At 72.7% G+C, this 55387-nt stretch carries 50 protein-coding genes and 10 pseudogenes (2 of these 60 cut by a window edge); 25 read left to right on the top strand and 35 right to left on the bottom strand.

Annotated features, from left to right (window positions below; all coding sequences use genetic code 11):
* The 4 genes in view from V2W30_RS02565 to V2W30_RS02550 are tightly spaced (at most 5 nt apart) and all read right to left on the bottom strand, a layout consistent with a single transcriptional unit that may run on beyond the window.
* On the bottom strand, positions 1–66 hold the beginning of the coding sequence (locus V2W30_RS02565; protein WP_338693276.1) for a UDP-glucuronic acid decarboxylase family protein. The gene continues 906 nt to the left of window position 1, outside the view; only the first 66 of its 972 coding nucleotides appear in the window; it begins with the start codon at positions 64–66; its stop codon lies beyond the left edge, outside the window.
* The gene (locus V2W30_RS02560; RefSeq protein WP_338693274.1) at positions 63–1391 is read right to left on the bottom strand and encodes a UDP-glucose/GDP-mannose dehydrogenase family protein; all 1329 of its coding nucleotides are present in this window, start codon (positions 1389–1391) and stop codon (positions 63–65) included. Before V2W30_RS02560 ends, V2W30_RS02565 begins: the two co-directional genes overlap by 4 nt.
* Entirely contained in the window at positions 1382–2470 is a 1089-nt protein-coding gene (gene galE / locus V2W30_RS02555) for a UDP-glucose 4-epimerase GalE (RefSeq protein ID WP_338693273.1), read from the bottom strand. The genes V2W30_RS02560 and galE overlap by 10 nt, the downstream gene beginning before the upstream one ends.
* A gap of 5 nt (positions 2471–2475) precedes the next feature.
* Positions 2476–4311: a glycosyltransferase family 2 protein gene (locus V2W30_RS02550; RefSeq protein ID WP_338693271.1), complete on the bottom strand. Its 1836-nt coding sequence runs from the start codon at positions 4309–4311 to the stop codon at positions 2476–2478.
* 135 nt (positions 4312–4446) lie between these two features.
* On the opposite strand from V2W30_RS02550, the gene V2W30_RS02545 reads away from it, so the two are divergent.
* The 3 genes from V2W30_RS02545 to V2W30_RS02535 all read left to right on the top strand — a co-directional run bounded on the left by V2W30_RS02545 (position 4447) and on the right by V2W30_RS02535 (position 7631).
* On the top strand, positions 4447–5208 hold the full coding sequence (locus tag V2W30_RS02545; RefSeq protein ID WP_338693269.1) for a TetR/AcrR family transcriptional regulator: 762 nt from the start codon (positions 4447–4449) through the stop codon (positions 5206–5208).
* Between the two features lie 53 nt (positions 5209–5261).
* Entirely contained in the window at positions 5262–5900 is a 639-nt protein-coding gene (locus tag V2W30_RS02540) for a TetR/AcrR family transcriptional regulator (RefSeq protein WP_338693267.1), read from the top strand.
* 120 nt (positions 5901–6020) lie between these two features.
* Positions 6021–7631 carry an MDR family MFS transporter gene (locus V2W30_RS02535; protein WP_338693265.1) on the top strand — a complete coding sequence of 537 codons (1611 nt, stop codon included), beginning with the start codon at positions 6021–6023 and terminating at the stop codon, positions 7629–7631.
* Between the two features lie 75 nt (positions 7632–7706).
* Here V2W30_RS02535 and V2W30_RS02530 read toward each other — a convergent pair whose 3' ends face one another.
* Positions 7707–8174 carry a pyridoxamine 5'-phosphate oxidase family protein gene (locus tag V2W30_RS02530; protein ID WP_338693263.1) on the bottom strand — a complete coding sequence of 156 codons (468 nt, stop codon included), beginning with the start codon at positions 8172–8174 and terminating at the stop codon, positions 7707–7709.
* 210 nt (positions 8175–8384) lie between these two features.
* Positions 8385–8885, bottom strand: a complete 501-nt coding sequence (locus tag V2W30_RS02525; protein ID WP_338693261.1) for a GNAT family N-acetyltransferase — start codon at positions 8883–8885, stop codon at positions 8385–8387.
* A 44-nt stretch (positions 8886–8929) separates the two neighbouring features.
* Between V2W30_RS02525 and V2W30_RS02520 the strand changes: the two genes are divergently transcribed.
* Positions 8930–9586, top strand: a complete 657-nt coding sequence (locus V2W30_RS02520) for a maleylpyruvate isomerase N-terminal domain-containing protein (protein ID WP_338693259.1) — start codon at positions 8930–8932, stop codon at positions 9584–9586.
* 4 nt (positions 9587–9590) lie between these two features.
* Here V2W30_RS02520 and V2W30_RS02515 read toward each other — a convergent pair.
* A pseudogene (locus tag V2W30_RS02515) lies at positions 9591–10691 on the bottom strand (pectate lyase family protein); the annotation flags it as partial.
* Positions 10692–10936: 245 nt separating this feature from the next.
* Here V2W30_RS02515 and V2W30_RS02510 point away from each other — a divergent pair.
* The 4 genes from V2W30_RS02510 to V2W30_RS02495 are packed head-to-tail and all read left to right on the top strand — an operon-like array spanning position 10937 to position 15534.
* Positions 10937–12253 (top strand): sugar ABC transporter substrate-binding protein, encoded by a 1317-nt coding sequence (locus V2W30_RS02510; protein WP_338693257.1) that lies wholly within the window; start codon positions 10937–10939, stop codon positions 12251–12253.
* Positions 12254–12267: 14 nt separating this feature from the next.
* Positions 12268–13284: a sugar ABC transporter permease gene (locus V2W30_RS02505; protein WP_338693255.1), complete on the top strand. Its 1017-nt coding sequence runs from the start codon at positions 12268–12270 to the stop codon at positions 13282–13284.
* Positions 13277–14149, top strand: coding sequence for a carbohydrate ABC transporter permease (locus tag V2W30_RS02500; RefSeq protein ID WP_338693253.1), 873 nt, complete (start codon positions 13277–13279; stop codon positions 14147–14149). Before V2W30_RS02505 ends, V2W30_RS02500 begins: the two co-directional genes overlap by 8 nt.
* A 20-nt stretch (positions 14150–14169) precedes the next feature.
* A complete protein-coding gene (locus V2W30_RS02495; protein WP_338693251.1) occupies positions 14170–15534 on the top strand; it encodes a GH1 family beta-glucosidase in 1365 nt (454 codons plus the stop codon).
* 27 nt (positions 15535–15561) lie between these two features.
* Here V2W30_RS02495 and V2W30_RS02490 read toward each other — a convergent pair whose 3' ends face one another.
* The 3 genes from V2W30_RS02490 to V2W30_RS02480 are packed head-to-tail and all read right to left on the bottom strand — an operon-like array spanning position 15562 to position 18065.
* A complete protein-coding gene (locus V2W30_RS02490) occupies positions 15562–15834 on the bottom strand; it encodes a metal-sensitive transcriptional regulator (RefSeq protein ID WP_338693249.1) in 273 nt (90 codons plus the stop codon).
* Positions 15831–16397, bottom strand: coding sequence for a rhodanese-like domain-containing protein (locus V2W30_RS02485; protein ID WP_338693247.1), 567 nt, complete (start codon positions 16395–16397; stop codon positions 15831–15833). Before V2W30_RS02485 ends, V2W30_RS02490 begins: the two co-directional genes overlap by 4 nt.
* 45 nt (positions 16398–16442) lie before the next feature.
* Complete coding sequence (locus tag V2W30_RS02480) at positions 16443–18065, bottom strand: FAD-dependent oxidoreductase (protein ID WP_338693245.1); 1623 nt, start codon at positions 18063–18065, stop codon at positions 16443–16445.
* A 176-nt stretch (positions 18066–18241) separates the two neighbouring features.
* Between V2W30_RS02480 and V2W30_RS02475 the strand changes: the two genes are divergently transcribed.
* Entirely contained in the window at positions 18242–19189 is a 948-nt protein-coding gene (locus tag V2W30_RS02475) for an SDR family oxidoreductase (protein WP_338693243.1), read from the top strand.
* A 3-nt stretch (positions 19190–19192) separates the two neighbouring features.
* Here V2W30_RS02475 and V2W30_RS02470 read toward each other — a convergent pair whose 3' ends face one another.
* Complete coding sequence (locus V2W30_RS02470; protein WP_338693241.1) at positions 19193–19432, bottom strand: hypothetical protein; 240 nt, start codon at positions 19430–19432, stop codon at positions 19193–19195.
* A 202-nt stretch (positions 19433–19634) separates the two neighbouring features.
* Here V2W30_RS02470 and V2W30_RS02465 point away from each other — a divergent pair, with 202 nt between their 5' ends.
* Positions 19635–21194, top strand: a complete 1560-nt coding sequence (locus tag V2W30_RS02465; protein WP_338693239.1) for a hypothetical protein — start codon at positions 19635–19637, stop codon at positions 21192–21194.
* Between the two features lie 6 nt (positions 21195–21200).
* Here the strand turns inward: V2W30_RS02465 and V2W30_RS02460 are convergent, their stop codons facing one another.
* Complete coding sequence (locus tag V2W30_RS02460) at positions 21201–22025, bottom strand: endo alpha-1,4 polygalactosaminidase (protein ID WP_338693237.1); 825 nt, start codon at positions 22023–22025, stop codon at positions 21201–21203.
* Positions 22026–22363: 338 nt separating this feature from the next.
* Between V2W30_RS02460 and V2W30_RS02455 the strand changes: the two genes are divergently transcribed.
* Together V2W30_RS02455 and V2W30_RS02450 are read left to right on the top strand one after the other, a co-directional pair.
* Complete coding sequence (locus V2W30_RS02455) at positions 22364–22759, top strand: nitroreductase/quinone reductase family protein (RefSeq protein WP_338693235.1); 396 nt, start codon at positions 22364–22366, stop codon at positions 22757–22759.
* Positions 22760–22840: 81 nt separating this feature from the next.
* Positions 22841–23527, top strand: coding sequence for a ribonuclease H (locus V2W30_RS02450; protein ID WP_338693233.1), 687 nt, complete (start codon positions 22841–22843; stop codon positions 23525–23527).
* A gap of 54 nt (positions 23528–23581) precedes the next feature.
* On the opposite strand, the pseudogene V2W30_RS02445 reads toward V2W30_RS02450, so the two are convergent.
* A pseudogene (locus V2W30_RS02445) lies at positions 23582–24433 on the bottom strand (glycoside hydrolase family 16 protein); the annotation flags it as partial.
* Positions 24434–24694: 261 nt separating this feature from the next.
* On the bottom strand, positions 24695–24952 hold the full coding sequence (locus V2W30_RS02440) for a DUF7218 family protein (protein WP_338693231.1): 258 nt from the start codon (positions 24950–24952) through the stop codon (positions 24695–24697).
* Positions 24953–25082: 130 nt separating this feature from the next.
* On the opposite strand from V2W30_RS02440, the gene V2W30_RS02435 reads away from it, so the two are divergent.
* Positions 25083–26045: a D-2-hydroxyacid dehydrogenase family protein gene (locus V2W30_RS02435; RefSeq protein ID WP_338693229.1), complete on the top strand. Its 963-nt coding sequence runs from the start codon at positions 25083–25085 to the stop codon at positions 26043–26045.
* A 19-nt stretch (positions 26046–26064) separates the two neighbouring features.
* Here the strand turns inward: V2W30_RS02435 and V2W30_RS02430 are convergent, their stop codons facing one another.
* Positions 26065–26556, bottom strand: a complete 492-nt coding sequence (locus tag V2W30_RS02430) for a cupin domain-containing protein (protein ID WP_338693227.1) — start codon at positions 26554–26556, stop codon at positions 26065–26067.
* A 183-nt stretch (positions 26557–26739) separates the two neighbouring features.
* Between V2W30_RS02430 and V2W30_RS02425 the strand changes: the two genes are divergently transcribed.
* A complete protein-coding gene (locus V2W30_RS02425) occupies positions 26740–27525 on the top strand; it encodes an SAM-dependent methyltransferase (RefSeq protein WP_338693225.1) in 786 nt (261 codons plus the stop codon).
* A 180-nt stretch (positions 27526–27705) separates the two neighbouring features.
* Positions 27706–29340: a GMC oxidoreductase gene (locus V2W30_RS02420; protein ID WP_338693223.1), complete on the top strand. Its 1635-nt coding sequence runs from the start codon at positions 27706–27708 to the stop codon at positions 29338–29340.
* Positions 29341–29387: 47 nt separating this feature from the next.
* Here the strand turns inward: V2W30_RS02420 and V2W30_RS02415 are convergent, their stop codons facing one another.
* From V2W30_RS02415 to V2W30_RS02405, 3 genes and pseudogenes are all read right to left on the bottom strand, one after another.
* Positions 29388–29876 (bottom strand): carboxymuconolactone decarboxylase family protein, encoded by a 489-nt coding sequence (locus tag V2W30_RS02415; RefSeq protein ID WP_425244471.1) that lies wholly within the window; start codon positions 29874–29876, stop codon positions 29388–29390.
* Complete coding sequence (locus tag V2W30_RS02410; protein WP_338693221.1) at positions 29873–30955, bottom strand: dihydrodipicolinate reductase; 1083 nt, start codon at positions 30953–30955, stop codon at positions 29873–29875. Before V2W30_RS02410 ends, V2W30_RS02415 begins: the two co-directional genes overlap by 4 nt.
* A 42-nt stretch (positions 30956–30997) precedes the next feature.
* A pseudogene (locus tag V2W30_RS02405) lies at positions 30998–31847 on the bottom strand (fructosamine kinase family protein).
* Between the two features lie 118 nt (positions 31848–31965).
* On the opposite strand from V2W30_RS02405, the pseudogene V2W30_RS02400 reads away from it, so the two are divergent.
* Positions 31966–32710 (top strand): annotated as a pseudogene (locus V2W30_RS02400) (type 1 glutamine amidotransferase).
* A 176-nt stretch (positions 32711–32886) separates the two neighbouring features.
* Here V2W30_RS02400 and V2W30_RS02395 read toward each other — a convergent pair.
* A pseudogene (locus tag V2W30_RS02395) lies at positions 32887–34014 on the bottom strand (benzoate/H(+) symporter BenE family transporter); the annotation flags it as partial.
* A gap of 153 nt (positions 34015–34167) precedes the next feature.
* Here V2W30_RS02395 and V2W30_RS02390 point away from each other — a divergent pair.
* On the top strand, positions 34168–34734 hold the full coding sequence (locus V2W30_RS02390) for an XRE family transcriptional regulator (protein WP_338693219.1): 567 nt from the start codon (positions 34168–34170) through the stop codon (positions 34732–34734).
* 23 nt (positions 34735–34757) lie between these two features.
* On the opposite strand, the gene V2W30_RS02385 is transcribed toward V2W30_RS02390, so the two are convergent.
* The 5 genes from V2W30_RS02385 to V2W30_RS02365 form a co-directional block, all read right to left on the bottom strand.
* Entirely contained in the window at positions 34758–35543 is a 786-nt protein-coding gene (locus tag V2W30_RS02385; RefSeq protein WP_338693217.1) for a hypothetical protein, read from the bottom strand.
* Between the two features lie 119 nt (positions 35544–35662).
* Entirely contained in the window at positions 35663–37204 is a 1542-nt protein-coding gene (locus tag V2W30_RS02380; RefSeq protein ID WP_338693215.1) for a PstS family phosphate ABC transporter substrate-binding protein, read from the bottom strand.
* Between the two features lie 127 nt (positions 37205–37331).
* The gene (locus V2W30_RS02375) at positions 37332–37793 is read right to left on the bottom strand and encodes a hypothetical protein (protein WP_338693213.1); all 462 of its coding nucleotides are present in this window, start codon (positions 37791–37793) and stop codon (positions 37332–37334) included.
* 2 nt (positions 37794–37795) lie between these two features.
* Positions 37796–38116: a hypothetical protein gene (locus V2W30_RS02370; RefSeq protein ID WP_338693211.1), complete on the bottom strand. Its 321-nt coding sequence runs from the start codon at positions 38114–38116 to the stop codon at positions 37796–37798.
* A gap of 109 nt (positions 38117–38225) precedes the next feature.
* Positions 38226–38894 carry a DJ-1/PfpI family protein gene (locus V2W30_RS02365; RefSeq protein WP_338693209.1) on the bottom strand — a complete coding sequence of 223 codons (669 nt, stop codon included), beginning with the start codon at positions 38892–38894 and terminating at the stop codon, positions 38226–38228.
* A 197-nt stretch (positions 38895–39091) separates the two neighbouring features.
* Here V2W30_RS02365 and V2W30_RS02360 point away from each other — a divergent pair, with 197 nt between their 5' ends.
* Complete coding sequence (locus V2W30_RS02360) at positions 39092–40030, top strand: GlxA family transcriptional regulator (protein WP_338693207.1); 939 nt, start codon at positions 39092–39094, stop codon at positions 40028–40030.
* Between the two features lie 98 nt (positions 40031–40128).
* Entirely contained in the window at positions 40129–40515 is a 387-nt protein-coding gene (locus tag V2W30_RS02355; protein ID WP_338693205.1) for a hypothetical protein, read from the top strand.
* Here the strand turns inward: V2W30_RS02355 and V2W30_RS02350 are convergent.
* From V2W30_RS02350 to V2W30_RS41480, 6 genes and pseudogenes are all read right to left on the bottom strand, one after another.
* A pseudogene (locus V2W30_RS02350) lies at positions 40505–41133 on the bottom strand (DUF6629 family protein). The gene V2W30_RS02355 and the pseudogene V2W30_RS02350 sit on opposite strands and share 11 nt — an antisense overlap.
* 46 nt (positions 41134–41179) lie before the next feature.
* On the bottom strand, positions 41180–42595 hold the full coding sequence (locus V2W30_RS02345; protein ID WP_338693203.1) for an FAD-binding oxidoreductase: 1416 nt from the start codon (positions 42593–42595) through the stop codon (positions 41180–41182).
* A 117-nt stretch (positions 42596–42712) separates the two neighbouring features.
* Complete coding sequence (locus V2W30_RS02340) at positions 42713–44797, bottom strand: LuxR C-terminal-related transcriptional regulator (protein WP_338693201.1); 2085 nt, start codon at positions 44795–44797, stop codon at positions 42713–42715.
* Between the two features lie 137 nt (positions 44798–44934).
* Positions 44935–45048 (bottom strand): annotated as a pseudogene (locus V2W30_RS02335) (hypothetical protein); the annotation flags it as partial.
* A gap of 128 nt (positions 45049–45176) precedes the next feature.
* Positions 45177–45371 (bottom strand): annotated as a pseudogene (locus V2W30_RS02330) (ATP-binding protein); the annotation flags it as partial.
* A gap of 125 nt (positions 45372–45496) precedes the next feature.
* Positions 45497–45835 (bottom strand): annotated as a pseudogene (locus V2W30_RS41480) (Ser-Thr-rich GPI-anchored membrane family protein); the annotation flags it as partial.
* 232 nt (positions 45836–46067) lie between these two features.
* Between V2W30_RS41480 and V2W30_RS02325 the strand changes: the two are divergent.
* Together V2W30_RS02325 and V2W30_RS02320 are read left to right on the top strand one after the other, a co-directional pair.
* The gene (locus tag V2W30_RS02325) at positions 46068–46454 is read left to right on the top strand and encodes a hypothetical protein (RefSeq protein ID WP_338693199.1); all 387 of its coding nucleotides are present in this window, start codon (positions 46068–46070) and stop codon (positions 46452–46454) included.
* Positions 46455–46587: 133 nt separating this feature from the next.
* On the top strand, positions 46588–47100 hold the full coding sequence (locus V2W30_RS02320) for a DUF5709 domain-containing protein (RefSeq protein WP_338693197.1): 513 nt from the start codon (positions 46588–46590) through the stop codon (positions 47098–47100).
* A gap of 19 nt (positions 47101–47119) precedes the next feature.
* On the opposite strand, the gene V2W30_RS02315 is transcribed toward V2W30_RS02320, so the two are convergent.
* Positions 47120–47293 carry a hypothetical protein gene (locus V2W30_RS02315; RefSeq protein ID WP_338693194.1) on the bottom strand — a complete coding sequence of 58 codons (174 nt, stop codon included), beginning with the start codon at positions 47291–47293 and terminating at the stop codon, positions 47120–47122.
* Between the two features lie 156 nt (positions 47294–47449).
* Between V2W30_RS02315 and V2W30_RS02310 the strand changes: the two genes are divergently transcribed.
* Positions 47450–47785 carry a YkvA family protein gene (locus V2W30_RS02310; RefSeq protein WP_338693192.1) on the top strand — a complete coding sequence of 112 codons (336 nt, stop codon included), beginning with the start codon at positions 47450–47452 and terminating at the stop codon, positions 47783–47785.
* Between the two features lie 17 nt (positions 47786–47802).
* Here V2W30_RS02310 and V2W30_RS41475 read toward each other — a convergent pair whose 3' ends face one another.
* Positions 47803–48168, bottom strand: a complete 366-nt coding sequence (locus tag V2W30_RS41475) for a helix-turn-helix domain-containing protein (protein WP_425244470.1) — start codon at positions 48166–48168, stop codon at positions 47803–47805.
* A gap of 162 nt (positions 48169–48330) precedes the next feature.
* On the bottom strand, positions 48331–49242 hold the full coding sequence (locus V2W30_RS41470; RefSeq protein WP_425244469.1) for a PucR family transcriptional regulator ligand-binding domain-containing protein: 912 nt from the start codon (positions 49240–49242) through the stop codon (positions 48331–48333).
* Positions 49243–49363: 121 nt separating this feature from the next.
* Here V2W30_RS41470 and V2W30_RS02300 point away from each other — a divergent pair, with 121 nt between their 5' ends.
* Complete coding sequence (locus V2W30_RS02300; protein ID WP_338693190.1) at positions 49364–50848, top strand: sodium:solute symporter; 1485 nt, start codon at positions 49364–49366, stop codon at positions 50846–50848.
* 38 nt (positions 50849–50886) lie between these two features.
* Entirely contained in the window at positions 50887–52521 is a 1635-nt protein-coding gene (locus tag V2W30_RS02295; protein WP_338693188.1) for a thiamine pyrophosphate-binding protein, read from the top strand.
* 337 nt (positions 52522–52858) lie between these two features.
* Here V2W30_RS02295 and V2W30_RS02290 read toward each other — a convergent pair whose 3' ends face one another.
* Both V2W30_RS02290 and V2W30_RS02285 read right to left on the bottom strand, forming a co-directional pair.
* Complete coding sequence (locus V2W30_RS02290; protein WP_338693186.1) at positions 52859–54223, bottom strand: MFS transporter; 1365 nt, start codon at positions 54221–54223, stop codon at positions 52859–52861.
* Positions 54224–54353: 130 nt separating this feature from the next.
* On the bottom strand, positions 54354–55061 hold the full coding sequence (locus V2W30_RS02285) for a TetR/AcrR family transcriptional regulator (RefSeq protein WP_338693184.1): 708 nt from the start codon (positions 55059–55061) through the stop codon (positions 54354–54356).
* A 173-nt stretch (positions 55062–55234) separates the two neighbouring features.
* Between V2W30_RS02285 and V2W30_RS02280 the strand changes: the two are divergent.
* Positions 55235–55387 (top strand): annotated as a pseudogene (locus V2W30_RS02280) (shikimate dehydrogenase); it runs 749 nt beyond the window's last position.

Raw genomic sequence — 55387 nt, 5'->3', positions numbered from 1 at the left:
GTACAGCAGGGCCTCGCACAGATGGGAGCCGAGGAACCCCGCGCCTCCCGTGACCACCACTCTCATGACGCACCTCCCGTGCTGCGGGCCGGGCGTCCGAGCGCCCGGAAGGCCCAGCCGGCCGCACCCCACGCCCGCCCGTCGAGACAGTTGCGGGCGTCGAGGATCAGCGGGGTGCGGACGACACCGGCCAGGGCGGCGGGGTCGATCGCGCGGTACTCAGGCCACTGCGTCAGATGCAGCACCAGGTCCGCGCCCTCGCACGCCTTCGGAATGTCCAGGGCGTACGTGAGGTCGGGGCAGACGGCACGGGCGTTGTCGAGGGCCTGCGGATCGTGCACCCGCACCGCACCGCCCTCCGCCTGCACGGCGGCCGCGACGGCGAGGGCGGGCGAGTCGCGTACGTCGTCGCTGCCCGGCTTGAACGCGGCGCCGAGGACGCCGATCCTGCGTCCCTCGAACGCGCCGCCGAGCAGGGCGCGGGCACGGTCGACGGTGCGCCGCCGCTGCCGCGTGTTGATCCGGTCGACCTCGTGCAGGAACGCGACGGCCTCTCCCGCGCCCAGCTCCTCGGCGCGGGCGGCGAACGCCCGGATGTCCTTGGGGAAGCAGCTGCCGCCGAACCCGAGGCCCGGGTCGAGGAACTGCGCTCCGATGCGGGAGTCGGCGCCCATCGCGCGGGCGAGGACCGTGACGTCGGCGCCGGCCGCGTCGCACACCTCGGCCATCGCGTTCACGAAGGAGATCTTCGTGGCGAGGAAGGCGTTCGAGGCGACCTTCACCAGCTCCGCCGTCGCCGTGTCCGTGGTGTACACGGGCACGCCCGCCTCCCTCATCGGCCGGTACACGGCCCGCAGCAGCGCCTCCGCCCGCTCCGACCCGACGCCGACGACCAGGCGCTCCGGATGCATCGTGTCGTCCACCGCGCGGCCCTCGCGCAGGAACTCCGGGTTCCACGCGACCTCGGCGCCCGGCGCGAGGTCGGCGAGTCGCCGCCCGATCCGGGCGGCCGTGCCCACCGGCACCGTCGACTTGCCGACCACGAGGGAACCCGGTCGCAGGTGCGGCCCGAGCTCCTCGACGACCGCGTCCACGTACCGCAGGTCGGCGGCGGCCGAATCGGGCCGCTGCGGCGTGCCCACGCAGACGAAGTGCAGGTTCGCGAACGCGGCGGCCTCGGCCAGGGACGTCGAGAACCGCAGCCGTCCCGCCTCGACCCCGCGCGCGAGGAGCGCGTCGAGGCCCTTCTCGTGCAGCGGGGCCCGGCCCGCCGCCAGGGACGCGATCCGATCGGCGTCGATGTCGACGCCGAGCACCTCGTGTCCGATGTCGGCCATGCACGCCGCGTGCACCGTGCCGACGTATCCCGTGCCGATGACTGTCATCCGCATGGCACCGCTCCTTGACCGTCCTTCGTCCCCGGCCGGCGGGGCGAGCCCCGGTAGCCGTCGGGGTTGAGCTGCTGGAAACGCCAGGCGTCCCGGCACATGGCGGGCAGGTCCCGGGAGGGACGCCAGCCCCAGGCGCGCGCCACCGCGCCCGCGTCCGCCACGAGTGCGGCCACGTCGCCCTCGCGACGGCCGGTGATCTCGTACGGAACGCTGACGCCGCTCGCCTCCTCGAAGGCGGCGACGACGTCGAGCACCGAACTCCCCTGTCCGCGGCCGAGGTTGAACACGCTCAGCCCGCGCGAGTCGGCGAGGTGATCGAGGGCGATCCGGTGTGCCTCCACGGTGTCCATCACATGGAGGTAGTCGCGGATCGCGGTCCCGTCGGGCGTCGGCCAGTCCCCGCCGAGCACGCGCAGGCGGCGCCTGCGTCCGACGGCGACCTGGGCGACGTACGGGAAGAGGTTGTCGGGTGTGCCGTGCGGGTCCTCGCCGAGCAGGCCGCTGGGGTGCGCGCCCGCCGGGTTGAAGTAGCGCAGGCACAGCACGCGCCAGCGGGGGTCGTGCGCGCACACGTCGGCCAGGACGCGCTCGCACAGGGACTTGGAGGCGGCGTACGGGTTGGTCGGCCGGTGCGGCGTCGACTCGTCGAGGGGGCCCTCGCCCGCGTCGCCGTACACCGAGCAGGAGGAGGAGAACACCAGGTCGCGCACACCGTGTTCGTGCATGGTGTGCAGCAGCGCGGTGGTGCCGCCGACGTTCGTGTCGTAGTACGTGACGGGCATCCGGGTCGACTCGCCCACGGCCTTGTGCGCGGCGAAGTGCACGACGGCGTCCACTGGGTGACGGTCGAAGACGGCCGAGAGGGCGCGCCGATCGCGGATGTCCAGCTCGTACACGGCGCCGAAGAACCGTCCGGCGATCCGCTCCACCCGGGGCAGCACCCGCGGGCAGCTGTTGGAGTAGTCGTCGACCACGATCACCTGGTAGCCGTGGTCGAGCAGTTCGACGCAGGCGTGGCTGCCGATGAAACCGGCGCCGCCCGTGACGAGGACGGTCGAGGGGGACTCCGCTGCGCACATGGTCCTCACCAGCCCAGGACGGCGGCCGCGTAGGCCGGGAAGAAGACGACGGCGGTGACGACGGTCAGCGTCGCGGGGACGGTGGCTATCAGGGAGACCCGCACGGTGGCGAGGGCCGAGGAGACGGGGACGCCGCAGGCGCGCGCCGTCTCCCGTACGTGCAGCAGCGGCAGCGCGAGCGCGACCAGGGTGTACGTCACCCCCGCGACCAGGCACAGGAACACATAGCCGGCCGACGGGCTGGTCAGTTCGCCGAACACGGCGATGGCGGCGAGCACGGTCCCGAGCAGCGCGAACGGCACGGTGAGACGGGCGGGCAGCGGGCGCGGCCCGGCGGCGGTCTTCGGCGTCACCTTGAACGTGACCTGCCGGGGCCGTATCCGCTGGCGCACCGCGCCGAGCAGCCCGGCGATCACGAACGGCCAGCGGGCCAGCGCGAACAGCCACACCTCCCAGCTCAGCAGCGGTGCCCGGCGCGGCCTGAGCAGCCCGCGCCGCCGCAGCAGCCACAGCGTGAGCACCAGCCAGACCGGCAGCACCCAGAAGTGCAGCAGGAACGAGAAGTAGTCGACGTTCATCCACGGCAGCCCGGTCACGACGGCGACCGGCGGCAGCACCAGACCGGCCACGATCATCATGCCGAGCAGCGGGTAGTACACCAGCGCGTACGCGAACCGCAGCCGCAGCGCCATCGGGAGCCGGCCCAGATGCCGGGGGAGCAGGCCGAGCAGCATCGTCGTGAGGCTGCGCGACCACTGGTACTCCTGCGTCACCATGTCCGCGAACGTCAGCGGTCCGTCGCCGTGCGCCTCCGCGTCGATCGCGAACGCCCCTTGCCAGCCCGCCGAGTTGAGCAGGTACGTCGTCGAGAAGTCCTCCGCGAGCTCCGGTCCGAGCCCGCCGATGTCGCGCAGCGCCCGGGTGCGCACGGCGTAGTGCGAGCCGATGCACATGGGCGCGAGTCCGTCGCTGTGGCCCAGCTGCACGGCGCCGTGCCACACCGCCTCCCGGTGCAGCCGGCCCCGCGCCGACCAGGAACCGGCGCCGTTCGCGTCGCACACGCTGGGCGCCGCGACATAACCGATCGCCGGGTCCGCGAACGGTCGCACCATCTCGGCGAGATAGCCGGGAGCGGGCACGTGATCGCAGTCGAGCTGGGCGACCACCGCGTACTCGTCGTAGCCCCAGTGGTCGTAGAAGTAGGCGAGGTTGCCTTCCTTGCAGCGGGTGCGGCGCGGCCAGTCCTGCCGGTGATAGGCGCCCACGCCGTGCCGCGACGAGAGCCGCACGTGGTGCACGTGGCACCAGGAGACGATGTCGCGCGTCGGAGCCTCGTCGCACAGCCACACGTCGTAGCGGTGCGGGAAGTCCTGCGCGAGCATCGCCTCCAGGGTGCGCACGGCGGAAGGCCACGGCTCCGACGGGGCGCGCGTGACGACGAACGCGACCGGCAGCGACGGGATCGCGAGCGCCGGGTCGACCTTGCGCAGCCGCAGAGCCGTGGCGAAGAAGTACGCCGGAAGACCGGTCAGGTACAGCAGCAGCGCGCTGTTCACGATCAGGCCCGGCCAGCCCGCCCGGTGCTCGGGCCGCAGCCACCAGGCCCAGAACCAGACCAGACTCACCGCCCAGCCCACCGCGATCGCGAGCAGCGCCGCCCGGTCCCCGCGGCCGAGCGCCGGTACGAAGGTCGACTCCCGCACCGCACGCACCCGGCACGGCCGTCCGAAGACGGGGCCCTCGGCGCTGACCCGTACGACGTTGCCGTCCGAGATGCGCGCCAGGTGGGCCGCCACTGCGGGGTCGATGCGAACTGCCGAGGTCGGCTCGTGGTGCGTCATGGCCGCACGCTCCTGCGCTGTACGCTGACGCCGTACGTTTACGACGTATATGTACGACTTTGCGCCTATGGTGGAGCAGAGTCAAGAGGCGATCTCCGGGCCCGGAACGCACGGGCGAGGCGTGAGGAGCGGTCGATGGCGAAGGAGAAGCGATCCGAGTGGGGCGGGGCCGTATCGGGCAAGGCCGTATCCGACCAGGCCGCGTCGGGCCGGGCCGAAGCCCCCGCGCGCCGCGCCGCCGACCGGGGCCGCTACGGGCGGCTCAGCCGTGAGCGGGTGCTCGCCACCGCCCTGGAGATCGTCGACCGCGACGGCCTCTCCGCGCTGAGCATGCGCGGACTCGGCTCCGAACTCGGCGTCGAGGCCATGGCGTTGTACCGCTACGCCGACGGCAAGGGCGCCCTCCTCGACGGCCTCGTGGAAGCGCTCTTCGTCGAGCTGGAGACCGCCCTGGACGCCGGTCCCGCGGCGCGCGGCTGGCGCGAGGAGCTCGACCGGATCGCCCGCGCCGCCCACGACGTGGCGCTCCGGCACCCGCATGTCGTGCCCCTGCTGGCCACCCGCCTCCTGTCGACGCCCCTCGCCCGCCGCCCCGCCGCCGTGCTCCGCGCCGACGAACGGGTCATCGCCCTGCTCCTCGACGCCGACCTGGGTGTCCGTCAGGCGGTGCGCCTGCACCGGGTGTTCACCGCCTGGCTGCTCGGCTGGCTCATCGTCGAGCTGCGCGCCATGGACGACGACCCCGACGAACCGGACCCCGCCTTCCGGCTCGGCCTGCACCGGCTGCCCGCCCGGGAGCTGCCCCGGCTGCGCGAGAGCGCCCCGCTGATGGCGGAGCGGGGCGGACCGGACGGTCTGAGCGAAGGGCTCGACGCCCTGCTGCGCGCCGTCACGTAGCGGAGCGGGGGTGCAGTGACCGCAAGTTTGCACGGTGTGCAAGAATCTCGGCCGTGATCCCCTCCGACCAGCAGCAGAGCGCCCCGCACGAGGGGCTGCGCGAGCGCAGGCGCCGCCGTACGCGCGCCGATCTGCACGCGACGACGCTGCGCCTCGCCCGCGATCTGGGCTTCGCGCGCGTCACGGTCGACATGATCTGCAAGGAGGTCGGGGTCTCGCCCCGCACCTTCTTCAACTACTTCCCCAGCAAGGAAGCCGCCCTCTTCGCCCTGCCCGGCAGCCTGCCGCCCGCCCTCGCCGACCGGTTCGCCGGCGGACAGGGCCAGGACACCGACGCCGTACTGCGCGACCTGGGCGATGTCCTCGCCGACCACCTGCGGGAGGGTGTCCCCGGCCCCCAGGAGCTGGAGGACACCCTGCGCATCGCCGAAGGCGTGCCCTCCGTCCTCGCCACGTTCCTCGCCCAGTGCGAGGCCGTCGAGCGCGATCTCGCCGGGACCATCGCCCGGCGCACCGGCACCCCGCCCGACGGCGAGGCCGCCGAACTCCTCGCGGGCATCGCCATGGCGACGCTGCGCAGCGGACTCAAGCGGTGGTCGCAGGCGCGCGACCACCGGGACGGGCCCGCCGAGTGCGTCCGCGACTCGTTCACCGCGCTGCGCGCCCTGCTCGGGCCGGCCGCCGTGCGGTGACCGCGCGGCCCCGGCCCCTCTGATCTCCCCACACCCGCAGTACCCGTTCGCGGCGACCGCTCTCCCCGCGCCGCACGGCCTTGTCTTCTCATCCGCACACCATCATCGGAGAACCCCGCAATGACGCACGCCCCCGCACCCGAGGGCATCGAGCACGGCGCCGGCACGGCGGCCGAAGAGAGTATCGACAAGCCGCACAACTTCGGCCTGATCTTCGGCGCCCTGATGCTGACCATGTTGCTCGGCGCCCTCGACCAGACCATCGTGTCCACCGCGCTGCCGACCATCGTCGGCGAGCTCAACGGCATCGAGCACATGGCGTGGATCACCACCGCGTACATCCTCGCCGCCACCATCGGCATGCCGGTCTACGGCAAGCTCGGCGACCTCATGGGCCGCAAGAACATTTTCCTGGCCGGCATAGCCCTGTTCCTGGTGGGCTCGGTGGTCTGCGGACTCGCCCAGAACATGGGCACGCTGATCGCGGGCCGCGCCCTTCAGGGCCTCGGCGGCGGTGGCCTCATGATCACCTCGCAGGCGATCATCGCCGACCTGGTCCCGCCGCGTGAGCGCGCCAAGTACATGGCCCCGATGGGCGCCGTGTTCGGTCTGTCGTCCGTCGTCGGCCCGCTGCTCGGCGGCTGGTTCACCGACGAGCACTCCTGGCGCTGGGCGTTCTGGGTCAACCTGCCGCTCGGCATCCTGGCCTTCTTCGTCGCGGTCGTCGCGATCAAGCTGCCGCGCAAGGCCGTCCAGGTCTCGCTCGACTACCTCGGCACCGCCCTGATGGCCGCGGCCGTCACCTGCACCGTGCTGTTCGCGAGCTGGGGCGGCACGCAGTACGAGTGGTCCGACCCGCTGGTCATCGGCCTGGGCATCGGCGCCGTCGTCGCCTGGGTGCTCTTCTTCGTCGCGGAGAAGCGCGCCAAGGAGCCGGTCATCCCGCTGCACCTGTTCCGCAGCCCGATCTTCAACGTCGCCACGCTGATCGGCATGATCGTGATCGGCCTCGGCATGTTCGCGATCGTCGGCTACATGCCCACGTACCTCCAGATGGTGTACGGCAAGACGGCCACCGAGTCCGGGCTGCTGCTCATTCCGATGGTCGTCGGCATCATGGCCACCGCCCTGCCGTCCGGCGCGATCATGTCCAAGACCGGCAAGTACAAGATCTACCCGATCGCCGGCACGGTCATCATCATGCTCGTCGCGTACCTGATGTCGACGCTCGACGTCGCGGACCCGGTCTGGCTGGTCTGCGTGTACGTCGGACTCGCGGGCGCCGGCGTCGGCCTGATGATGCAGACCCTCGTTCTCGCCGTGCAGAACGACTTCCCGGGCTCGGAGGTCGGCACCGCCACGTCGGCCAACAACTTCTTCCGGGAGATCGGCGCGACGCTCGGCACCGCCGTCGTCGGCGCCGTGTTCGCCAGCCGCCTCACGGACCAGCTCGCCACGAGCATCCCGGCCGAGGCCGCCGCCCAGGTCGGCAACAGCGACTCGCTGACCCCGGCACTGGTCCGCGCCCTGCCGGCGGACCTGCGCGAGACGGTCGTCAACTCCTACCAGGAGGCGCTCGTCCCGATCTTCCTGTACCTGGTGCCCGTCTTCGCCGTCGGCCTCGTCCTCGCCTTCGTCCTGAAGGAGAAGCCGCTCGCCGACAACGCCGACTGGCACGCGCAGAACGCGGGCCCGGTGGACAAGGCGCCCGAGCCGGAGCCGGTCGCCTGACCGGCGTCCCCCACGGCCACCGTGCCCCCGTCGCGCTCGGCACCCGTGCCCGAGCGCGACGGGGGCACGCGCGGGTCAGTCGGCGACCAGCCAGTGACCGTCCCGCATCAGATCGCGGCCCGCGAGCTCGTTCGCCTCGCGCCACGCCTGGATGCGGACCGGCGTGATCCGGAAGTACCGGTACGGGCCGTCGGCGGCCCGCGGATCGAACCCGGTCCGCCGCGCGAACGCGTCACCGAACTCGGTGGAGATCTCGTCGTCGCGCAGCACCTCGCTCGTCCCGACGACGTGGACGACGTCGCGGGTGGGCCCGATGCCGAGCTGCACCTTCCCGGTCGCCACGAGGTTGCGGGCCAGGGGATTGGTCGCGCGCGTCGAGACGTACAGCGCGCCCTCGTGCCACAGGAACGACAGCGGCATCATGTGCGGCTCCCCGCCGTCCGCACCGGCCGTGGCGACCCACGCGTCGACGTCCCGCTCGAAGCGGTCGAGCGTGTCCTGCTTGCGCTGCTTCGCCGAACGGGCGGGCGCGGGCTGTGACATGGGGCCTCCTCAGGGGCGGTACCGGCGGGCGACGAGCGGACCGACGCGTCGTTCGAAGCGCGGCCGCACCCCTCGCACGTCGGAGACGGTTCTGTCGTGGTGCAGGGTGACAAGGTTCCGGACGCCGCGTCCAGGCGCGCACGCGAGTCCGGGATGTTCCGCACGCTCCGGGGGCCGGGCTGGAACCCCGGTACGGGCGGAGCGGGACGATCACGCGCGGGGCGCCGCGTAGCACCGTACGTCGACCCACTCGCCCGGCCCCCACTCCTGGCGGCCCGGACCGAGGAACTCCCAGCCGAGCCGCTCGTACAGGGCGATGGCGGCGGTGTCGGTCGTGACGACGTCGAGGACCGCGCGGGTGCCGTGCAGGACCGCCTCGCGCGCGGCCCGCGCCAGAAGCGCCGCGCCCACCCGGCGGCCCCGCGCCGCGGGCGACACGAACAGGCGGCCGACCGTCGAGACGTCCGGCGCGACCAGCGAGGGCGCCACGTCGCCCGCGGCCGGAGCGGTCAGCAGCACATGCCCCACGATCCGCCCGTCCCGCCGCGCCACCCACGCCCCCGTCATGCCGCGCACGGTCAGCCAACCGGCCGGATCCGCGGGCCAGTTGACGGGGTAGCCGTCCGCGGCGTGCACCAGCGCGAGCACGTCCACGCAGGCGGCCAGATCGTCGCGCCGCCGCGCCCTCACCCGTACGTCGGTCCGTTCCATCCGGGCATCGAACCACACGGCCCCGCATCGACTACCGTGCCGACGTGGATCTCTTCTCCCGCTCCTGGGCGGCGCTGCGCGCGGCGGTCGCCGCTCTGCCGGACCAGGACTTCGCGCGGCCGTCCGGCTGCACCGGCTGGCTCGTCCGCGACCTCGCCTGTCATCTGGTGATCGACGCGCAGGACGTCCTGATCACCCTCGTCACGCCCGCCGCCACCAGGCCGACCGTCGACGCGGCGGGCTACTGGCACGTGGCCCAGGAACCGCCGACCGGTGACGATCCGCTCGACGCGCTGACCGTGCGGCTCGCCGCCGCCTACGAGGACCCGGCGCTGCTGGCCTTCCACCTCGACGACGTCGGTTCCGCCGCCGGGCGCGCCGCCGAACTCGCCGACCCCGACGCCCTGGTGAGCACCCAGGGCATGGTGCTGACCGTGCGGGACTACCTCACCGCGTACGTCCTGGAGTGGACGCTGCACCATCTCGACCTGATCGCCCACCTGCCCGGCGTACCGGGTCCGCCCGCCGAGGGGCTCGCCCGGTCGCGTGCGCTGCTCGAGGAGATCGCCGGAGCGCCGTTCCCCGCGTCGTTCACCGACACGGACGCCCTGGTGGTCGGTACGGGGCGCCGGCCGGCGAGCGACGAGGAGAACGCGCGACTCGGCGAGCTGGCCGACCGGCTGCCCCTGGTGCTCGGCTGAGCTAGCAGGAACCGTCCGACACCTGGAGCCCCTTGCCCGAGCCCGCGGTCCGGCCGACGACGGCGGGGACGCAGGACGCCGGGTCGAGCGAGAAGGCGTACGGGATCGAGACCGTGGTGGTGGACGTGGGGTTCGGGCCCGCCGGGTGGTTCTCGTCACCCGGCGCCGACCATGTCACGTTGTCGAAGATGTTGCCGCTGACCTGCCAGTATCCGGTGGCGTCGGTGTAGAAGGTGCCGAGGACGTCCTTCGAGTCCTTGAAGTAGTTGTTGTCGACCTTCGCCTTGGCCCCGGCGCGGGAGTTGATGCCGGACTCGTTCAGGCTGACGTACGCGTTGTTGTAGATGTGGGCCGTCCCGCCGCGCAGCAGCGGGGCGCGCGAGTCGATGTTCTGGTACAGGTTGTGGTGGTAGGTGATGAAGCTGTTGGACAGGTCGCTCTCGCTGGATCCGACCAGACCGCCGCGGCCGGAGTTGCGCAGCGTGCTGTAGGACAGGGTCACGTACTTGGTGTTGTTCTTCATGTCGAAGAGGCCGTCGTAGCCCTCGTCCTCGCCGCCCGAGGCCGCGAGGTCGACGTGGTCGACCCAGACGTTGTGCACGTTGCTCTCCATGCCGATCGCGTCGCCGCCGTTCGACGTGGGGGAGCCGGACTTCTTGACGTTCTTCACCGTCACGTTCTGGATGATGATGTTGCTCGACTCCCGCAGGTGGATGCCGAGTTGGTCGAAGACGGCGCCGGAGCCGACACCGACGAGCGTGACGTTGCTGATCTGCTTGAGCTCGATCACTCCGTCGGCCGTGTTGCAGCTGTCGCCGGAGACCTTGCCGGTGTTGGCGTGGTTGATGGTCCCCTCCACCTGGATGGTGATCGGGGTGCTGCTCGATGCGCGGCCGCAGAGCGCGGCGTGGATCTGGGTTCCGGTGGTGGCCCGCACGGTCGTGCCGCCGGCGCCGCCCGTCGTCCCGCCGTTCTGGGTCGCGTAGCCGGTGGCGCCCGCGACGGCGGCGGCCGCCTCGTTCGTCGACACGGTCACGCCGATGCCGCCGGCCAGTGCGCTCGCGGCCAGCGCGGCGGTCAGTCGCAGTGCTACGGGTCGTCTCATCCTGATTCCCCAATGCGTCGTCGAGTACCGGGTGTTGCGGGTTCGTGTCGGTGTGGTCACGACGCTGCGAAAGGTTGCCGGGTCGTAGGCGATCCGCTGTGAGAAGTCCGTGCCGAATCTCTTGACGCGCTGTGTTCGGAAGGCTTAACTCACAACCTAAATTAAGCCCTGAGGGTGTTCATTGCCTGAACTCGCCATGCAGTGACCGCTGTCGGGGTTCCTCCGGATAAGGGACGCCTGGAGCCATGAGCAGAATCCGAGTCGCCGCAGTCTGTGCCGCCACCCTGTCGCTCGCCCTCACCGCGACCGCCTGCGGCGGTGGCTCGCCCACCGGGGGAGGGTCGAACGACTCCCCGAAGACGCTGACCTACTGGGCCTCGAACCAGGGCGCCAGCATCGCCGTGGACAAGAAGGTCCTCCAGCCCGAGCTCGACAAGTTCGAGAAGAAGACCGGGATCAAGGTCAAGCTCGAAGTCGTCCCGTGGTCGGATCTGCTCAACCGGATCCTCACCGCGACCACCTCGGGCCAGGGCCCCGACGTCCTCAACATCGGCAACACCTGGAGCGCCTCGCTCCAGGCGAGTGGCGCGCTCCTGCCGTGGGACGCCAAGAACTTCGACAAGATCGGCGGCAAGGACCGGTTCGTCGAGTCGGCGATCGGCTCGGCCGGCGCCACGGGCAAGGACCCGGCGGCCGTGCCGCTGTACTCGATGTCGTACGCGCTCTACTACAACAAGAAGATGTTCAAGGACGCCGGGATAGCCGAGCCCCCGAAGACCTGGGACGAGGTCGTCGCGGCCGGCAAGAAGATCTCCAAGGGCGGCAAGTGGGGCCTCGCCGCCGAGGGGTCGAACCTGTCCAACAACATCCACCAGGTCTTCGTCCTCGCCAAGCAGCACGGCGCCGACTGGTTCACCGCCGACGGCAAGCCGGACTTCACCTCGGACGGCGCCGTCGCGGCCGTGAAGCAGTACGTCGACCTGATGGCCAAGGACAAGATCATCGCGCCGGGCAACGCCGAGTACGCGCAGAACCAGTCCCTGAGCGACTTCTCCAAGAACAAGACCGCGATGGTGCTCTGGCAGGCCGCCGCGTCCACCTTCAAGTCGCAGGGCATGAGCGAGGACGACTTCGGCGTCGTGCCCGCGCCCGTCCAGTCCGGCGCGCCCGGCCAGGGCCGGAACGTGAACTCCATGGTCGCCGGCATCAACATCGCCGTCTTCAAGAACACCAAGAACCTCGACGGCGCCACGAAGTTCGTGAAGTTCATGACCAGCGACGAGGAGTCGAAGCTCCTCAACAAGACCTACGGCTCGATCCCGCCGGTCAAGGCGGCGCAGGACGACCCCGCGTTCGACGCGCAGGCCACCTCCGTCCTGAAGAAGACCCTCGGGACGAGCGCGGCGCCGCTGCCCCAGGTCGCCGACGAGTCGCAGTTCGAGACCGCCGTCGGTACGGCCGTGAAGGAACTCTTCGCGGACGCCGCCGCCGGCAAGCCGGTCACCACGGAGTCCGTGAAGGCCGCGCTGACCAAGGCCCAGCAGTCGATGCCGAACAAGTGAGTGCGGAGAACGTCATGACCACGACCGCCACGTCCCCCGCCGAGGCGGGGGAGGGGCGCGCCGTCGGCAAGAACTCCCCCGGGGCGGCAGGCGGTCAGGGCCGCCGCCCCGGGCGGATCCGCCGGATCGGCCTGCCGTACCTCCTGCTGCTGCCCGCCCTCGTCCTCGAACTGCTCGTGCATCTCGTGCCGATGGTCATGGGCATCGTGATGAGCTTTCGGGAACTCACCCAGTTCTACATCCGCGAATGGTCCACCGCCCCGTGGGCCGGCTTCGACAACTTCAAGATCGCCGTCGACTTCGACGCCCCCGTCGGCCAGGCCATGCTCCACTCCTTCCTCGTCACCTGCCTGTTCACGGTGGCGTCGGTCGGTCTGTGCTGGGTGATCGGCACGGCCGCGGCCGTCTTCATGCAGGAGACGTTCGCGGGCCGCGGCATCCTGCGCGCGATCTTCCTGATCCCGTACGCGCTGCCCGTCTACGCCGCCGTGATCACCTGGGTGTTCATGTTCCAGCACGACAACGGCCTGGTGAACCACGTGCTGCACGACCAGCTCGGCGTCACCGACAAGCCGTCGTTCTGGCTGATCGGAGACAACAGCTTCTACGCGCTGCTCACCGTGTCCGTCTGGAAGGGCTGGCCGTTCGCCTTCCTCATCGTCATGGCGGGACTCCAGAACATCCCGAAGGAGATGTACGAGGCCGCGGCGCTCGACGGCGCCGGCCTGTGGCAGCAACTGCGCCGCATCACGCTCCCGTCACTGCGCCCCGTCAACCAGGTCCTCGTGCTCGTCCTGTTCCTGTGGACCTTCAACGACTTCAACACGCCGTACGTGATGTTCGGCAAGGCGGCGCCGAAAGCCGCCGACCTCGTCTCGGTGCACATCTACCAGTCGTCGTTCGTCACCTGGAACTTCGGCACCGGATCCGCCATGTCCGTGCTCCTCCTGCTGTTCCTGCTCGTCGTGACGGGCGTGTACCTGGTGATCACCTCACGAGGCTCCCGGGGAAGGAAGACCGCCGATGTCTGACACGTCCGTGCGCCACCGCTCACCGATGGCCGCGCCCCGCTCCTTCCTCTGGGGCCGCCGCGTCTTCCTGACCCTGCTCACTGTCTTCGTGCTGCTGCCCGTGTTCGTCATGGTGTCCAGCTCGCTGAAGCCGCTCCAGGACGTCCAGGGCGAGTTCCACTGGATCCCCAGCTCCCTGACGATCCGCCCCTACATCGACATCTGGTCGACGGTGCCGCTGGCCACGTACTTCACCAACTCGGTGATCGTGGCGGGCGCGGCGACCGTCTGCTCGGTGATCATCGCGGTGTTCGCCGCCTACGCGGTCAGCCGCTACCGCTTCCGCGGCAAGCGCGTCTTCACGGTCACCGTCCTGTCGACGCAGATGCTGCCGGGCATCCTGTTCCTGCTGCCGCTGTTCCTCATCTACGTCAACATCGGCAACGCCACCGGGATCGCCCTGTTCGGCTCGCGCGGCGGACTGATCCTCACGTACATGACGTTCACCCTGCCGTTCTCGATCTGGATGCTCATCGGGTACTTCGAGTCGGTGCCGCGCGACCTCGACGAGGCCGCCCTCGTCGACGGCTGCGGCCCGCTCGGCGCCCTGTTCCGGATCATCGTGCCGGCCGCCATCCCCGGCATCGTCGCGGTCGCCGTCTACTCCTTCATGACGGCCTGGGGCGAAGTGCTCTTCGCCTCCGTGATGACGAACGAGCAGACCCGCACCCTCTCCGTCGGCCTCGGCGCCTACGCCAACCTCAACGACGTGTACTGGAACCAGATCATGGCCGCCTCGCTCGTCGTCAGCGTGCCCGTCGTCGCCGGCTTCCTGCTGCTCCAGCGCTACCTCGTCACCGGCCTCACCGCGGGGGCCGTCAAGTGACTCTCCCTGAAAGGAACTCCGTGTCCGACTCCCTGGACCTCGCCGCCTTCCCGCACGACTTTCTCTGGGGCACGGCCACATCGGCGTACCAGATCGAAGGAGCCGTCGCCGAGGACGGGCGCGCGCCCTCGATCTGGGACACCTATTCCCACACCCCGGGGATGATCGAGGGCGACGACCACGGCGACGAGGCCTGCGACCACTACCACCGCTGGCGCGACGACATCGCGCTGATGCGCCGGCTCGGCACGAACGCCTACCGGTTGTCCGTCGCCTGGCCGCGCGTCGTGCCCGGCGGTGACGGCCCCGTGAACCCCAAGGGCCTCGATTTCTACGACCAGTTGATCGACGCGCTGCTCGCCGCGGGCATCACCCCGTCCGTCACGCTCTACCACTGGGACCTGCCGCAGGTGCTCCAGGACCGGGGCGGCTGGCCGGTGCGGGAGACCGCCGAGCACTTCGCCGCCTACGCGTCCGTCGTGGCGGAGCGCCTCGGTGACCGCGTGAAGCACTGGACGCCGCTCAACGAACCGCTCTGCTCGGCCTGGATCGGCCACCTCGAAGGGCGGATGGCGCCCGGCTGGACCGATCTGACCGCCGCCGTGCGCGCCTCGTACCACCTGCTGCTCGGCCACGGCCTGGCCACGCAGGCGATCCGTGCCCATGTGCCCGGCGCCGAGATCGGCATCGTCAACAACCTCGCCCAGGTCGAGCCCGCCACCGACCGCCCCGAGGACGTCGCCGCGGCCCGCCGGATGGACGGCCACGCCAACCGCTGGTGGCTCGACCCGGTGCACGGCCGCGGCTTCCCCGCCGACATGCTCGACGTGTACCAGGTCGAACTCCCGCAGAAGGCGGGGGACCTGGAGACCATCGCGGCGCCGCTCGACTGGCTCGGCCTCAACTACTACTTCCCGTCCGTCGTCGCCGACCACCCGGCGGGACCCGCGCCCTACGCGGACGCGGTGCGCCGCCTGGGCGTCCCGCGCACCGGCATGGACTGGGAGGTCGACGCCGACGGCATCGAGTCGCTGCTCCTGCGCCTCACCCACGAGTACGGCGCCCGCAAGCTGTACGTCACCGAGAACGGCTCCGCGTACCCGGACGTCGTCCGCCCCGACGGCAGCGTCGACGACCCCGAGCGCGAGGACTACCTCGTCCAGCACATTGCCGCCTGCGCCCGCGCGATCCGCAAGGGCGCACCCCTCGCCGGGTACTTCGCGTGGTCGCTGCTCGACAACTTCGAGTGGGCGTACGGCTACGACAAGAGGTTCGGCCTCGTGCACGTGGACTACGCGACGCAGGTCCGCACGATCAAGGGGAGCGGACACCGGTACGGCGAGATCGTGCGGCGGCACGGGGCGCGGGCGCGCCGGGCGGCCTGACCGTCCGCGTCCCGCACCCCGGGGCGCTCACGCCAGTGACAGGAACAGCTTCTCCAGCTCCTCCTCGGACAGGGGAGGCTGTTCCCCGTCCGCGGCGTTCATGCAGTCCCGCATCCCGGAAGCGATGATCTTGAATCCGGCCCGGTCCAACGCCCTGGAGACGGCGGCCAGTTGGGTGACCACGTCCTTGCAGTCGCGGCCCGCCTCGATCATCGCGATGACCCCGTTCAGCTGGCCCTGGGCACGGCGCAGTCGCTTGAGGACGGCGTCCATCGCCTCCGGGTTCCCGGTGCCGCTCATGAGCGCAGCGCCGCTCGGGCGATGTCGAGCGCGCCGGGCTCGGGCCGGTTGAACGGCAGCTTGCCGAGCATGGCCGCCATGCCGCAGGTGTTGCTCAGCCCGGAGTAGACCAGACCGGACGCGACCCCGGCGGCGAGCAGGCGGCCCTTCGGCGCGCGCCGGCCGAGGGCGAGGCCGAGCAGGACGAGGGAACCGGCGGTGAACCGCACCTGGCGGTCCATCGCCCAGACGCCGCGGCCCGCGCGCGCGGCCGTGTCGACCGGGAGCCCGTCGGCCGACCAGGCCTGCGTGCCACCGGCGAGGCCGACGGCCTCGACACCCGCGTCGGCGAGCTTGGCGCAGGCGGCGGCGGAGCGCTGTCCGGCCGCGCACACGACGACGATGCGGCGCCGCTCGGCCGCCTCCCGCAGGTCGGGCAGGAGTGCGTCGAGGTGCTCGGCCGGTACGTTCACGGCGCCCGGCACATGGCCGGCCGCGAACTCGCCGGGGGCCCGCACGTCGACCACGAGGGTGCTGTCGGCGGACCGGGCGTGCAGCTCGGCCGGGGCGAGGGTGGTGCTCATGTCTCTCCTGTTTCGCTGGGTGATCAGGGTCGTGGGTAGGGCGGTTCAGGCGGCGCGGCCCGCCGACCAGGTGGCGTAGCCGCCGTCCAGGTTCGCGGCGTCGCGGCCGAGTCCGGCGAGCAGCCGCAGCGCCGTGTGGCCGCGCAACCCCACCTGGCAGTGGACGACGAGGTCGCCGTCCGGCAACTCGGCGGTGCGTTCGCGCAGTTCGTCGAGCGGGATGTTGACCGCGCCGGGGATGGCGCCCCGGGCGTGCTCGGCGGCCGTGCGCACGTCGACGACGGTGGCGCCCGCGTCACGCAGCGCGCTCACCTCGTGCCACTGGACCGTGCGGTCCGTGCCGGTCGCCAGGTTCTCGGCGATCATCCCGGCCATGTTGACCGGGTCCTTCGCCGAGCCGTACGGGGGAGCGTAGGCCAGCTCCAGATCCGCCAGCTCGGGCGCGGTCAGACCGCCCGCCATCGCGGTGGCGACGACGTCGATCCGCTTGTCGACCCCGTCGGCGCCGACCGCCTGCGCACCGAGGATCCGCAGGTCCGTGGGGTCGTACAGGACCTTGAGGGCGATGGGGGACGCGCCCGGGTAGTAGCCCGCGTGCGAGCCGGGGTGCAGGTGCAGCGCCTGGTACGGGCGGCCCGCCGCGCGCAGCCGCTTCTCGTTCCAGCCGGTGGCCGCCGCGGTGTGCCCGAAGACCTGGACGACGGCGGTGGCGGTGGCCGGTCGGGCCGCCACCGGACGCCCGACGATCGCGTCGGCGACGAGACGCCCGTGCCGGTTGGCCAGGTTGGCGAGCGGTACGAGGGTGCTCTCGCCGGTCAGCCCGTCCCGCTTCTCCGCCGCGTCACCGACCGCGTAGACGGCCGGGTCGCTGGTGCGGCCGCTCTCGTCGACGGCGATGCCGCCGCGCGGGCCGATGGTGAGCCCGGCGGACCGGGCGAGCGCGACATCGGGCCGTACGCCGATCGCGATCAGTACGAGGTCGGCGGGCACCGTCCGTCCGTCGTCCAGGACGACGTCGTGCGCGCGCACCTCCTTGAGCTGGGTACCGAGCGCCAGCCGGACACCGCCGGCACGCAGCTCGTCGGCGAGCGGCGCCGCCATCTCGGGGTCGAGCGGCGGCAGCACCTGCTCGCCGAGCTCCACGAGGGTCACGTCGAGGCCCCGGCGGCGCAGGTTCTCCGCCGCCTCCACGCCGATGAACCCGGCGCCGACGACCACCGCCGTGCGCGCGCCGGCGTCGAGCCGCGCGGCGATCCGGTCGGTGTCGGAGACGTCCCGCAGCGTGAACGCCCGCTCCACCCCGGGAAGTTGGGGCACGAACGGCCGGGCGCCGGGGCTGAGCACCAGGCGGTCGTACGACTCCTCGTACTCGTCGCCCGTGGTCAGGTCGCGCACCCGCACCGAGCGGGCGGCCGGATCCACGGAGAGCGCCTCCTGGCGCACCCGCACATCGAGGCGGAAGCGGGCCCGGAGCGCCTCGGGTGTCTGCACGAGCAGCGCGTCGCGCTCCTCGATCACACCGCCCAGGAAGTACGGCAGCCCGCAGTTCGCGTAACTGACATGCGCACCGCGCTCCAGGACGACGATCTCCGCCCGCTCGTCCAGTCGGCGCAGCCGCGTCGCCGCGGACATGCCGCCCGCCACGCCACCGATGACCACGACCTTCACAACAACCTCCTGTCGCCCCACGTGAGTGTATACCCCCGAGGGTATCAGCTATACGCCCCGGGGTATGAAACGGAGCTGATCGCTCCAGAATTCCCGGGAAGTCGGACAGCAGATGTCCGGATTGAGGGGCACGCTCGCCACACGACGACAGAACACGACCGACCACGGGAGACCATGTGACGCACCACCCGGACCCGGACCCGCAACCGGCGGACGGCCCCCTGACCGGCAAGATCGCCCTCGTCGCGGGGGCCACCCGCGGCGCGGGCCGCGGCATCGCCGTCGAACTGGGCGCGGCCGGCGCCACCGTCTACGTCACCGGCCGCACCACCCGCGCCCGGCGCTCCGAGTACGACCGCGCCGAGACCATCGAGGACACCGCGGACCTCGTCACCGCGGCGGGCGGTCACGGCATCGCCGTCCCCACCGACCACCTCCAGCACGACCAGGTCCGTGCGCTCGTCGAGCGCGTCGACCGCGAGCAGGGCCGCCTCGACGTCCTCGTCAACGACATCTGGGGCGGCGAGCGGCTCTTCGCCTGGGACACCCCCGTCTGGGAGCACGACCTCGACAACGGGCTGCGCCTGCTCCGCCTCGCCGTCGAGACCCACGCCGTGACCAGCCACTTCGCACTGCCGCTGCTCCTGCGCCACCCGGGCGGACTGGTCGTCGAGGTCACCGACGGCACGGCCGAGTACAACGCCACGCGCTACCGGAACTCGTTCTTCTACGACCTCGCCAAGACCTCCGTGCTGCGGATGGCCTTCTCCCTCGGGCACGAACTCGGCCCGCGCGGCGCGAGCGCCGTCGCGCTGACACCCGGCTGGATGCGCTCGGAGATCATGCTCGACGCGTTCGGGGTCACCGAGGAGACCTGGCGCGACGCGCTGCGCGACCAGCCGCACTTCGCGATCTCCGAGACACCGCGCTACGTCGGCCGGGCCGTCGCCGCGCTCGCCGCCGACCCGGACGTGGCCCGGTTTAACGGCACGTCACAGTCCAGCGGCGGCCTCGCACAGGTCTACGGCTTCACGGACCTCGACGGCAGCCGCCCCGACGCCTGGCGCTACCTCGTGGAGGTCCAGGACACGGGCAAGCCGGCCGACGTCACCGGCTACCGCTGACGGCTACGCCTGCCCGTCCGGGTCGTCGATCCGCGCCGGCCAGATCGCCGTGCCGCCGCCGCGCCACTCGATGACATCCGGGTCGTCGAGCGGCGCGTCGTCGAGACCGGCGCGCCGCAGGAACTCCGTGACATCCGCGACGGACGTCGCGAGCCCCACGTCCTCGCCGCGAATGGTGACCCGCCGCCCACCGGGCTGGGCCGCGTGCACGACAACTGAGGGGTATCCGTCGAGTCCGTCCATGCCCCCAGCTTGGCCGCCCCGCGAAGGGCCTGCACCTCAAGGGGGTCAGGAGCGGGCACGACGGTGGACCGGGCGGCCGCCGGCGCCGACGTGACCCTCGGGCGCCGGAAGGCGGAAAGAGGCCGAAAACCGCCTGAAGCGGGACCAGTTGGGGTGTGGTCACCGGGCGCGCGTCAGGCGGCGTTCCGGTTACGGTGCTGTGGTGATCAACGCGCAAGGCATCCACGAGGCACACCCCACCGAGCCGGGGACGGCGCTGCTGCTCGCCGCCGCCCCCGTCGGCAAGGGGTGCCTCATCGACGCGGCCGCGGTGCTGCCGGCGCTCGCGGCGGTCCCGCCGAGCGCCCTCACCGGCACGGCGGCGGCGACCGTCGTCGAACTGGCCGACCCGCTCGACCCGCAGAACGTCCTCACCCGGATCCGCACGGCCGCGGCCCGCCCCGGCCCCTTCCACCTGTACGTCACCGGCCAGCTCCACCTCGACCACCGCCAGCGCCTGCTCCACCTGGCGCTGGCCCGCACCACCCCGTCGACCCTGCGCTACACGGCCCTGCCCTGGCACTGGCTCACCGGCGAACTCGCGCTGCGCCGCCCGCACATCACGACCGTCGTCCTCGACCTGGTCGCCGACGCGGACGCCTGGCAGCACGTACGGGTGGGCGGCGTCGGGCTCGGCCACGGAGTCCGGGTCTTCGGCCGGGTCAGCCCGCCCCCACCACGCCGTACGACGCTGACACCCGGATACCTCAAGGCGTACGCCGACATCTGGCGTGCGGGGGAGCGGCCCGGCGCGGCTCGTCTGCACGAGGCGGCGGCCGCGCGCTCCGGCCCGCCCGAGGCGCTCTTCCTGGCCCTCGACACCACCTTCGGGCCACACACCCCGACGCCCGCCCCGACTCCGGCTCCGATCCCGGCTGTGGCTCCCGCCCCGACTCCGGTCCCGATCCCGGCCGAGACCCCCGTCCCGACTCCGGTCTCGGCTGTGGCTTCCGCCCCGACTCCGGTCCCGATCCCGGCCGAGACCCCCGTCCCGACTCCGGTCTCGGCTGTGGCTTCCGCCCCGACTCCGGTCCCGATCCCGGCCGAGACCCTCGCCCCGACTCCGGTCCCGGCTGTGGCTCCCGCCCCGGCTCCGGCTCCGGTTCCCGCCGGGGCTACGGCTCCGGTCCCGGCCGTGGCTCCCGCTCCGACTCGCGCTCCGGCCGCTGCCGTTGCGGCTCCTGTTCCGGCCTCCACCGCGGTTCCTGCTCCGATTCCCGGGCAGGTCCCGAGTCCGGTCGGCGCGGCGCGGCCCCAGTCGCGGTCCGTTCCCCGGCCCTCGGCGCCGCCCGCCCCCGAGGGCGACCCGCACCCCGCCCTGCTCGCCGCCGCGCACGCGGGCCGGCACGCGGAGGCCGCCGGTATCGCCGCGCTGTGGGAGAGCGAGGCGTTGCGCACCCACGGCGCCGGCTCACCGCAGGCGATCCACTGGCTCGAGGTCAGGGCCGACCTCGCCCGGCTCGCCGGGGACCCGGCCCGCAGTTTCGCTCTGTGGACCGCGGCCGCCGAGGCGCGGCTGGCGCGCGGCGAGGCGCCCGCCGACGAGGACGTCGAGGCCGCCGTCGACCGGGCCCACCATCAGTGGGAACAGCTCGCCGACCCGGTCGACACCCGGACCCACGCCGCCGCGCTCACGGCTCTGCGCCAGCGGGTGCCGGGCCGCCGCCCCGGCGCGGTCGAGGCGATCAGGCGCCGCCTGGCCGCGCCGGCCCCCACCTCCTGACCGTGCTCAACAGGCCCGCCGCACGTACCCCTTCGTGCCGGCGGGCCGTACGTCCAGGTCGCGCAGGACGACGGACAGCCGCGAGCCCCAGGCCCGGCAGGCCCGGGTGAAGTCGGCGGCGCGGTACTCGATCACGAAGACCCGGTCGTCGTAGGCCTTCGCGTACGCCCCGCACTCGTCGTAGCGCGCGCACTCCTCGGCCACGGCGAAGTCGAAGCCGACGGCGGCGTGCCGGGCCAGCAGCTCGGCGGTGTTCTTCTGTCCGACGGCGAGTCCCGCGTCGTGCGCCCGGTCGGCGACGAGCCGCGCGAACGCGACCGCGTCCGCCGGGTCGAGGAGGTCCTGCGAGCGGGTGTAGGAGTCCAGGTTGTCGGGCTCGACCGCCTGGAAGCCGTCGTCCGCGCAGCCGTCGACCCACCGCCCCACGATCGCGGCCAGGCGCGCCCGCTTGCCGGGCGTCGAGATGTCGAACAGGACCTCGTCCCAGTCCTCGTCGATCACCAGCCGTCCGTCGGCGTTCCGCAGCAGCAGATCCGGATGCTCACGCGCCCACCAGGCCCGCGCGTCCGGCTGGGCCTGGAACGCGTTCACGTAGCAGACGTTGTAGAGCCCACGGGCGGGCGCCGCGCTCCGGTCCCTGGCCACGGCCCGCACCCCGGCGGGCGGCCGGTACGGGCCGCCGATCTGGTAGTCGAACGCGGCATCGGCCGTCGGCCGCACCACCCGCGGCGACACGTCGCCCTCGGTCGACGACGAGCAGGCGGACAGCAGGACGGCGGCCAGGCCGAGACAACAGGCCAGCAGGCGGCGCGGAGGCGGGGCGACGATCACCGTCGACACCCTACGAGGACGGCCGCCGCTCCCGGACGGCGAGGCGCGCCCGCGCGCCTCGTGACGCACCTCACGGGCCGCGGGGGAGGCCCGGGGAACAACCCTGCCACCTGGCCCGTTGAACCCATCGTGGACACGGAGGGAACAGTGTCCCCGGGCCCTACCTATCGCCCGCAGGGAAGATCGTTCGGCTGAAGCCCTGCGGAGCCCCCCCCGCCGAGAGGCGACCGCCCTCCGTGCCCACCTCTCAGCCGCCCCGGCCGTGGTCCCCCGTCACGGTCGGGGCTTTCCTCCGTCCGCCTCCTCACCCCTCCACGGCGGGCGACTACAGTGCGGTCATGCCGCGCGCACACGAGATCAAGCACCGGGTCGTCACCGCATTCCAGCGGCGTGTCGCCAACCCCCTGTCACGGCGGCTCCCGGGGCAGGTGCTCGTGGAGACCACGGGCCGCACCTCCGGCCTGGCGCGGCGCACCCCGGTCGGCGGACGCCGTGTCGGCGACGCGTTCTGGCTCGTCTCGGAGTTCGGGCTGAAGTCGCAGTACGTGCGCAACATCCAGGCCGACCCGGAGGTCCGTGTCCGGATCCGCGGCCGCTGGCACCACGGCACCGCGCACCTGCTGCCCGACGACGACGCGCGGGCCCGCCTCACGTCCCTGCCCCGGTACAACAGCGCCGCCGTGCGCGTTCTCGGCACCGAACTCCTCACCTTACGCGTGGACTTGACCGACTGAACTACGCGGAGCACCCTGGCGCGCTGGTCGTGGACACGTCAGCAGTCTTCGTTCGGGGTCCGGCCCTGGCATGATCGGGGCATGGCAGAACGTGTGATCGCCGCGTGTGACGGCGCGTCGAAAGGAAACCCCGGCCCCGCGGGCTGGGCATGGGTCGTCGCCGGCGACGACGAGAAGCCCGTCCGGTGGGAGGCCGGCGCGCTCGGCACGGCGACCAACAACGTCGCCGAACTCACCGCCCTTGAGCGGCTGTTGAGCACCATCGACCCGGCCGTGCCGCTGGAGGTCCGGATGGACTCCCAGTACGCGATGAAGGCGGTCACCACCTGGCTTCCCGGCTGGAAGCGCAAGGGCTGGAAGACGGCTTCGGGCAAGCCCGTCGCCAATCAGGAGCTGGTCGCGCGCATCGACGCGCTCCTGGAAGGCCGCAAGGTCGAGTTCAAGTACGTGCCCGCGCATCAGGTCGACGGCGACCCGCTGAACGACTTCGCCGACCGCGCCGCCAGCCGGGCCGCGATCGTGCAGGAGCCGGCGAGCAGCGCGCTCGGCTCCCCGGAGCCGCCGCCCTCGTCCCCGTCGTCCGCGTCGCCCGCCCGCGCGAAGACCGCGGCCAAGAAGAAGACCGCGGCGTCGTCCGGCTCGTCCTCGCGCACGCTCAAGGCGAAGTTCCCCGGCCGCTGCCGCTGCGGCCGCTCGTACGCCGCGGGCGAGGACATCGCCAAGAACCCCGACGGCTGGGGTCACCCGGAGTGCCGCGTCTCGGCCTGATCGCCCGCGGTGGTGCGAGGGGCCCGACCCCCCCTCGCACCACCGGCCCGTCTAGCTGCTCACCCGCACGTAATCGACGACCAGCTGCTGCGGGAACCGGGTGCCGCCGTCCGGGTCGCCCGGCCAGTAGCCGCCGACGGCCAGGTTGAGGATCAGGAAGAACGGCTTCTCGAACACCCACTGATGGCCGCCCACGTCGGCCGGCGTCCGGGTCTGGAACACCGTGCCGTCCACCGACCACCTGATGGAGTTCGGTGACCAGTCCACCGCGAACGTGTGGAAGGCGTCCGCGAACGCCTGGCCGCCCGGCAGCGAGTACGCCGCGCCGATGCCGCCGGAGCCCGAGTAGCCGGGGCCGTGGATCGTCCCGTGGACCGTGGAGGGCTCGAAGCCCACGTTCTCCATGACGTCGATCTCGCCCGAGTTGGGCCAGCCCACCGACCCGATGTCGTCGCCGAGCATCCAGAACGCCGGCCACATGCCCTGCCCGCGCGGGATCTTCATCCGCGCCTCGACGTGCCCGTGCGTCGTCGAGAACTTTCCCGACGTGTTCAGCCGCGCCGAGGTGTACTGACACGTGCCGTACCAGCACGGGTAGTTGGCCGGGTTCTCCTTCCGTGCGGTGATCACCAGATGGCCCTGGCCGTCGAGCGCCGCGTTGTTCGCGCCGGAGGTGTAGTACTGCCGCTCGTGGTTGTTGACGTTGTCGCCGGTCTCGATCTGCCACTTCGACCCGTCGACCGCCGAGCCCGCGGGCCCGTCGAAGTCGTCGGAGAAGGTGACCGCGGCCGCCGAGGCGCCGCCGGCGCCGACGGCGTTCGCCGTGGGGACGAACGCCGCGCCGCAGCACAGCAGCGCGGCCGCGGCCAGGGGAAGCCTGCGGCGGAGTGCGGAGCGCATACGCATGGAGCATCACGTCACTTCGGGTAGGGGGATCGCGCCTGTCTCGGGCGCGCCAGAAAGTGAAGACAAGTGGAGAGGGGGGCAGGTGGAGGGATGGGTTGCGCGTGGTGCGTTAACTTCAAGAGTTGATTTAAGAGTCGTCGGGAAGGGGCGTCAAGGCATTCGTCCAGACCAACTCGGCTAAGGGTGTGGGCAGTTGGACCCCGGGCGCGACGAAGGGCCCCCGGCGCGCACGGCGCCGGAGGCCCTCGGTGGCGTATGGACTCAGTGGTCCCGCAGCGCCTTGATGAGCTCTCCCTTGGTCATCTGCGAGCGGCCCTCGATGCCGATCTTCTTGGCCTCGCGATACAGGTCCTCCTTCGTGCGGTCCTCGTAGGCGCCCGCCTTCCCTCCCTTGCGGCCGGTCGCGGAGCGTGACGTCCGGGCCGCGTCGTTCGCGATCCGGGCCGCCTTCTCCTTGCTCGCGCCCTCCCGGCGCAGCGCCTGGTACGTCTTCTCGTCCTTGATCTGTGCCCTCGGCACGGAGACCACCTCCAGTACGGGATCGAGGCATGACGTGGCCTTTCCTGCCTATCGCGGGTACCCGGGATCCGCCACACGAGCCCGTACTAGGGTCGCGGCAGGTGATCGATCACAGAGTGAGGGAGTCAGGGTGGCCGCGCTGCGTTGTGCCGTACTCGACGACTATCAGGGCGTCGCCCGCGAGCTCGCGGACTGGGAGCGGCTCTCCGGCCGCGTGGACGTCCGGTTCCTCGACCGGCACTTCGCCACGCACGACGATCTCGTCGCGGAGATCGGCGACTGCGAGATCGTCGTCGTGATGCGCGAGCGCACCCCGTTCCCCGCCGAGCTGTTCGCGCGGCTGCCGCAGCTGAGGCTGATCGTCACCTCCGGCCTGCGCAACGCCTCCCTCGACCTGGCCGCGGCCGCCGCGCATCAGGTCACGGTCTGCGGCACCCCCAGCCGCTCCGAGCCGCCGGCCGAACTCACCTGGGCGCTCCTGCTCGACCTCGCCCGCGGTGTCGTCGCCGAGAGCGAGAACCTGCGCACCGGCGGCCCCTGGCAGCACACCCTCGGCGCCGACCTCGCCGGACGCCGCCTCGGCCTGCTCGGCCTCGGCAAGATCGGCACCCGGGTCGCGCGCGTCGGCACGGCCTTCGGCATGGACGTCGCCGCCTGGAGCCAGAATCTCGAAGAGGAGCGCGCCACCGCGGCCGGCGCCACCCTCGCCGCGTCCAAGGAGGAACTCCTGGAGACCAGCGACTTCGTCTCCGTGCACCTCGTCCTCGGTGAGCGCACCCGGGGTCTCGTCGGCGCCGCCGAGCTGAAGCGGATGCGCCGCACCGCGTACCTCGTGAACACCTCCCGCGCCGCGATCGTCGACCAGGACGCGCTGGTCCAGGCGCTGCGCGAGGGCTGGATCGCGGGCGCGGGCAGCGACGTCTTCGACACCGAGCCGCTCCCGCTCGACCACCCGCTGCGCACCGCCCCGAACTTCCTCGGCCTGCCCCACCTCGGCTACGTCACGCGCCGCAACTACGAGGGCTACTTCCGGGGCGCCGTCGAGGACATCGAGGCGTATCTGGCGGGCAGCCCGCTGCGCACCCTGGGGTGAGCACCCCCGCCGGGGCCGCTCAGGCCGAACCGCCGGTCGTGGGGTCCTGGCGCTCGACGAACGGGCGCAGGGCGTCCGCCAGGTGCGGGAACTCGGTCAGGACGTCCGGCGTCGCGAACGCGTGGTCCGCGTAGTCGAACCCCGGCGTGACCACCTCCGCCACCAGGCCGATCACGGCGCCGCCGACGAGCTGCGACGCCTTCCAGCAGCCGCCGGGCACCAGCAGGAACCGCTCGTCGTCCGGGCCGAGCAGCGTGCGCGTGAGCGTCCCCGCCGGGTCGACCGTGACGTACTCCAGCGGGCCGCCGTCGATCAGGAAGTGCAGGATGTCGCTTCGGTTGCGGTGCAGCAGGCCGCGCGGCTGCCGCTCGTCGAGGAGGTAGTGGATCGAGGTCGCCGCAGGGCGGGGCCCGTGGGCCGTCTCCACGGTGACCGGGCTGGTGTAGAGGCGACGGAAGAAGCCGCCCTCACCGTGCGGTTCGAGTCCGAGCTCGCTCTGCCGGTCGCGCATGGTTCCTCCCTTCCACGAGGGCGGTGGATCATCGACTCCGGCCACCCTGCGTCGCCGGCGCCGTACCGCCCGTGAACCCTCAACGCCCTGATCAACGCGGGCAGTTGACATGGCAGACTGCACATGGATCACCCCACGGATCAACCCCTGGACCGCCCCCTTCGCGACGATGGAGCCCGACCCATGACGGAACCCGCAGCCCGACCCCGTATCGACACCAGTCAGGCGCACCCCGCGCGGGTCTACGACTGGCTGCTCGGCGGCAAGGACAACTACCCGGTCGACGAGGCCGTCGGCGCGCAGCTGCCGCCCGAGGCGCGGGACGGTGCCCGGCAGAACCGCGCGTTCATGCAGCGGGCCACGCGCTGGCTCGCCGGTCAGGGCGTCGACCAGTTCCTCGACATCGGCACCGGCATCCCCACCGCGCCGAACCTGCACCAGATCGTGCAGAGCGTCGTGCCGTCGGCCCGTGTCGTCTACACCGACAACGACCCCATCGTGCTGCGGCACGCGGAGGCGCTCCTCGTCAGCACCCCCGAGGGCACCACGGACTACATCCAGGCCGACGTCCGCGAGCCGGGCACGATCATCGAACACGCCCGTACCGTCCTGGACTTCGACCGCCCGCTCGCCCTGTCCCTCATCGCGCTGATGCACTTCCTCCCGGAGGAGCAGAAGCCGTACGAGATCGTCGCCGAGCTGGTCTCCGCCCTGCCCTCGGGCAGCCACCTGGTGCTCTCGCACGCCTCGTCGGACATCTTCCCCGAGCTGTCGGACCAGGTCACCGCCGAGTACGCGAAGGGCGGCATCAAGCTCGGCTTCCGCAGCCGCGACGAGGTGGCCCGCTTCTTCGACGGCCTCGACCTGGTGGAGCCCGGCCTGGTGACGGCGACCGAGTGGTACCGCGACGAGCCCGCCCCCGAGCCGGAGCCGAGCGGGATCTACGGCGCCGTGGCCCGGGTGCGCTGACCGGACGACGAGCCGAGGGCGTCGCCCCCGGACGCCCTCACCTCGCTGTTCGCCGCTCGGTGTACAAGATCGGGAGAAGATGGCCTGAAACGGACGCACATTACCTATCGGTATGCATTCACTTGATAGGCGAACAACAGTAGAACTCGTTCCCATTCTGTCGAGAGTGAGGAACCAGGAATGACCGACGCAACCCGCCCTGAAGTCGCGCGCAACGGAATCTCCCGCCGCGGTTTCCTCGCAGGAACGAGTTCTCTTCTCGGTGCCGTGGCACTGAGCGGCCACGCGGCCGCCGCTGCCGCGCCCCGCACCGCCTCCGTCGCCGACGGCGCGCACCTGCCCGCCCTCGTCGTCGGCACCGGCTACGGCGGCTCCGTCGCCGCGCTCCGCCTCGCCGAGGCCGGGGTCGACGTCCAGATGGTCGAGATGGGCATGGCCTGGGACACCCCCGGAAGCGACGGCAAGATCTTCGCCAACACGACCCAGCCCGACCACAGATCGTTCTGGCTGCGCACTAGAACCAAGCAACCACTGAGCAACTTCCTCGGCTTCCCCATCGACAAGGACGTACCGCGCTACACGGGCATCCTCGACGCCGAGGAGTTCGCCGGGATCATCGTGTACCAGGGCCGCGGCGTCGGCGGCGGCTCGCTCGTCAACGGCGGCATGGCGGTCACGCCGCGCCAGGAGAACTTCGCCGCGATCCTCCCGTCCGTCGACCCCGCCGAGATGTACGGCACCTACTACCCGCGGGCCAACGCGGGCCTCGGCGTGGCCACCATCGACCCGGACTGGTTCGAGTCCGCCGCCTGCTACCAGTACGCGCGCGTCGGCCGCAAGCACGCGCAGCGCTCCGGGTTCCCCTTCGTGTTCGTGCCCGACGTGTACGACTGGGACTACATGGAACGGGAGGCGGCCGGCACCGTCCCCAAGTCGGCCCTCGCCGGAGAGATCCTCTACGGCAACAACTACGGCAAGAAGACGTTGCAGAAGACCTATCTGCAACGCGCCACCGCCACCGGCCGGGTCACCATCTCCGCGCAGCACAAGGTGACGGACATCGCCCCGGCCTCCGGCGGCGGCTACACCGTCCGCATCCAGCAGCTCGACACCACGGGCGCCGTCACCACGACGAAGGAGGTCACCGCTGACCGGGTCTTCCTCGCCGCGGGCAGCGTCGGCACAAGCAAGCTCCTGACCCGCCTCAAGGCCACCGGCCGGCTCCCCGCCCTCAACGCCGAGGTCGGCCAGGGCTGGGGCGACAACGGCAACGTCATGTGCGGCCGCGCCAATCACCTCTGGGACCCGACCGGCGCGCTCCAGGCGTCGATCCCCACCGGCGGCATCGACAACTGGGCGGCGGGCGGCGCGTTCGCCGAGGTGGCGCCGTTGCCGACGGGCATCGAGACGTACGCGTCGTTCTACCTGTCCATCACGAAGAACCCGAACCGCGGCCGGTTCACGTACAACCCGACGACCGGCGGCGTCGACCTGGACTGGCAGACCGCGTGGAAGCAGCCCTCCATCACCGCGGCCAAGACCATCTTCGACAAGATCAACGCGAAGGAGGGGACGATCTACCGCACCGATCTGTTCGGCACGTACAAGATCTGGGGCGACCACCTCACCTACCACCCGCTGGGCGGCGCGGTGCTCAACAAGGCGACCGACAACTACGGCCGCCTGCACGGGTACGCGGGCCTGTACGTGATCGACGGCGCGCTGATCCCGGGCAACACCAGCGTCAACCCGTTCGTCACCATCACGGCGCTCGCCGAGCGCAACATCGCGCGGATCGTCGCCACGGATCTGTGACGCGGTGAGGGAAGTGCCTGCCCAAGTCCTGAGGGCGTGAGGGGTGTTCAGGACTTGGGCAGGACGCACACGGCGTCGAGGCCGAGCACATGGTTGAGCCGCCCGAACGCCAGCCATGAGCCGATGGCCATGCTGAGTTCCACGATCTCCGCCTGGCTGTAGCAGGCCGTCATCCGCTTCCAGAACGCGTCGTCGAGCCCGTGGTGGTCGAGCGCGTACCGCTCCGCGTACTCGGCGGCGAGCCGGGTCCGGGTGTCGAACGCGTCCGTCGCCCGCCAGTCCTCGACGGCGTCCGCGAAGGGCTCCTCGACCTTCTCGCCGTCCCGCTCGGTGCGCCAGTCCAGGCAGAACAGACAGCCGTTGATCTGCGCGATCCGCAGCCGCGCCGCCTCGAACTCGCGCAGTCCCAGCGTCGAATGGTCGTACACCGCCATCGAGAACTGCGCGGCGACGGGACCGATCCCCGGCACCATCTCGCCCCACACGTACGGGATGGGCTCCTCGCCCTCCGGGATGTCGATCCGCAGGTCCGTCATGGCTGTTTCCTTCCGAGCCGGCCGGTCGCGGGCAGCAGGGGTACGTCGAGCGCGTCGTAGAGACCGGGCTCCGCGGCGGTCAGCCACTCGATGGCGCCGACCAGTCGGCCGACGGCGGTCGCGTTGCCGCCCGCCGCGTGATTGCCGTCCTCGTCGGTGGCCTGGACGGTGACCTCGATACGCGGGCGGCCCTCGATGACGACACGGTGGGCGCCGGCGCCGCCGCCGGGCGGCACGGGCCAGTCCGGCGCGCAGGACGGATGGATCCGGGTGACGTGCTCGACGACGATGCGCACGTCGCCGTCGACGATGCCCTGCACCTCGAACCGGACGGCGCCCTGGGTACCCGCCGCGAAGTCGCCCATGGCCGCCGTCGACACGTCGCGCTCCAGGGCCCGCCGCTCCAGCGTCTCCCGGATCTCGCCGAGTTCGACACCGAGCGCGCGGGCCAGCAGTCGGATCTGGCCGCCCCACACCATCGTCGGCACCGACTCGGCGAGCATCAGCGGCTCGTACTCCATGGGGTGCCCCATGCCGACCAGATGACGGACCGACTCCTCCTGGTCGTACGTCGAGTAGTCGAAGATCTCCTGGCAGCGCACCACGTCGATCCGCGAGCCGAGCCCGCTGACCAGCAGCGGCAGCACGTCGTTGGCCCAGCCGGGGTCGACGCCGGAGACGAACAGCGAACCGCCGCCCTCGGCGATCGCCGCGCGCACCGGGTCGGTGAAGTCGGGTGGCGCGCTGCGCGGATCGTAGAGGGGGTAGAGCGCCGGGGTGACGACGACGGCCCCCGCGCGCAGGGCGCGGCAGACGTCGTCGAGGGCCTCGTCGGGGCGCAGGTCGCCGGAGGCCGCGTAGACGACGGCACCGGGCCCGGCCGCGAGCACCGCGTCGACGTCGGTCGTCGCGGTGACGCCGAGGGCGTGGCCGAGGCCTGCGAGGTCACCCGCGTCCCGGCCGTGCTTGGCGGGCTCGTGGACGAGCACGCCGGACAGTTCGAGGGCGGGGCGGGCGTCGACGGCCCGGATGGCCGCGCGCCCCACGTTTCCCGTGCCCCAGACCACCGTGGAAGTCATGCGCCGGAGCGTAACCTGACATGCCGTCAGTTCATAGGGGTGCTACGACAGTTGGGAGCGGGCCGCGGACAGGGCCTGCTCGGCGTAGCCGCGGCCGAACAGCACGGCGTGCACCAGGAGAGGGAAGAGCTGGTGGAGGGGGACCCGCTCGCGCCACCCCGCGGCGAGCGGCGCGCACCGCTCGTACCCCTCGACGATCCGCTCCAGGTGCGGGGCGCCGAACAACCGGAGCATCGCCAGATCGGTCTCGCGGTGCCCGCCGTGCGCGGCCGGGTCGATGAGCCACGCGCAACCGTCGGGGTCCCACAGGACGTTGCCGTTCCACAGGTCGCCGTGGAGCCGGGCGGGCGGTTCGGCGGGCCCGGCGAGCTCGGGCAGCGACACGCAGACCCGCTCGATCACGCGCGCCTCGGCCGGTCGCACGACCCCGTCGTCGACCGCGCGCCGCAGATAGGGCAGCACGCGGTGCTCGGCGTACCACCGGGGCCAGTCGTCACCGCTGACGTTGCGCAGGGGGCGAGGCCGATGTACGCGTCCTTCGGCCCGTCGGGCGGCGGGGCGCCGAACGCGGGCGCGCCCGCCGCGTGCAGCGCCGCCAGCTCTCCGCCGAACCGCAGCGCCCCTCGACGGTCGGCCGCCCGTCGGGCACCCGGTCGATGACCAGCCAGTGCGGGTCGTCGCCGTGCACGACGGGGACGGCGACGGTGCGCGAGGCGGCGAGCCAGCGCAGACCGGCCGCCTCCGCGCGCACCGCGTCCGGCGCGTCGGCATGCTTCACCATCACCACCCGCCCGTCGTCGAGGGCGACTTCCGTCAGCTGACCGCTCAGACGGCGCTCACCCGTGGCCGAGTGGCCGGTGCAGCGCGCCGCGACGGTGGAGGGCTCGCACATGCCGGACAGGGTACGGCGGCGCCGGTGCCGCGGCGCGTTGACGGGGACCGCCGCGCCCTGATCTGCTGCGGTGATCGAGACCGGGCGGCGGGCCCGCGGAACCAGGGGAGTGGGCGGTATGACGGCGGACACGAGAGGACCCGGCACGGTGCTCGCCGTGCAGCACACCCCCGGCGGCGGCCCCGGCCGGTTCGGCACGTGGCTGGGCGAGGCCGGCCTCGACGTGCGGGTGCTGCGCCCTTACGAAGGCGAGGTCCTGCCCGACTCCCTCGACGGCCGCCCGCTCCTGGTCCTCGGCGGCGGCTACCTCCCGGACGACGACGACCGCGCCCCTGGCTCCCGGCGACCCGCCGACTCGCCCGCCAGGCGCTCGCGTCCGGCACCCCGTTCCTGGGCATCTGCCTCGGCGGCCAGTTGCTCGCCCAGGTCGCGGGCGGCACCGTGCGCGGACGGCACGGGCGGCCCGAGCACGGCAGCACGCCGATCCGGCTGCGCCCGGAGGCGGGGAGGACGCGCTGCTGCACGGCCTCGGGGCGACCGTCCCCGCGATCGAGCGGCACGTCGACGCCATCACCGAACTCCCGCCGGGCGCGGTCTGGTTGGCCTCCAGCGAGGCGTGCCCGTACCAGGCGTTCCGGGTCGGCGACCGGGCGTGGGGCGTCCAGTTCCACCCCGAGGCGGACGCGGACCGGATCGCCGGCTGGGACCCGGACGGGCTCGCCGCGCTCGGCGTGGACCGGGACGCTCTGCACGCGACGGCCCTCGCCGACGAGCCCGCGGCGATCGCGGCGTGGTCGACGGTGGCGCGGAGGTTCGCGGGGGTGTGCGGGGCGGCGGAGTGCCGCGCGGAGCCACCCACGTAGCCCCCGGCCGGCGGCTCACGCCCCGTGCGCGCGGGCGTGCCCGTGGACGGGGACGCGTCCTGGCCGGTCGGCGCGGTCGGCGCCGGGGCGTGGCGGGCCAGGGACGACACCGCGCCGGCCAACGCCCCCGCGAGCAGGCCCCAGAACGCCGAGCCGATGCCGAGCAGGGTCACGCCGGACGCCGTGGCGAGGAACGTGACGACCGCCGCCTCGCGGGAGCGCGGGTCGGACAGGGCCGACGCCAGCGACGCCTCGATCGTGGCGAGCAGACCGACCCCGGCCACGGCCAGCACCAGCGCCTGCGGCATCGCCGTGAGCAGGGAGGCGACCGTGGCGCCCAGCAGCCCCATGCACAGGTAGAACACGCCCGCCCACACCGCCGCGAGGTAGCGCCGCCCGCGCTCCGGATGCGCCTCCTCACCCGTACAGATCGCGGCCGTGATCGCCGCCAGGTTGATGCCGAACGCGCCGAAGGGGGCGAGCACCGCCTGCACCGCGCCCGTCCATGTCAGCAGCGGCGACACCGGGACGTCGTATCCCGAACCGCGCAGCACCGCGACGCCGGGCAGGTTCTGCGACGCCATCGTGACCACGAACAGGGGCACCCCGACGCTGACGAGCACCTTCCAGTCGAACTCCGGTGTCGTGAACACCGGCTGCGCCCAGGCGAGTTGGACCCGTTCCAGGTGCCAGCCCCCGGCGACGACCGAGGCGAGGACACCGCCCGCCAGGGCGACCAGGACCGCGTAGCGCGGCAGCAGCCGGCGTGCCAGCAGGTACAGCGCGAAGACGGGGAAGGCGACGCCGAAGCTGCCGTCCATCTGCGCGAACAGGCCGGTGCCGAACTGGAGCAGCACCCCGGCCAGCAGCGCCGCCGCCAGCGGCACCGGAATACGGTCCATGACCCGGGCGAACCACCCGGTGAGCCCGCTCACCAGGATCAGTACCGCGCTGAAGACGAACGCCCCGATCGCCTTGCCCATCGAGACGCCGCTCAGGCTCGTCGCGAGCAGGGCCGCGCCCGGCGTCGACCACGCCGTCACGACCGGCGCCCGGAAGCGCAGCGACAGGCCCGCGCAGGTGACGGCCAGGCCCACGCCGAGCGCCAGCATCCATGACGAGATCTCCCGCGCGTCCGCGCCCGCGGCCCGCGCCGCCGTGAAGACGAGCGCCGCGGAACTGGTCACGCCGACGGTGACGGCGATGAGCCCGGCCGCCACGGCCGACGGCGGAGCAAGCGCGCGGACCCGGGCGAACGCGGAGGGCCGGGGCGGCCGGGGGGCTGGAGAGGTCGGGGAGGGCATGGGGCATCACTTCCGGGCAGCCGGTGCCGAGGCAGGTGTTCCTTCGGAGGCAGTCGTTCCGTAAACGGAACGTTCTGTTTATGGAACACTAGGGACGCGGGCGCCGACCCGTCAACCAGCCGATGGGCGAACCGAACCGACAGGAGCCGGGTGATGGGCCTCAACGACGAGGTGGGACGCAGACTCAAGGCGCTGCGCCAGGGCCGCGCGCTGTCGCTGTCCGAGCTGTCCCGCCGCTCCGGCGTCGGCAAGGGCACCCTCTCGGAACTGGAGAGCGGCACGCGCAACCCGACCCTGGAGACCCTCTACGCGCTGACCACCGCACTCGGCAGCCCGCTCAGCGCCGTGCTCGACGACCCGCCCGCGGGCGTCACCGAGGGGGCGGGCGGCGTCTCCGGCAGCGCGGTCACCGCCGTCCTGCTCGAACGGTACGAGGACGCCGACGCCGCCACCGACGTCTTCCGCGTCACCATCGCCGGGGGCGCGACCCAGGAGTCCGCCGCGCACGCCCCGCACACCACCGAGAGCCTGATGGTCCTCTCCGGGACCGCCGTCGTCGGTCGCCCGGAAGCGCCGCAGACCGTCACCCCCGGCGGCCACGCCCACTGGTCGGCCGACGCCCCGCACCTCTACGGCGCCCCGCACGGCGACGCCCACGGCATCCTCTTCGTGCGCTACCCGAAGCGGCGCCCGGAGCAGTGCCCGAAGCGGCGCTCCTGAGGGTCCGCTCCTGAGCCCGGTGTTCAGGCCTGCGGCGGCGTCTGCCCGCCCGGCGCGACGTCGTGCAGCTTGGAGATGTCGACCGACTCGTCCGGCGACGGCGTGCTGCTCGGCACCGGCTTGTCGTAGTCCGTGAGCGTCATCGTGATGTCGTCGTCCGGGCCCTTCTCGGTGGCCCTGACCAACTGGTGCGGATCGTCCGCGGTGACGTACAGCGTGAGGGTCTTGTCGTCGTCCCGGCCGGTCAGCGGGACGACGTCGGTGCCGGCCACGGTGGTCTCGTCGCCCTTGGTGAGCTGGTCCTGCGCCGCCTTCTGCGACCCGTCGTCGAGCTGGTCCCGGAACGCGTCCAGGTCGCACGTCTCGGCGAGACCGTCCAGCATCGGGTCGTCCGTCGTGCCGTGCATGTACCGGTCACCGAACAGTTGGGCCGCGAGATCCCCGCCGCCGCCGGGCACCTGCGTCTTCCAGAACGTCGCGTCGGGCTTCATCCACACCTCGTCGCCCCGCTTCACGAGCTCGACACTGCCGCCGTTCGCGCCGCCGGTACCCATGCGCAGTGACCCGGCGCAGTTCCCGTCCTCGTCGAGGCGCAGGTCGAACGCGGCCGGGGTGCGGGCGTCCCGCGTGCTGTCCGAGCGGTTCACCAGGGTCAGATGCAGGGAGTGCGCGTCGAGCAGCTCCTGTTTCGCGTCGTCGGCCAGTTCCTGCGCGGACGGGTCCGCGCCGGCGGCGACCGCGGGTCCGGCGGCGAACACGCCCGCGCAGAGCGCGGTCGCGGCCAGCAGGGCCGAGGGGTGTCCGACCATGACGTCACCTCGCCGTCCCGGGCACATCGAGCACCCGAAATATCCATAGATTCTACGTTCCTGGGGTGGGGTGTGTCGTGGCGGGAGGGACGTGGGGTCCGCCCGGGACGGTACGGGGATCAGCTGCCGGCGCCGCACACCCGCAGCCCCACCGGCGTCCCGCAGGGCAGATGACCGTGGGTGGCGACCACGCCCTTGCCGGTGCCGTTGTCCACGGCGTACGCGAGGAAGCTGGAGGCCGGCGAGTCCGCGGGCGGCCGCCCGTAGGTGTACGCGTACTCGATCTCCCAGTACGGGTAGCCGCCGGACGCGAGCCGGTCCGGGTCGGGGACGCGGCCGTCGAGCGTGACCCGGTGCAACCCGCGCGGCGCCTCAGGCGGGGACGCGGCCCGCAGCTCGCTGTAGCCGAGGGCGCCGGGCGTGCGGGCGACGGTGTCGAGGACCTGCTCGGTGGAGTCGAGCTCGCAGCGCAGCAGCGGCGCGCTGCGCACCGTGCGGTTGACGCAGTCGTCGGAGGAGGCGGGCGGCTCGTCCGCGCCGTCGAGGACGCGGGCGGTCAGGGACGAGCGGGTGCCCGAGCCCGAGCTGCGGCTGACGAGGACGATGGGCAGGTCGGGGCCGCCGAGCCGGGACCAGTTGCGGATCTCGCCGCGGTAGACGCGCCGCACGTCCGCCACGGTCATATTCGTCAGCCGCACGTCGTCGTGGACGACGAGGGTGAACAGGGAGACGGCCACCCGGCTCTCGCTCAGCCGGGTGTAGCTCGCCGGGCGCGGCCCGTCGGAGAACGCGATCACCGTCGCGCCCTCCTCGGGTCTGCCCCCGCTCAGGGCGAGTTCGCGCACCCCGGTACGGCTGCCGTGCGCGGCGACCGTGATGTCCGGCTCGTCGTGGCAGTGTTCCCGGTACTTCGCCGCAAGCTCGGTCAGGACCGGCGCGAACGCCGTGGAGCCGGTGAGCCTGAGCGCGCCCGTCTCGCAGTCGTCCGGCAGCGGCGAGGGCAGGGCCATCGGCAGGGTGGTCGCGGCGATCAGGGCGAGCCCGAGCACCACGGTGGTCCAGCGGGCGTGCTTGCTGAACACGGGCGGTTTTTCGTCCGGCGTCAGACTGTGGTTCTCGTGCAGCGAACCGTCCTTGAGGTCACCGGTGACGGTGACCCGGTCGCCCTCCCGCCCGCCGGTGAGCAGCACCAGGATCTTGTAGTGAGCGCCCGGCTTCAGGGGGACGCGAGGGATGCGCAGGGTGCTCGGCCCCGCGACCATCAGCCCCGGCTGGTCCTCGAAGTAGCCCATCAGATTGGTGTGTTCCTCGGGCACGGTGACGTCCTGCGCCTGGATGCTGCGCCCCGGGAACTCGGCGGTGAGCCCGTACTGCGGTGACGGGTCGATGTAGTCGGACTCCTCGATGTGCCGTGACCCGTCGTTCTCGACGCGCAGCAGCACCAGGGTGGCGTCGCGCATCGTCGGCATGTCGTTGAAGAGGCCGAGCCGCGGATCCGCCTCGCCGACCTGGCCGTTGTGGCCTATGGCGATGTCCATCTGCTTGCGGAAGCCGATGCGTCTGCTGTGGCGCGCCCGCAGGTCCGCCGCGAACGGTACGGCGATGGAGACGACGCCGAGCAGCAGGCCCGCGGCGGTGGAGGTGATGTCGAGCCAGCCCATGGCGCCAACGTACGGACCGGCCGCGCACCGCGGCCGGTCCTCGCATCCGACGTCGCCGACTGTTCGTCAGGAGTTCAACATCGCTGTCGTGACGGGGAGTTGGGTGATGGGGCCCCGCGCGGGCCCGTCATGCTCCCGTGGTGGAGCCGGGGCGGACGATCATGAGGACCGTCACCGTCGCCCACAGCAGGTTGAACACGCCCGTGAGCAGGGCGAGTCGGCGGGGGAGTCCGCCGCCGGGCGCCTCGCCCTGTTCCGCGCGGTCGAGCGCCGCCTCCTGCGCGGGCAGGATCCCCAGGGCGAGGACGCCCGCGGCCGCGGTGGTGAGCACGATCGAGGCGATCAGCCACGCACTGCCGAGCACACCGAGGCTGCTCGCCGTCGCGAAGCCGAACAGGGGCACGGCGACACCGACCCCCGCGTAGACGCGGCAGATGCGGTGCACCGTGCGCGATGAGGCGAGCGTCGCGCCGTCCGGTGAACCGGATGTCAGGCGCAGGGTCCTGGGGAACATGCTCGCCGCGACGGCGACCGGCCCCACGGCCAGGACAGCGGCCAGGACGTGCAGCGAGAGCAGAATCTTCGTCATGGTCAGCGGCCCGCGTCCGATGCTACGGGGCGGCGCACGCCGGTGACCTTGGAGGCGGGCAGCCGTCCGGCCCGTGACGTGCCCGTGAGGGTGTCGCCCGCGACCGTCACGGCGAACGTCAGGTTCAGACGCATCGGCCGGGTGACGGACTGCTTCCATGTGAGCCGGTCGCCGGACAGCGCGACGTCCATGAGGGGTACGTCCTCGCCCGCGCCCCGGGCCACGCCGGTCAGGGCCGCGCGCTCGCGGTGCAGTTCGACGACCGCCTCGATCGTGCCGAGCGGGGTGGAGACGGACAGGTCCCAGATGCCTTCGACGGACATGCGGTGGTTCTTCCTTCGTGCGCAGGTGTGGTCAGGGAACAGGTCAGGTGGGGTCAGGGAACAGGTCTGGTGTGGTCAGGGAACAGGTGTGGTCAGGGAGGAGAAGTGGTCAGAACGCGACGGGTACGGCGCCCGCGTCGCGCCAGACCGTGCCGCGACGCTCGTACGCGAACAACTCCTCGACGGCATGGGCGACTCGCGGCCCGATCTCGCGCTCCAGCAGATGCAGCGCCAGATCGAGCCCGGAGGTGACCCCCGCGCCGGAGACGAGGTCGCCGTCGTCCACGACACGGGCCCGCACCGCTCGCCCCCCGGTGGCGTCGAGCAGGTCGAGCCCCAGGTGGTGAGTGGTGACGGGACGGCCCTCGACGAGTCCCGCGAGGGCCAGCACCAGCGAACCGCCGCACACCGTGGCGACCGTCGTGGCGGGATCGTCCATCGCGGCGCCGAGCAGCGCGGGCAGGCCGGTCGACAGCGTGCGCCCCAGCAGCACCGGGATCGAGGCGTCCGCGCCGGCCGCGGGCTCCTCGCCCGGTTCCCCGACGGGTCCCGCCGCACCCGGCACCAGCACCACGTCGGCCCGCGCCGGATCCAGTGCGGCCGTGGCACGCAGCGCGAGCCCGCCGGTGCCGCCGACCACCTCACGCGGCCCTTCGGCGGAGACCAGCTCCACGCTCACCGCTCCCCGGGACGCGGCGCCACCGGCGTGCAGCACCTCGAACGGAGCGATGACATCGAGCGGATCGAAGCCGTCGAACAGGACGATCTGGACGTGCATGAGGGGGTTCCTTCGCGTGCGTCGAGCCCGGTCCGCGCCGGGATCGACGTCGACGCTATGCAGCAGAAGCCGCGCCTCCCAGTGGCATTAGTGACGCTTCTCAACGGGATAACGCCAGGTCGTACGAGCAGGTGAGTCGTGCAAAGCCCCTCGACAGTGGCCGTGGCGGTATCCGGGTGACAGGGTATGTTCTCGCCATGCACACCATCGCCGTGCTCGCCCTCGACCAGGTGATCCCGTTCGACCTCGCCACCCCGATCGAGGCCTTCGGGCGCACCCGGCTGCCCGACGGGCGGCCCGGCTACACCGTCCGCGTCTGCGCGCGGCGGCCGGAGGTCGACGCCGGAACCTTCACGATCAAGGCCCACCGGGACCTGGAGGGACTCAAGGGCGCGGACACCGTCATCGTGCCCGGCACCTCCGCCCCGCTCGCCCCGCTCGACCCCGCCGTCCGCGACGCGCTGCGGGCCGCCGCCGCGGACGGCACCCGGATCGCGTCGATCTGCGCGGGGGCCTTCCCGCTCGCCGCCACCGGACTCCTCGACGGGTTGCGCGCCACCACGCACTGGCTCGCGGCGGACCTGCTCGCCGCCACGTACCCGCGGGTGCGGGTCGACCCGGACGTCCTGTACGTCGACAACGGGCAGATCCTCACCTCGGCGGGCGCCGCCGCCGGGCTCGACCTGTGCCTGCACATGGTCCGCCGCGACTACGGCTCCGCCGTGGCCGCCGACGCCGCCCGGCTGTCCGTCATGCCGCTCGAACGCGAAGGCGGGCAGGCGCAGTTCATCGTCCACGACCACGCGCCCACACCTCAGGGCTCGGCCTTCGAACCGCTGCTCGCCTGGCTCCAGGAGAACCTCGACCGCGAACTCACCCTCGCCGACATCGCCGCCCGCGCCGGCGTCAGCACGCGCACCCTCATGCGCCGCTTCCGCGAGCAGACCGGGACCACACCGCTGCAATGGCTGCACCGCGCGCGCATCCGGCAGGCCCAGCACCTCCTGGAGACGACCGCGCACCCCGTGGAGCGGATCGCCGGCCAGGTCGGCTTCGGCTCGCCGACCGCGTTCCGCGACCGGTTCAAGCGCACGACCGGCGTCAGCCCCCAGGCGTACCGGCGCACCTTCAGCTGACGTCGGCGGTCACCGCACCGTCCGGACGCAGCCGCGTAACCCGGTGATCTTGTGGAGCGTCGGTCGGCCGACCGAACCAGCACGTCCAGGGAGTTCCCATGCGGGCCGTCCTCAAGAAGATCGTCTGCGGTGCCGGCGCGGTGGTGGTCGCGCTCGGCTGTGTCGTCGCCGCCGGACCGCCGGCCGCGGCGGACGGCAAGTGGTGCAACAACGCCGTGTGCATCGAGACGGACGACACCGGCACCTACCTCGGCCGCGTCGAGGTCTCCGTCATCAACACCGACCAGCCGCACACCATCAGCGCCCGCGTCTGGACCACCGACGGCTGGAGCGCCGGGACCGAGGTCGAGGACGTCGCCGCGTTCCGCACCTTCCGCGACCAGGCCTACCCGCAGCGGCACTTCCCCGCCGGGACCCGGTTGTGCGCCGAGGGCTTCCGCGGGGGCGAGAGCGTCGGCCTGCCCTGTGTGACCCTCACCGCCTGACCGTACGGATCCCTCCGCGCAACCAGCCGTAGAGGACCACCGAGCACAGCGCGGCGCAGGCGCACCACGTGGAGACGAACTCCCAGCGCCACAGTGCCGCGCAGCCGGCCGCGCAGACGGCGACCAGGCCGCCGAGCAGCACCAGGCCCGCCTCGCCGGACAGCAGCAGCGAGCCGATCGTCGCCAGCAGATAGCCGGCGATCAGCCATCCGGCGTCGGGCAGGCCGATCGCGTAGCCCATCGTGTGGCCGCGGATCTCGGCCGAGACCGTCGTCGTCGCCAGCGTGTACGCGAGGACGACGGCCGTCACCACGCCGGAGGCGAGCGGGATCAGCAGGCGCCCGCGGGCCGCCGGGGTGCCGCGAGCAGCACCCCGGCGGGCACCCACAGGGGCAGCAGCGGCAGCGCGATCACCGCCCAGGCCAGCGTGGCCGGGCCGCTGCCGCCGCCCCGGTGCCAGATCAGCGCCTCGATCAGCTGATGCGCGCCGAGCAGCAGCGGGAGCGCCGCGATGAGCAGCGCCCGGGGACGGGCGCGGGCCGCCCGCGCGACGCAGACGACCCCCACCGCGGCGACCGCACCGCCCGCCACCAGATCCGCCGTCGCACTCCAGCACATGCGGCAACGCTACGACCGGGGCGGCGGCCCCGCGCGACGGCTGCCGTCAGGGACGCGCCTCGAAGCGGGCCGTCGCGTCGGGCTCGATGTTCTGGTTGTGCCGGAACACGTTGTCCGGGTCGAGCGCCGCCTTCACGCGGGCGAGTCGCGCGTAGTTCCCGCGGTAGCTCGCCCTGACCCGCTCCTGGCCCTCGTCCATCATCATGTTCACGTACGCGCCGCCCGCCGAGTACGGGTGCAGCGCCTCGAAGTAGTCGACGGTCCACCGGCGCAGGACGTCGGCCTGCGCCGGGTCGGGGTCGACGCCCGCGTAGACACTGGCCCAGCGTGCGTCGCGGTAGCTGAACGCCGTGTCGCCGGGACGCACGTCGTGCGCGGCGCCGTCGATCGGGTACAGGTGCATCGTCGACTGCATGGACGGGGTCTGCGGGCCGAACTTGGCGTGCAGGGCGACCGCGTCGTCCGGGATGTCCTTCACGAAGTCGGCGCGCCAGTACCACTGGTGGCCGGGCGGGTACAGGCCGTCGAACATGGACTGAAGCACCGGGTGCGGCATCGGGGCGACCGCGTGCAGGAGCGGCGACGGCAGCGTGTCGAGGAGCGGCGCCATCGCCCGCGCCGCCGCCCCGGGATCGCCGCTCGTGTGGCACCAGACCACCCCGCACACCTTGCGCAGGTGCAGTTCCTCGGGGAACGGCGGGGCCGGCGGGACGGAGCCGTACAGGAAGAAGCCGTTCACGTCGCGCGGCACCGACGGCAGGAACTCGCGGTAGGCGGCGAGGACCTCGGCGCCCTGCTCGGCCGCCCAGAACGTCGGCCCGGCGACCACCGTGTCCACCTCGTGCAGTCGGAACGTGAAGGACGTGACGACGCCGAAGTTGCCGCCGCCGCCCCGGATCGCCCAGAACAGATCCGTGTTCTCGTCGGCGTTCGCCCGGACGGGAGTGCCGTCGGCGAGGACGACGTCCGCGGCCAGGATGTTGTCGACGGTCAGACCGCAGCGCCGGGTGAGATGGCCGAGGCCGCCGCCCAGCGCGAGGCCGCCGACGCCGGTCGTCGAGATGATGCCGCTGGGTGTGGCCAGTTTGTGCTCGTGCGTCGCCGCGTCGACCTGACCCCAGGTCGCGCCGCCGCCGACGCGCACGGTACGGGCGGTGGCGTCGACCGTGACGGAGTGCAGCGCCGACAGATCGGCGACCACGCCGTCGTCGCAGGTGCCGAGGCCCGCGCCGTGGTGGCCGCCGCCGCGCACCGCGAGCGGCAGCCCGTGCCGGCGGGCGAAGCCGATGACGTGCGCCACGTCGTCGGCGTCCGTGCAGTGCGCCACCAGCGCGGGGCTGCGGTCGATCATGGCGTTGTAGACGGCGCGGGCCGCCGGGTAACCCGGGTCGTCCGGGCCGGTCAACCGGCCCTGGAAACGGGTGAGTTCGCGCTGTGCTGCCTGTGCGGGCGTGCTGGACATGGATCCCCCGAGACGATGAGTGCGGTCCGCCGGTGGTGCGGCGGGTCAGCCCGTTTCTACGGGGCGGCGCCGGGCCCGGCATGCGTGGCCGTCACCCACCTCACGCCCTGCGGGTACCTACGTTTCGCCGTCCGGCCCGAGGCCGAGGTCCCGGGCCCGCTCGGCCGCCCTGCGGCGGGTCGGCGCGTCCAGCTTCTCCAGGACCGCGCGGACGTGGTTGTCGACGGTGCGCACCGACAGCACGAGCCGGTCGGCGATCTCCGCGTTGGTACGGCCCGCCACCAGCAGCCGCACGACCTGGAGTTGACGATCCGTCAGGCGCGCCGGGTTGCGCCGGCTCGCCGCGTACGGGCCACGCGGCACCCGGCGCACCCCGAGGCGCCGCAGCTCCGCCCTGACCAGCCGGGACAGCGGCGCCGCGCCCAGTTCGTCCAGGAGCTGGAGCGCGCCCAGCTTGACGGCGGGATCGGGGCTCTCGGCGAGCGCGGCGGCATGCTCGTACGGGCAGCCCGCCTGCTGCCACAGCGTCGCCGCCTTGTCCCACTGGCCCGCGGCCTGCACCGCGTACGGATGGCACGAGTCGTCCGGGGCGAGCGCCCGGCCCGCCTTGGCGAGCCAGTAGCCCAGCTCGGCGCGCTGCGGCGCCGCCGACAGCTGCCGGGCCTGCGCGTACGTCCACTCGGCGGCGGCGATCACCCCCGCCGGATCGCCGCGCAGCCACGCGGCCTCCGCGCGGGCGGCCGCCACCGGGCCCGTGCGCTGGAGTTCCCGCGTGCCGAGGGCGATCTCCCAGGCCTGGTCGAGGAGTTCGGCGCCGCCGGGCTCGCCGCGCCGGGTGCGCACCCGCGCGAGGACGGTGAGCGCCGGGCAGCGGGCGGGCGGGAAGCCGTCCGCGCCCAGCAGCGCGTACCGCTCGGCCGCCGCCCAGTCACCGGCCGCGAACTCCCGCAGCGCCAGCTCCACATGGAAGTACGTGAGGAAACCCAGGTGTTCGGCGCGGTCGGCGAGGTCCATGGCCGGGACGAGGAACCGGTCCGCCTCGGCGAAGCGCAGCTGATCGAGGAGGAACCAGACGATGTTGGCGTAGGCACGGCACGCGTGCTCCGCCTCGTCCGCGCCGAGCGCCACCTCCAGGCTCTCCTCCAACTGCCGCTGCCCCGCCGGGTCCCCGGACCGCCAGCGCGCGGAGCCGACGTTGTTCAGGGCGTGCGACAGGATCGCCGCGTCGCCGGTCCCGCGCGCGAGACCGATGGCCCGCTCCCCGTACGTGATGGCCTGCGCGTAGGCGTCCGACAGCATGCGCAGCTGCGCGGTGTTGCTGAGCGCGAGGGCCAGCAGCCGGTCGTCCCCGGCCCGCTCCAGGACCTGGAGCGCTTCCCGGGCCGCCGCCTGCGCCGCCTCCGCGTCCCCGGCCCACCAGTGCATCCGCGACAGCCAGCGCAGATCAGCGCCGAGCGCCCGCAGATCGCCGAGGCTGCGGCGCAGCTCCACCGCCTCGCGCTGCGCCGAGACCGCCGCCGACCAGTCCGCCACCGTGTAGCTCTCGACCGCGAACTGCTCCAGGAGGTCGGCCAGTCGATCCGGTCCGTAGCGTCCGCGCTCGCGCAGGACGAGCCGCAGATGGGCGGCCGCCTCCCGGTGCGCGCCCGCGCGTGCGGCGTCCCGCGCGGCGTCGGGACCGAACCGGGCGACCGCGTCCCGGTCCCCGGCCGCCGCCGCGTGGTGCACGATCCGGGAGCGGTCGGCGTCCGGCGTCGCCACCAGCGCGGCCAGCACCGCCCGGTCCAGGGCGATGCGGCGGGCGGCGGGCAGCGAGTCGGCGAGGGCCCGCCGGATGATCTCGTGCCGGAACGCCACCCGGTCGGGTGCTACGACCAGGAACCCGCCCTGCTCGGCCGCGGCGAGCGCGCCGTCGCCGTCCGGCAGGAGCGCGTCGGCCAGCCTTCGCTCCACCGCGGAGGGCACCACGGCCAGCTGTTCCAGGGCGTCCCGCGTGGTGTCGTCGAGGCGGCGCAGCCGGGCCAGGACCGCGTCCACGACGGTCGGCGGCACCTCGCCGGCGCCGCCCGCGGCCACCACCTCGGCGACGAAGAACGGATGCCCCGACGTCGCCGCGTACACCTGGGCCGGATCGAGCCCGGCGGCGGCGCTGAGCAGGGCGACCGCGTCCCGGGACAGCGGCGCGGGCCGCAGCCGGTGCACCCGGGCCGCCCCGAGACCTGCCCGATCAGCTGGCGCAGCGGATGCCCCCGGTCCAGCTCGTCGTCGCGGTAGGTGAGGACGAGCACGGCCGGCAGGCGTTCGACCCGGCGGGCCAGATAGCGCAGCGCGTCGAGGGACGCCTCGTCCGCCCAGTGCACGTCCTCCACGACGAGCACCGCGGGGTGCGGCGCCCCCGCCAGCTCGGCGTACAGCGCCTCGTAGACCCGGTGCCGGTCCCCGGCGTCGCGCACCGCCCGCGCGAGCTCCGCGCCGACGCTGCCGACGAGGTCCCGCAGTGGCCCGAGGGGCGTCCCGTGGCGAGGTCGTCGCACTGCCCGACCAGGAGGCGCGCCCCCGGCGGCAGCACGCCGGGCAGCGCCCGCACCAGACTGGACTTGCCGATGCCGGCCTCTCCGAAGACGAGCACCACGGAACCGGCGCCGCCCGCGGCCTCCCGCACGGCGGCGGCCAGCCGCCCCAGTTCGAGATCCCGCTCGAGGATCCCCCCGTCCACGCCCGGATTCTCCCACCGGCGAGCTCTCCCGGGGGCGCTGAGCGGGACAGGTACGCACATCGCCCGACGCGCGCCGAGGCCGGGACGGCCCTAGTCCGGGTGCGGCCGCCGGCGGGCGCCGGTAGCGCCGTCCAGGCCGAAGGCCCGGCCGCCGGGGCCCGGACCGTCGGGCCCACGGTGAACGCCGCGCTGTAGGCGCGGGTGCCGCCGTCGCGGCTCGCCAGCTCGATGGCGTACCCCTGGCCCTCCGGGACGTCGGGCAGGACGGTCGCCGTCTCGCCCGTCGGCGCGGAGCCGAGCTTCGACGCGAGCTGCACCACCCGTGCCGTGCCGCCGCGCACGAGCCACATGTCCACCTCCTGGCCGGTGGCGTTGTTCCAGGAGACGAAGAGGCTGCCGTGCGCCTGGTGGACCGAGCCGGCGACCGGTTCGGTCACGGTGAGCGCCGCGCCGGGTTCGACGGCGGGGGCGAAGGCGAACAGCAGCGGGGCGACGGCGAGGGACAGGAATCCGGTGCGGCGCATGCGACGACCTCGTTCCGGGAGTGGGGGAGTGGGACGGAGTCGGGGATCAGGAGCTGACACGAGACTCCTGCCACCCCCGCAAGATCACGTAAGGCCCCGGTGGGCAGCCCCACCCCCACGAGGTACGCCGATGTCCCCGAAGCGGCGGCCTCGGCAGGACAGGACCGCCGGGCCCGCGCATCCTCGCGCCCGCGCGCGAGGCGGCCCGCGGGGGCCGTGCGAAGATCGCCCGATGGCGAACGAGTATGTGCGGTTCCAGTCGGTGGTCCCGAACGAACAAGGCCATTTCAAGGGCGTGTTCGGGCTGGTCAACAACCTGGGGCGGAGCGGCCGCCTCACCGCGGAGCAGGAGCGGTTCCGGCGCGAGAACAACGCCTGGTTCGACGCCGCGTACACCGACCCGTCGACCGTGGACGCGTCGGTCTACGACCCGCGGATCAACCCCGGGGCCGCCGCCTGGTTCAAGCCGACCGCGGTCCACCTGATCGACCGGGTCGCCGGCTACCTGGAGATCCTGGCCGCCCACGGGGTCGCCTGCCATCGGGTCACGTCCGCTGATCCGGGGCAGGTGGTCTACGAGGACGACGTGCAGATCGTCGTCGTACCGCAAACTGTGTGAATGCCGCAAAATGGTGAATAAGTCCGCCGGTCCGCAGGAATTTCATCCGTGGCGCGGCCGGAACGTGTGACCTGGCGCAGGCTGGAAACCAGGACGGGGTCGAACGGGGGCAGGAAGACGAGGTGAGCGCAGGATGACCGAGCGAAGCGACGACGTGGTCATGGGCGACGAGGTGTACCAGCCCGGTGACCCGGACGCGCGGGAGGACGAGGGCATCCTCGATGTGGAGGACACCCTCTACGACCGTGGCGTGGACCCGTACGACGAGGGGTGGTCGCCGCCCGAGCGGCCCCTGGGCGTGGAGCACACCGGCACCACCGCGGCCGAGCAGCGGCACGGGGAGAGCCTCGACGAACGGCTCGCCGAGGAGAGCCCGGACACCGTGCTCGACGAGCTGGAGGCGCTGGAGTCGGACGACGGCGACGGTGACGACGGCGTCGGTGACCTCCGCGACGGTGACGGCGAACCACTGGACTACGAGGTGGGCACGGTGCGCGCCGGACGTCTCGTGGCGGAGGACGAAGGCGCCCACGAGGACGCCGAGAAGGACATGCTGGCCATGGAGGTCGGTCTCGACGGCGGCGCCGCCTCCGCGGAGGAGGCCGCCATGCACGTGGTCGACGAGGACGGCGGCGCCGAGCTGTGAGGCCCGGTGCCGGGCCGGTTCAGTGGCCCAGGGCCGTGGCCAGGAGCATCAGCCCGGCCGAGGCGAACGCGGCGATCAGGGCCGCCACCGGTGGGCCGATCGCGATGTCGTCCGACGCGACCTGCCGCGCCGTGACGACGATGCAGGCCACGCTGAAAGCTCCCAGGATCATCGCGACGACGATGAGCGTCACCGAGTCCTCCTCGTGTACGTATCCGCCCCGAGCCGGACTTCATCCTCGCGTGCCGGGCGGAGCGTCGCGACCGGGCGCCGACGCGAGGAGGGGCTCTCACCGTGGGAGCTGACGGCCGGGCGGCCGCGCCGCGCGGGGACATGAGGGGGACGACCGATGGACAGCAACACCTGGATCGTGCTGGCGGGAGTGGCCGCGCTCGCCATGCTGGTCGTGGCCGCGGTTCTGCTGGTGCGGGTGTTCCGGGCCCGCAAACTCCTGAGGGACGCGGGCATCCCCGTCCGCGACAAGGCCCTGTTCTGGGCGGCCGTCGTGTACACGATCTCGCCGGTCGACCTGCTGCCCGACCCGATCTACCTGGATGACATCGGGGTCCTGCTGCTGGCCCTGCGCGCCCTGCACTCCGCCGCGCGGAAGGCGGGCGCCTTCGACCGGTCGGCCCCGAAGGGCCGGTCGGACCTGTCGGGTCGCACGGACCTGTCCGGTCCCTGAGGCCGGCGCGGGCGGTGTCACGGCGCGTGGCGCAGCGCGAACCACAGCTCCATCCGGACGTCCGGGTGGTCGAGATCGGCGGTGAGCAGCCGTGCGCACTTGCCGATCCGCTGCCGCACGGTGTTGCGGTGCACGCCGAGCGCGACCGCCGTGCGGTCCCAACTCCCGTGCACCGCGAGCCAGTTGCGGAGCGTCTCGACGAGGACGGGGGAGTCGAGCAGCGGGGTGAGGGCCGGGCCCGCCGCCTCGGACCTGTGGTGCGCGACCGGCGCGCGGGTGGCGACCGCCCGCGCCAGGGCGCGGGACGCCTGTGCGTCGCCGAGCGTCAGATCGCGGGTCGTGACCTCCGCGCTGACCCCGACCGACCAGCCCGCGGGGCCCACGACCTGCTGACCCGCGGGGAACAGCGCCGTGACGCGGGACCCGTCGCCGTCGCGCAGGGGGTGGGCAGCTCCGGGACCTCCGCCTCACCCGCCCCGCCGTCCTCCGCGGGGAAGTGCGCCGTAGCCGCGCCACCCGCCACATGTCGCCGCCCAGCAGTTCCGTCACGTCCTGCGGCCGCTCCCCGAGCAGCAGCCGGACGAGCGCCGCGGAACGCTCCGCGTCCCCGGGGCGTCACGCCGGTGGGTCAGCAGGGTCAGGAGCACCACCGCGGCGCCCGCGATCGTGTGCCCCGCGCTGCTGCGGGAGGTCGTCGCCAGGCCGAGCGCGTGCCCGTCGCCGAGCCCGTACGCGGACAGGTGGACGGCGCCGGACGTGTCGGACGCCGAGGCGGGGCGGGCGCCCGGCGACGGTGCGCGTACGACGTCGGTGAGCGCCGCGAGGGCCCGCGCCGCGTCCCGGTCCGGGCGGGTTCCCGCGTCCCGCACCACAGCGCCGTCCGGCGCCACCAGGACCGCGAACCCGCCCGTGTGCCGGGCGAGTTGGGCGAGGACACCGGCGACCGGGTTCGGCCGTGACGCCGCCGCGGCCAGGCTCTGCTGGGCCTCGGTGACCCGCCGCAGCTCCGCGTGCCTGACCTGCGCCATCAGCGCCCAGACGGCCCGCGCGATCCCGCTGAACGTCGTCCGCGGCGGCACCTCCAGGAGCGGAAGGCCGCGCCGCTCGCACGCCTCCACCAGCGCCCGCGGCACCGTGTCGTGGACCGGCGCGAGCCCGAACCCGAGCGCGGCGCCGCCCGCCGCCACGATCTGCGCCACGTAGTCGTCGAAGTACGAGCCCGTGCCCGCCGCCTCCGTGGCGTGCGCGCCCGCGCTCAGCAGCAACTCCCCGCCCAGCAGATACGGGTACGGGTCCGGCATCTCGGACGTGTGCACCCAGTGGACCGGAACGTCGTCGGCGGGCCCGCCCGCGACCAGCCGAAGGCCCAGGTCCTCAAGGGCGAGCAGAGTGCCGAGGGCGACCGGGGGAGTGGGTGGCGCGTGGGGAGCCGTGGGTGTGGGCGCCGCGTCGGGCATGGTGGACGTTTCCTCTGCTCCGGGGCCGGTGAGTGGAGGAAACGTACACTTCAGCGCCGCTTCCCGGCCATCTAGGGTCATGCTCCGTCTCCCCCTGATGTGCGCGAAGGAGGGCTGCCCCATGGCCGTCGACTACACAGTGATCGTCATCTATCTCGCCGGCATGCTGGCGATGGGCTGGTGGGGCATGCGCCGCGCCGGCACGAAGGCCGAGTTCCTCGTCGCCGGACGTCGCCTGGGACCGGGCATGTACTCCGGCACGATGGCCGCCATCGTCCTCGGCGGCGCCTCGACCATCGGCGGCGTCGGCCTCGGCTACCAGTACGGACTCTCCGGCGCCTGGATGGTGTTCACGATCGGGCTCGGCCTGCTGGCCCTGTCGGTCTTCTTCTCGGCGCGGATCTCCCGCCTGAAGGTCTACACCGTCTCCGAGATGCTCGACCTGCGCTACGGCGGCCGCGCCGGTGTGATCTCCGGCGTCGTGATGTGGGCGTACACGCTGATGCTGGCGGTCACCTCCACCATCGCGTACGCCACGATCTTCGACGTCATCTTCGACATGAACCGCACCCTGGCGATCGTCCTCGGCGGCTCCATCGTCGTCGCCTACTCGACGCTCGGCGGCATGTGGTCCATCACCCTCACCGACATGGTGCAGTTCGTCGTGAAGACGATCGGCGTCCTGCTCCTGCTGCTGCCCATCGCCGTCGTGAAGGCGGGCGGCTTCAGCGAGATGAAGGCGAAGCTCCCGACCTCCTACTTCGACCCGCTGGGCATCGGCGGCGAGACCATCTTCACGTACGTCCTGATCTACACGTTCGGCATGCTCATCGGGCAGGACATCTGGCAGCGCGTCTTCACGGCCCGCAACGACAAGGTCGCCCGCTTCGGCGGCACCGCGGCCGGCACGTACTGCCTCGTGTACGCGATAGCGGGCGCCGTCATCGGGACGGCGGCCAAGGCGATGTACCCGAAGCTGCCCTCGGCGGACTCGGCCTTCGCGACCATCGTCAAGGACGAACTGCCCGTCGGAGTAAGGGGACTGGTGCTCGCCGCCGCTCTCGCCGCGGTGATGTCGACGTCCTCGGGCGCGCTCATCGCCTGCGCCACCGTCGCCAACAACGACATCTGGGCGCGGCTGCGCGGAGCGGTGCGCGGCACGCGGGGCGAGGGCGTTGGGGCGGAGCGCGACGAGGTGGCCGACAACCGGGCGTTCATCCTGGTCATGGGCCTCGCGGTCATCGGCATCGCGATCGTCCTGAACGACGTCGTCGAGGCGCTGACCGTCGCCTACAACCTGCTCGTCGGCGGGCTCCTCGTGCCGATCCTCGGCGGCCTGCTGTGGAAGCGCGGCACGGCGCCGGGCGCGCTGGCCGCCGTCGCGGTCGGCGGCACGGCCGTCATCGGCCTCATGGCCGGCTACGGGATCCTCGCCAACGAGCCCGTCTACTACGGCCTGTCGGCCTCCCTCGTCGCGTACGTCGTCGTCTCCCTGGCGACCCGTCCCACCGACCCGGCCGTCCTCGCGCACTGGCGCGAGCGCGTCGCCGGACGCGGCGGCGAGACCGCGGACCCGGTCGGTACCCCGGCCGCGGCCCAGGGCTGAGCACCCACCAGATCTTCAGGAAAGGCGGTCACCCACACATGGACACGGCTACGACCACGGCTACGGGCGCGGGGCGGATCGGCGGCGACCTGGTCGTCGAGACGCTCGCCGGGCTCGGCGCGACGACGGTGTTCGGCGTACCGGGACAGCACGCGCTCGGCCTCTTCGACGCGCTGCGCCGCTCGGAGCTGCGCTACGTCGGACTCCGCGTCGAGAACAACGCCGGGTTCGCGGCGGACGCGTACGGCAGGACGACCGGCCGGGCCGCGCCGCTGTTCCTGTCGACGGGACCCGGCGCGCTGACGTCGCTGCCCGCGCTTCAGGAGGCGGCGGCCGCGTCCGCGCCGGTCGTGGCGATCTCCAGCCAGGTGCCGGTGGCCGGGCTCGGCGGCGGACGCCACGGCTACCTGCACGAACTCCCCGACCAGCAGGCCGCGTTCCGGGGGGTGGTGAAGTCCGTGCACACGGTACGCACGCAGTCGCAGATCCCGTCGGCGATCGCGGCCGCCTGGGAGTCGGCGCTGACCGTGCCGCACGGCCCGGTGTACGTGGAGATCCCGCAGGACGTCCTGCTCGCGCAGGCGTCGCTGCCGGTGGTCTCCGCGATGGAGGCGACCCCGCGCCCATTGACTCCCCGCCCCGAACTCACCACGGCTGCGGCGGAGTTGCTGTCGCGGGCGGAGCGCCCGGTGATCATCGCGGGCGGCGGAGTCGTCCGCTCGGGCGCGGCCGAGGAACTGCGCGCGCTCGCGGAGAAGGTGTCCGCGCCGGTGGTGTGCACGTTCGGCGGCAAGGGGGCGTTCCCCTGGGAGCACCCGCTCTCGCTCCGGTCGTGGCTGGAGGACCGGCACACGACGGCGTTCCTGGAGGACGCCGACGTCCTGCTGGTGGTCGGTTCCGGACTCGGCGAACTGTCCTCGAACTACCACACGTTCGCGCCGCGCGGCCGCGTCGTCCACATCGAGGCCGACGCGGGCAAGCTGGAGGCCAACCACCCCGCCCTCGGCATCCACGCCGACGCCCGCCTCGCGCTGCGAGCCCTGGTCGCGGAGGTCGACGAGCGCCCCGACGCGAAGGCCGCCGCCCGGGTCGCCGACGTCCTCGACGCCGTACGGGAACGGATCGACGGTCAGGAACTCGCCCTGGAGCAGGGCGTGTTGGCGGCCGTGCGCGAGGCGCTCCCGGCGCGGTCCCCGTCCTTCTGGGACATGACGATCCTCGCCTACTGGGCGTGGTCGGCCTGGCCCGGCGCGCTGCACTCGGCGCAGGGCGCGGGCGGCCTGGGCTACGGATTCCCGGCCGCGCTCGGCGCCGCGGCCGCCGACCCGACGACGCCCGTCCTCGCGGTCTCCGGCGACGGCGGCGCCCTCTACTCGATCGCCGAACTCGCCACCGCGCGGCAGGAGTCGCTGAACGTCACCTGGCTGATCGTCGACGACGGCGGCTACGGCATCCTGCGCGAGTACCTCACCGACACCTTCGGCGAGACCACCGCCACCGAACTGGCCCGGCCGGACTTCGTGGCCCTCGCCGAGTCCTTCGGGGTGCCCGCGGTCCGTACGTCACCGCAGGCGCTGCGCGACGACCTGGCGGCGGCGCTGGCCGCCCCCGGACCGCGCGTCGTGGTGCTGCCCGCGCTGCTGCGCATGTTCGCGCCGACACATCTGGACTGAGGCCGGGACCGCACCGAACGTCCGCCCCGGCCGTGCCCGTACGGCCGGGGCGGACCCGTGTCGACGCCCGTGCCCACACCCTCGTACCGACCGGCGACCGGCCTCGTGCGGAAGGCGACCGGCGTCGACAGCTTCGCGCTGCCGGCGCTCACCGACGGCACCCTGACCGCGGCCGCGCCCGGCAAGGGAACCTGCGGGTGCGCGTCCTCGGCCCGGGTGGCGAGAACGCGGCGCCCGGCAGGACCGGCGCCGCGGGTCCCTGTCCGACGCAGCCGCGCGGGGCGGGCCGTCGGGCCCGCCCCGCGGCAGCCGGAACATCCACCGGGATCCGACGGGATCAGACCGCGGCCCGCCGGGCGTCCTCGACGCGGGCGGCGGTCGCCGGCTCCGGCTCGCCGAGCCGCTCGGTCGGCACCCGGTGCGTCTCCCGCGCCGTGAGCCCGGCGATCACCGGCGGTACGCACAGCGCCGCCGTGAACAGCGCCACCGCGAACCAGTCGGCGCCGTCGGGACCCGCGATCTGCGCCGCGAACGTCACCGCGAACCCGGCGACCGCGAAACCGATCTGCGTGCCGATCGCCATGCCCGACAGACGCACCCGGGTCGGGAACATCTCGCCGTAGAACGACGGCCAGACCGCGTTGGCCGCGCTGTACACGACACCGAAGGCGAGGATGCCGAACGTGAACGTCAGCGCGTACGAGCCGGTCGAGATCGCCCAGAGGTAACCGAACATCATCAGCGCGCTGCCCACGGCGCCCGTCAGGTAGACGGGGCGGCGGCCGATCCGGTCGGCGAGCCGGGCCCACAGGGGGATCGCGCCGAGCGCCACCAGGTTGGCGAGCGCGCCCACCCACAGCATGGCCGAGCGGTCCATGCCGACCGTGTCGCTCGTCGCGTACGACAGCGCCCACACGGTGAAGATCGTGGAGACGGACGCGACGAGCGCGCCCGCGATCACCCGGAGCACGTCCGACCAGTGGTCACGCAGGAGCACCACGAGCGGCAGCCGGGCCACACCGCCGGACGCCGCGGTCTGACGGGAGAACTCCGGCGTCTCGTGCAGCGTGCGGCGGATGACGTAGCCGACGACGGCGACGACCACGCTCAGCCAGAACGGGATCCGCCAGCCCCACGACAGGAGTTGGTCCTCCGGCAGCGCGGCGATCGGCAGGAACACCAGCGTCGCGAGGAGCTGCCCGGCCTGCGTGCCGCTGAGGGTGAAGCTGGTGAAGTAGGCGCGGCGGCTCGGTGGTGCGTGCTCCAGGGTCATCGAGCCCGCACTCGCCTGTTCGCCGGCCGCCGAGATGCCCTGGAGCACCCGGCACAGCACCAGGAGGACCGGCGCGAGGCCGCCGACCTGGTCACGGGTGGGCAGACAGCCGATGAGGAACGTCGACAGGCCCATCAGGATCAGGGTGAACACCATGATCTTGCGGCGGCCGAGCCGGTCGCCGACGTGGCCGAGGAAGAGCGCGCCGACCGGCCGGGCCGCGTAGGCGACACCGAACGTGGCGAGGGAGAGCAGCGTGGCGTTCGCCGGATCGGACTCGTCGAAGAACACCTTGGGGAAGACGAGCGCGGCGGCGCTGCCGTAGATGAAGAAGTCGTAGTACTCGAGGGCACTGCCGATCCAGGCGGCGAGGGCCGCTTTGCGCGGCTGGCCCTGCGGGGCGCGGGGCGGTGCGGCGGGGGCGGACACACGGGCTCCTTCGGGGACGGAAGGACGGCAAAGGGGGGAAGAGCGGAGGCGTGGGGCGCGTCCGGCTAATTAACCCACTGGATAGTTAGTAGCGGGTGGCTACGGATGTTGCGCCGGTGTTTCCCGCCTGTCAAGAGGTCGTACCGAAGGGGATGCCGCCCCCGGCCGCGCGCGAACCGGCCGGTCGGGTCGTCGTCAGATAGGCGATGACCATGTCGCCGAGCATGGTGCGGTAGTGCTCGCGCCGGTCCCGCGCCGTCAGGTCGCGGCCGAACAGGGCGCCGAAGGTGTGCCGGTTGGAGACCCGGAAGAAGCAGAACGAGCTGATCATCGCGTGCAGGTCCACGGCGTCCACCTCGGCGGTGAACGTGCCGTCGGCGCGGCCCGCCTCCAGGATCCGCCGGATCACGTCGATCGCGGGCGAGTTGAGGGAGCTGAGGGTCTCCGACGCGGCGATGTGCTCCGCGTCGTGGATGTTCTCGATGCTCACGAGCCGGATGAAGTCCGGGTGGGCCTCGTGGTGGTCGAAGGTCAGCTCCGCGAGGCGGCGGATCGCGGACACCGGGTCGAGGTGCTCGACGTCGAGGTCGCCCTCCGCGTGCCGGATCACCGCGTACGAGCGCTCCAGGACGGCGGTGAACAGCTGCTCCTTGCCGCCGAAGTAGTAGTAGATCATCCGCTTCGTGGTGCGGGTGCGGGCGGCGATCTCGTCGACGCGGGCCCCCGTGTACCCGGCGCGGGCGAACTCCTCCGTGGCGACCTTGAGGATCTCGGCTTTGGTGCGGGCGGCGTCGCGGATGCGGCCCTCGCGTCGCGCCGGCTCTTCGACAGTGGTCATCTGGATCCTTCGGGCGGGCGGACGGCTGGCCTGTGCAGGCGATTGTAGAAGCAGCGTTCCCGGCGGACCGTGCGGCGGCTCTTCCCCTGAGGCGCCCGGCTTTGATATGAGTAACGAACCAGTTCGTACATTAGCCGGGCGTTGAGATCCCGATCCCGGCCAGGAGGTCCCACGTGCCCCACAAGGACTCGTATCTCGTCGGTCTGATCGGAGCGGGAATCGGCCCCTCGCTCACCCCCGCCCTCCACGAGCGGGAGGCTGACCGCCAGGGTCTGCGCCACCTGTACCGCCTGCTCGACATCGACGCGCTCGGCGTCCGGCCCGAC

This window comes from Streptomyces sp. Q6 (genome assembly GCF_036967205.1).
Taxonomy (GTDB): Bacteria; Actinomycetota; Actinomycetes; order Streptomycetales; family Streptomycetaceae; genus Streptomyces; species Streptomyces citrinus.
The sequence above is the reverse complement of the archived record's forward strand: the minus strand, read 5'-3'. Positions and strand labels throughout refer to the sequence as shown.

Excerpts from the sequence above, each read along its gene's own strand:
- V2W30_RS02560 (WP_338693274.1), bottom strand. The coding sequence starts at position 1,391 with ATGCGGATGACAGTCATCGGCACGGGATACGTCGGCACGGTGCACGCG.
- galE (WP_338693273.1), bottom strand. The coding sequence starts at position 2,470 with ATGTGCGCAGCGGAGTCCCCCTCGACCGTCCTCGTCACGGGCGGCGCC.
- V2W30_RS02550 (WP_338693271.1), bottom strand. The coding sequence starts at position 4,311 with ATGACGCACCACGAGCCGACCTCGGCAGTTCGCATCGACCCCGCAGTG.
- V2W30_RS02545 (WP_338693269.1), top strand. The coding sequence starts at position 4,447 with ATGGCGAAGGAGAAGCGATCCGAGTGGGGCGGGGCCGTATCGGGCAAG.
- V2W30_RS02535 (WP_338693265.1), top strand. The coding sequence starts at position 6,021 with ATGACGCACGCCCCCGCACCCGAGGGCATCGAGCACGGCGCCGGCACG.
- V2W30_RS02530 (WP_338693263.1), bottom strand. The coding sequence starts at position 8,174 with ATGTCACAGCCCGCGCCCGCCCGTTCGGCGAAGCAGCGCAAGCAGGAC.
- V2W30_RS02525 (WP_338693261.1), bottom strand. The coding sequence starts at position 8,885 with ATGGAACGGACCGACGTACGGGTGAGGGCGCGGCGGCGCGACGATCTG.
- V2W30_RS02510 (WP_338693257.1), top strand. The coding sequence starts at position 10,937 with ATGAGCAGAATCCGAGTCGCCGCAGTCTGTGCCGCCACCCTGTCGCTC.
- V2W30_RS02505 (WP_338693255.1), top strand. The coding sequence starts at position 12,268 with ATGACCACGACCGCCACGTCCCCCGCCGAGGCGGGGGAGGGGCGCGCC.
- V2W30_RS02500 (WP_338693253.1), top strand. The coding sequence starts at position 13,277 with ATGTCTGACACGTCCGTGCGCCACCGCTCACCGATGGCCGCGCCCCGC.
- V2W30_RS02490 (WP_338693249.1), bottom strand. The coding sequence starts at position 15,834 with ATGAGCGGCACCGGGAACCCGGAGGCGATGGACGCCGTCCTCAAGCGA.
- V2W30_RS02485 (WP_338693247.1), bottom strand. The coding sequence starts at position 16,397 with ATGAGCACCACCCTCGCCCCGGCCGAGCTGCACGCCCGGTCCGCCGAC.
- V2W30_RS02470 (WP_338693241.1), bottom strand. The coding sequence starts at position 19,432 with ATGGACGGACTCGACGGATACCCCTCAGTTGTCGTGCACGCGGCCCAG.
- V2W30_RS02455 (WP_338693235.1), top strand. The coding sequence starts at position 22,364 with ATGCCGCGCGCACACGAGATCAAGCACCGGGTCGTCACCGCATTCCAG.
- V2W30_RS02450 (WP_338693233.1), top strand. The coding sequence starts at position 22,841 with ATGGCAGAACGTGTGATCGCCGCGTGTGACGGCGCGTCGAAAGGAAAC.
- V2W30_RS02430 (WP_338693227.1), bottom strand. The coding sequence starts at position 26,556 with ATGCGCGACCGGCAGAGCGAGCTCGGACTCGAACCGCACGGTGAGGGC.
- V2W30_RS02425 (WP_338693225.1), top strand. The coding sequence starts at position 26,740 with ATGACGGAACCCGCAGCCCGACCCCGTATCGACACCAGTCAGGCGCAC.
- V2W30_RS02420 (WP_338693223.1), top strand. The coding sequence starts at position 27,706 with ATGACCGACGCAACCCGCCCTGAAGTCGCGCGCAACGGAATCTCCCGC.
- V2W30_RS02415 (WP_425244471.1), bottom strand. The coding sequence starts at position 29,876 with ATGACGGACCTGCGGATCGACATCCCGGAGGGCGAGGAGCCCATCCCG.
- V2W30_RS02410 (WP_338693221.1), bottom strand. The coding sequence starts at position 30,955 with ATGACTTCCACGGTGGTCTGGGGCACGGGAAACGTGGGGCGCGCGGCC.
- V2W30_RS02390 (WP_338693219.1), top strand. The coding sequence starts at position 34,168 with ATGGGCCTCAACGACGAGGTGGGACGCAGACTCAAGGCGCTGCGCCAG.
- V2W30_RS02385 (WP_338693217.1), bottom strand. The coding sequence starts at position 35,543 with ATGGTCGGACACCCCTCGGCCCTGCTGGCCGCGACCGCGCTCTGCGCG.
- V2W30_RS02380 (WP_338693215.1), bottom strand. The coding sequence starts at position 37,204 with ATGGGCTGGCTCGACATCACCTCCACCGCCGCGGGCCTGCTGCTCGGC.
- V2W30_RS02375 (WP_338693213.1), bottom strand. The coding sequence starts at position 37,793 with ATGACGAAGATTCTGCTCTCGCTGCACGTCCTGGCCGCTGTCCTGGCC.
- V2W30_RS02370 (WP_338693211.1), bottom strand. The coding sequence starts at position 38,116 with ATGTCCGTCGAAGGCATCTGGGACCTGTCCGTCTCCACCCCGCTCGGC.
- V2W30_RS02365 (WP_338693209.1), bottom strand. The coding sequence starts at position 38,894 with ATGCACGTCCAGATCGTCCTGTTCGACGGCTTCGATCCGCTCGATGTC.
- V2W30_RS02360 (WP_338693207.1), top strand. The coding sequence starts at position 39,092 with ATGCACACCATCGCCGTGCTCGCCCTCGACCAGGTGATCCCGTTCGAC.
- V2W30_RS02355 (WP_338693205.1), top strand. The coding sequence starts at position 40,129 with ATGCGGGCCGTCCTCAAGAAGATCGTCTGCGGTGCCGGCGCGGTGGTG.
- V2W30_RS02345 (WP_338693203.1), bottom strand. The coding sequence starts at position 42,595 with ATGTCCAGCACGCCCGCACAGGCAGCACAGCGCGAACTCACCCGTTTC.
- V2W30_RS02325 (WP_338693199.1), top strand. The coding sequence starts at position 46,068 with ATGGCGAACGAGTATGTGCGGTTCCAGTCGGTGGTCCCGAACGAACAA.
- V2W30_RS02320 (WP_338693197.1), top strand. The coding sequence starts at position 46,588 with ATGACCGAGCGAAGCGACGACGTGGTCATGGGCGACGAGGTGTACCAG.
- V2W30_RS02310 (WP_338693192.1), top strand. The coding sequence starts at position 47,450 with ATGGACAGCAACACCTGGATCGTGCTGGCGGGAGTGGCCGCGCTCGCC.
- V2W30_RS41470 (WP_425244469.1), bottom strand. The coding sequence starts at position 49,242 with ATGCCCGACGCGGCGCCCACACCCACGGCTCCCCACGCGCCACCCACT.
- V2W30_RS02300 (WP_338693190.1), top strand. The coding sequence starts at position 49,364 with ATGGCCGTCGACTACACAGTGATCGTCATCTATCTCGCCGGCATGCTG.
- V2W30_RS02295 (WP_338693188.1), top strand. The coding sequence starts at position 50,887 with ATGGACACGGCTACGACCACGGCTACGGGCGCGGGGCGGATCGGCGGC.
- V2W30_RS02285 (WP_338693184.1), bottom strand. The coding sequence starts at position 55,061 with ATGACCACTGTCGAAGAGCCGGCGCGACGCGAGGGCCGCATCCGCGAC.